This is a genomic window from Fastidiosipila sp., assembly GCA_012511175.1.
Taxonomy (GTDB): Bacteria; Bacillota; Clostridia; order Saccharofermentanales; family DTU023; genus UBA4923.
In genome coordinates this window covers 1-57,671 of record JAAZGO010000014.1, presented here as the reverse complement: position 1 = coordinate 57,671, position 57,671 = coordinate 1, and the positions used below count along the sequence as shown (strand labels likewise).

Sequence of the window (57,671 nt, the reverse complement as noted above, 5' to 3'; positions counted from 1 at the left end):
ATGATGAGAAAAGTCATGAAGGACAAGGGCATCACCTCTCTGGAGGATCTGGTCCGCGAGGCGGCCTCCAACCCCGCCATCGAGATGACGGCCTGCCAGATGACCATGGACGTCATGGGTCTGAAAGAGGAAGAATTGATTGAAGGCGTCAAGATCGGCGGGGTTGCTTCCATGCTGAACGATGCCGACAAGTCGCAGTTCACCTTGTTTATAAGCTAGGGGCAGAGAGAAGCAGATTTGAAGGGAGCCGGTTCAGCCGGCTCTTTTTCATCCTTCTCTGACGGATTTGGCCGTGCAGATGTTTTTGGAAGTTTTTCCGATCCATCGTAAAAACTTCAGAAATTCCAAAGTTTTTCGGGTTCATCGTAAAAACTTCGGATTTACCTGAATTTTTCCGTTAAGTGAAGAACGATGGAATGAGCAAGGGCCATGCTGAATGATGCCGATAAGTCGCAGTTCATCTTGTTTATCAGCTAGGGGCAGGCAGCGTTTAATCTGTCAGAAAAGCCTCCATGAGAGCCCGGTAGCCCCGAACAGCCCCAACGAGTTGGTCCAGCTCGATGTACTCATCAACGGTGTGGGCCAGTTCTTCATATGATGGTCCGAAACCCAGGGTGGGGATCTTCTTTTCGCCGGCGTAATGACTGCCGTTGGTGCAAAAGCTGTAATGAGACAAATGGATGTCAAGCCCGGTCCTTTTCAGGTCATGAAAGGCTTTTTGGACGAACCATTCTTGCTCATCAAAAAGCCAGCCGGGGAAAAACCGCTCGGCTTCCATGATCTTCCCCGTATAGCAGACTTGCCTCCCGGATGCGTAAGAAGCTTGAACTGCCTCCCCCAATTCAGCGAGAAGGGCTTGGACCGGCGCCAGCACCTGGTCAGGCTGTTCACCGGGAAGCAGGCGGCGGTCATAGGTGGCGGCACAGTAGGAGGGGACGACCGAGGCGCCCGGGTAAGGTTCCGACTTGATGTCGGTCAGCTCCATAATGCCTGCCCCGAGGAGCGGGTGCCGGGGAGGCGGAAGATTCCTCAGCCTGCCGATGGCATCGGCCATCAGGTAGACAGCATTCCGCCCTTTTTCAGGGTTGGAGGAGTGGGCGGGAATACCGAAGGTCTCAATTTTGATTTCCGCCCTGCCCCGCTGGCCAATGTTCAGATTGAGGGCGGTTGCTTCGCCAATCACGACCACGTCCGGTTTGCAGTATTCGGAGACAGCGCGGGCGGCTACCCCCTCGAAAATCTCCTCCTGAACGGTCGCGGCTAAAACCAGGGTACCTTTAAAATCACCTCCGTTGGCTTTGATGAACTGGGTGGCGGCCGCTGCCATGGCGGCCAGGGCGCCTTTCATATCTGAGCTGCCCCGGCCAAAGATCCGGTTCCCGTCAACCAGTCCGCCATAGGGCGGCCGGGTCCAGGCGCCGGGGTCGGGGACGGGGACTGTGTCGATGTGGCCATCGAACAGGAGAACCGGTCCCGGCCGGCCGCCCCCGGCTGACGCGATCAGGCTGCCAAAAGGGTCGATGTAAAGGTCCTGAACGCCGTTTTGGCCCAAATAATCGTACAGGAGACCAATGGCAGCCTCTTCCTTTCCCGATTCACTGGGTGTCTCGATTAGGCGACGGCAGAGATCGATGACGGTTTCATCCTGTTGACCATGCGGCATGACGGGGATCCTCCGAAAAATAAATGCTTCCTGTTCACCTCGTAGATCATAGCATACTGACCGGATGGATCTTAAACAAACGGGTGGATTGCAGGGCATTGCGCTCTGCAACCGGCCGGGACGTTGGAGGGTTGAAATGGGATTGTACATACCAGCCTTCAAGGGAAATAGGTTAGCGTTAAAGCTTAATCACATGCCGCGAAATCCATAATGTTCTTGATCGTCCCGTGTCATGTGCGAGTGTTGTTGGAAATAAGGCGGGATGTGGTCTGCTCTTGGCAGATATTGCAAAGTCACATGGTTTGACGGTCGAGTTTTCCGCCCGTTTCCGACCGCCAGGATAATGTTCCGATAATCTTGGGTACTTCTTCTTTTCTTTCTGCAAAACATGACCTTTTGTTTCATGACTACCACGACAAGGTGCTTTGTGTCTTTAAGAGTGCGAAGACAGCGGGAGATGCTCCGGAAAGGGAGGCAATCCCCGAATCTTATGTCTGAAAATATTGCCTTTTTCCTGTTGCTTCCTTCATAAAACTGTTTCATAATCGGGGCGGACAGTGTTGCTTTCCAAATATCCAAATCATCCCCGCCGGCAATCCGACCAGCCAAGTACGCTCGGGGAGATGAACGGGAGACCCAGCTATGTTCCAGGAATTTACGCCATACGGCACTGTTCACGCGGCAGCTTTGCTTGTCCCGGTTTTTTCCGGGCTTCTTTTCACCTTTTTCGCGCTTAAGAAACCTGATTTTCAAAAGGCAATCGGCATTAGCTATGCTGTCCTCATTCTCACCGTCCGTTTCGCGCGCTATGGCATGGATATGGCGCTCGGAACCTTTCACATCGCCCAGTTGCTTTCGGTGCAGATCTGCCACGTCAATATGTTTTTGCTGGCTTTTTGCCTGGTCAGGCCAAACCGGGGGCTGTTCGCTTTCAATTTTATTGCCGGTATCCCAACTGCCCTGGCTGTTGTCCTCTTCCCCGGGACTGTGCACCGGCCTCCCGCGACTGCCCGGGCTGCCTTTTTTATCGCCAGTCACGTTCTGCTGGTGATGGGAGCCCTTCACCTGCAGCTGGTCCACCGGTTCCGCATTCCATGGAGAACGGTCCTGTATCTTCACGCGCTCCCCCTCGTCGTTTTCCCGCCCCTGTATTTTATCAATTCAGTTTTTGGAGCCAATGCGCTCTACCTGATGGGGGGCAACCCCGGCACGGTTCTGGAAACCATGTACGATGCCCTGGGGCCCATCTGGTATCTGGCTGTAATCATTGTCCTCTACTGGCTTTGCCTGGATCTGATGTATCTTGTCCACCGCCTCTTTCTCAGAGTCGCAGAACGAAGGACAAAAACCGGCGGCGAGGCCTGTGAAAGGGCGTGAGATGCTGACCGTAAGTGGGATCAAGAAGTGTTATGGCAAGAAGGCCGTCCTGGAAGACATCTCACTGTCACTTCAGGCAGGCGAGGTGGTGGGTCTTGTTGGGCATAACGGATCCGGCAAATCAACATTTCTTTCAATCATCGCCCAGGTTGTCCGCCCTGATGCCGGTGAGATCCATGATGATGACCGTTCCGTTTTGGGTGACCGGTCCTATGTCCGGGAACATATCGGTTACATCCCTCAAAACGACTGGCTCCTGTCAGATCTGACTGTAAAGGAAACTTTGGATTTTTGGCAGAGCATCCACAGGATGAAAGGTCCCGTCTTCGCGGCAGATTCGATCGCCAGCCGGCTGGGGTTGGATTTGCTGGCCGGGAAAAAAGTTGGCACGCTGTCGGGCGGAATGCAAAAGCGGCTCAGCATTGCCCTGGCCTTTCTTCATCGCCCCCGCTATTTGCTCATTGATGAAGCTTTGCCCGCTCTTGACCGGGGTTACCGGTTTGCCGTGCTTGAAAGATTAGCCGATTTTCGTGACCAGGGCGGCGCGGTTCTGTACAGCAGCCACAGGCTTGATGATGTACGTGCTTTCTGTGACCGGATTCTTGTTCTGCGTGGAGGGAAAGTAGTTTTATGCGTGAGCACAGGGGATTTCCCAACAGACGGCGAAACGCTGGATGCCTTGCTTAACCCGCAGGAAAGCATGACGGATGGATAGGAATCTCTTTGTCTCCGGTCTGCGCTTTCAGATCAGGCAATCACTGAAAAAGCTGCCTTTTTTGCTAGGCATGACGGCTGTATTGCTTACGCTAAGTTTGATCGCCGGGTCGGTCGCCGTCATGCTTCTGTCAAACCGGCGTTATTCGAAAGTCACACTGGCGGTCGCCTCGGAAGATGCTGATCCAAGGCTGACAGATCTCGTCCGATCACTTAACGGGAACCCCGAAGTGAATGAATTCCTGGTTATCCATGAGGGACAGCCCGGCCAAATGGAGGGGCTGGTCGAAAGTGGATCCGCTGAGGGAGCGCTTGTCCTTTCTGCCGGTTTTTTTGACAAGCCGGCCCGAAGTGTTCCGCCCCGGCTTATTATTCGCACCTCCCAGCAACTGGAGACAGTCATTCTTGACAAGATGGCCGACAGCAGCATCCGGATGTTCGCAGCATTCCGTCAGGGCGTCGGCCGCTCGGAAGATGTCATCAGGGAAAAAGTTGAAGATCCGACCAGGGCAAAAGAGCTGGCGAGGGGCATTACAGAACACTATGTCCGATGGCTGATGGGCTATAAGCAGATGCTTCACCGGGTCACGGTCAACAGTACGGGCTTCCTTTCCATCTCACAGCATTACATGCTGAGCGCGCTTCTATTCTTCTTCTTTCTGACCATGCCGCTTTATTACCGCGACTTATCCATTCGTAATGATCAGGGATGGGCAGCCAGGCTCCGAAGTGCCGGCGTCAGGCTTCTTTCCTATGCAGCGGTGAGGTTGCTGGGCATCTCTGCCGTCCTGGCCGGGCCCTTGATTGCGACCCTGCTCGGACTTCGTTTGCTGGACGGAAGCAAAGCACCTCCTCTTTTCTTTCAGTCCATGGCGGGCCTGATCCTCTCAATGTTGCTAACGGTTCTGGTTGCTTTCCTTTGCTGCAATGCCGGAGGCATTGTACCCGCAATCACCATCAATACAGCGGTGGCGTCCCTCTTTCTCATTTTTTCGGGCGGTATTGTTCCTCCCCTTCTTTTACCCCGATCCGTCAGAGCTCTTCTGCCCTTCTCGCCCTTCACCTGGATGAGGGATTGTCTGAGCGGCCTGTATGGTGTCAGCGGGAATACCGAGTCACTTCTTCGATTGACTATTTCCGTCGTTATACTTGCGGCCTGGAGCGCCTGCAGAGCTGCCCACATGGAGAAGAAGGGGACGGCATGAGTTATTTTCAGGCGCTTGTAAACCTTCAGCTCAAACGTTTCCTGCGTCAGAAGGCATTTCTGATCTGCCTCTTTTTAATGCCTCTGTTAGGCATCTTCATGGGTATCCTGTTTCCCGCGTCTTCATCAGTGAACACGCTTAAGGTTGGAATTTTGCTGCCGGCCGATTCAGGGAAGAGTGAGCAGATATGGAGACGGCTGCTCACCTACTCCGATGAACAAACCGAATTTATCAGAGCGGACAGCGAGAATCAGGTACGTGAACAGGTGGCCGCGCGTGTCTGGGAATGCGGTTATCTGTTTGCCCAAAATTTTGACGACAGGATAGACAGAGGAGACTACAAGGGGATCATCACGCGCGTCATGAGCCCGGCCTCCATGACCCTGTTCACAAGCTGGACGGTCGTATCCGCCCTGTTCGAGGTATGCGCACCCCAACTTGCCATGGATTTTCTTATGAGCCGTGAACTGCTGACCCAGACTGAGGCCGGAGCTTTTCTCCTCGAATGGGAAGAAGGTGGTGCCGGTCCAGTCAAGCTTCGCCTCGAAAGGCAGTCGGATGGCGGCGAGATCTTTGACCGTACGGGGGTTTCGGGGATTGGCATGTCCGGAATTACGCGGGGCTTGACGGCACTCCTGCTCTTTGTTTTCGCCTATTTGTGGGCGGTTCAGTATCTGGACGACACGATGACTGGTTTTTTCCAACGCATCATGCCCTTTGAACCGGCAATCAAGCGACTGGCTGGTTCTTTGACGGCGGCAGGCCTGCTCATGATTGCAGGAGGGGGGCTCGCTGTAGCGGCCGAAAGGTTGATATTTCCGGCGAAAGGGGCAGGTCTTGTGGGTGAGGTCTTTTTACTTGCCGCCTATATTCTCAGTCTGGTATGCCTCTGCTTTGTCTTGACCCTTATCTTGCCCAACCGCGATTATCTGTTGGCCATTCTCCCTTTCTTCTTGATCCTGTGTCTGCTCCTGTCTCCCATCTTATTTGATGCGGGCCAGTGGATCCGGGAAATCCGCTGGCTGTCGGACCTTATCCCCGTGACTCATTATTTGAGGGCTGTTACGGGAGGCCGCAGGGAATTGCAACGTTTTATCGCATATACCGGCCTGCTTGTGCTGCTTGCATCCGCAGCCGGTTACGCAAAAGCCAAGTTCTTCGAGATTTTCCGGGGCCATCCTCAAGCTGAATGATGGTACAAGATGCAGCTTGGCCTTTCTTCCTCAAAAACCAGCCAGGTGTTCCACTAAACCCCCGATCAGGCCGATCCCTCCGCCCAGCATGATCAGCTTGAGGAGATCAATCTTCCTATAGTGAAGAAGGAAGACGAGAACAAAAGCGCAGACGGCGACCCAGTCGGCCCGGATGGGCGAAGTGGAAACAAAGAGCGAGGAAATGAACATGGAAACCGCCGCGACACCGATCAGGCCCGCCACGCCCGGGCGAAGTCCCTGAAGGGCCCGGTTGATCCAGGTGATCCGGCCGCCGTAAAACAAAAACCATCCGAGGAAAAGGAGAAAGAGCGTCTGCGGCAAGACGGCTGCCACCGAAGCGATAAGGGCACCGGGAACACCGGCCACACGGGTTCCCACGAAAGTGGCAGCATTCAGGGCGATGGGGCCCGGGGTGACCTGGGAGAGCGCGATGATGTCGGTCATTTCCTTTAGTGTGAGCCAGTGATAGCGGTTGACCACCACATTTTCAATCAGGGGGAGGGCTGCGTAACCTCCGCCAAAGGCCAGGGCGCCGACTTCCAGGAAGGCGATGAAGAGCTGCCAGAAGATCATGGAATCCGGTCCTCCGGGAGAAAAGTGAAGGCCAGGAGACCGGTTGCCCCCAGTGCCAGAATGATCAGCCCCGTGTTAATTGAGGTGAAAAGACCGGCCAGGAAGGCAGCAGTCATCAAGGCGGCGGAGAAATATTTGTGTTGGCAAAGACAGGGCTTGGCCATCTGATAGACGGCGTGGAGCATGACAGCGGAAATGGCACCACTCATGCCGCGGAGGGCCGCACGCACCCAGAAATTGGAGGCGAAGGCCTCATAGGCGTAAAATAAAGCAGAGATGATGATTAAAGGCGGCAGGATAGCGGCAAGAACACCCAAGACGGCGCCTGCCCTGCCCTTCAATTTGTATCCGGTCAAAAGCGCGGTACTGACGGCAATGGGGCCCGGAGCGGATTGGGCCAGGGCGATCAGGTCATACATCTCCTCATCATCCAGCAGTTGCTTTTTGCAGACAAATTCTTCACGGATGACAGGGACAATGGTGTAGCCCCCGCCAAAAGTGATGCTGCTGATCTTGAAAATCGCAAGAAAGAACTGCCATAAAGTCATGTAGCTATTCTAGCACTCCCCTCAGGGGCAAATCTTGTATACTGATTAAAAAGGAATCCGCCCGCCGGAGCCATCGGCAGGGGCGGATGATGGATAGGTTACTGCAGACAGGAGGCTGGATGATGGCTAAAGAAAGACTGCTCGTTCATGGTGATTTTGTCTTCACTCCCAATCCGGGTGAAGTTCTTGTCCACGAGGACGCTTATATGAGTGTTGAAGGAGGGCGTGTGGAGGCTGTCAGCGACAAATGCCCCCAGATCGGCCCTGACGTGGATTACGCAGATTACGCAGGGAAATTGATTATTCCGGGTTTCTCGGATGTTCATCTCCACGCTGTCCAATATGTGACCCGGGGACTGGGTTATGACAAGGAACTGCTCCCCTGGCTGGAAGACTATACCTTTCCTGAAGAATCGAACTTCAAGAAGCACGCCTATGGTGAAACCGTTTTCCGCGACCTGGTTCAGGACCTCTGGTCAGCAGGGACGCTTCACTGCGCTATCTATTCCAGCCTTCACACCGACGCCGCCCTTTTATTGATGGACCTGTTCGCCAAGGCGGGTCTGTCCGCCTATGTCGGCAAGGTCAACATGGATCGCAACAGCGTTGCGGTACTTCAGGAGACGACCGAAGAATCCATCCGGGAGACCATGCGTTATTTGAGGGGATCGGAAAAATACGCAGCTGACGATGTCAGGCCTATCCTGACACCGCGTTTTGCCCCCTCCTGCACGGATGAACTTCTCCACTGGCTGGGCGAGCAGGCGCATGAGCACGGCTTGCCCGTTCAGTCGCACGTCAACGAGAATCTGGGTGAGGTGGCCTGGGTGAAAGAACTATTCCCCAAATCGCGGGATTATCTCTCCGTCTACCAGGACTTCAATCTTCTGCCCAAGAGCCGGACCATCATGGCACATTGCATCCATAACACCGAAGCAGAAATGAAGATGTTCGCAGACAAGGACGTCCTGATTGCCCATTGCCCCGATTCCAACGGCAATCTTGCTTCAGGGATTATGCCCGCGGGCGAGATGCTTGACTCCGGACTGCGGGTCGGCCTTGGGTCCGATATTGGGGGCGGCAACCGCTTGTTTATTGGACACGCAGTCGAATCTGCCATGAGAGCGTCACGTCTTTTGTGGGCGCAATCTGATCACGCTTACCGGACTTTGACTTTTACGGAAGCCTTCCATATGGCAACCGCAGGCGGCGGATCCTTCTTTGGGCAGACGGGGGCGTTCCTGCCGGGTTTTTCTTTCGACGCCCTGGTCATTGATGACAGCAAGGTCAGGAAATATCGGCCGCTCAGCGTTTTTGAGCGTTTGCAGAAGTTTATCTTTACGGGCGATGATCGAAATATCAAGATCCGTTACCGGGCTGGCCGGGTCTTGGAGGAACCGGTATTCGATTGAACGGGAAAACCCGTGTCAATCGGGAATTGATCAAACCGGAAAAAGAGGGCGGAAGATAATGAAGCTGATCTGTGTTTCAAACGAAGAGGAAATGAGCCTGGAGGCTTCACGTCTGATTGCAGCCCTGGTCAGGATTAAGCCTGATGCGGTCCTGGGACTGGCGACCGGCTCAACGCCTCTTGGCACTTACGAGGAACTTGTCCGGATGCACGGCGAGGAGAATCTGGATTTTTCACGCGTCCGGACCGTCAACCTGGATGAATACATCGGCCTGGACGGCAACCACCCGCAAAGTTACCGGGCTTTTATGAACGGGTATCTTTTTGACCGCGTCAATATCTCCCCGGCCAACACCTTTGTGCCGAACGGCATGGCCGAAGATCTTGAGCGGGAATGCCTCGAGTACGATCAACTGCTGGAGCAGCTTAACTTCACCGATCTGCAGCTTCTGGGGATCGGAAGCAATGGGCATATCGCCTTCAATGAACCGGATGACTATTTCACAGCACACTGCCATTGCGTCGATCTGACCCATGAAACCATTGAAGCGAATCGGCGTTTTTTTGCCGAAGGTGAAGATGTTCCGACCCGGGCCATCACGATGGGAATGCGGGGCATCATGAGTTCCCGCCGGCTCTTGCTTCTTGCGTCAGGAAAGAAGAAGGCTGAAGCAGTGGCGGCGGCCTGTTTTGGTCCAGTAAGCCCCCGCGTGCCCGGGTCGATTATCCAGCTTCACCATGAGGTGACGGTGATCGCCGATCTGGACGCGCTGTCAAAAACCGGACTGTTTGAAGAAGCTGATTGACCGCTGCTCCCGGCAGCATGGATTGAAAGGAGGATGACGGATGAGTTTTCGGATACTGGTTGTAGATGACGAGCCGAATATTGTCAATATCCTGCGCTCAAATCTCGAAAGGGAAGGCTACAAGGTACTGGCGGCCTACGACGGGGAAGAAGCACTCAAGCTCGCCGCAACAAGGGATCCCCACCTGATTCTCCTTGACTGTATGCTGCCCGGGGTCGACGGCTTCGATGTCTGCAAAACCATACGCCGGGATTCGACGGTGCCCATTATTATGCTGACGGCGAAAAGCGAGGAAATTGACAAAATTCTGGGTCTGGAACTGGGCGCCGATGATTACATCACCAAACCTTTCAGTGTTCGGGAGGTGCTGGCCAGGGTCAAAGCTCAGCTGAGGCGGGTCAGTTTGCAGGAAGATCGCGCGGAGCAGGTGTCTGCCATCCGGATCGGCGAAATCGTGATCGACCAGAATGCCTACCAGGTCACAGTGGGAGGGGAACCTGCCGAACTGACGCTGCGGGAATACGAGCTGGTCCGTTTTCTGGCCAGCCATGCAGGTCAGGTTTTTACTCGGGAGGAACTCCTGGAGAATGTCTGGGAGTACGAGTATTACGGCGATGTCCGTACGGTTGACGTAACTGTCCGGCGGGCCAGGGAGAAAATTGAGCCGGATCCGGAGAAATTCCGCTATCTGCTGACCAAGCGCGGAGTAGGGTATTATTTCAGCCGTAATCCTGATGAAAGCGGGATCGACTAAACTTCAATGACACCTTTTCAACTTGTATTGTTGTCATCTGCCGTGACAGCCGCCCTTCTTATTCCGGCCATGTTGTGGAACAGCAGGCGGGAGCAGCGGCGCAAGGGTCAGGATATGATGCGCACGGTCCACCGGATCGCCAACGAACGGACAGAATCGCAGGCCATCCTTGCTTCGCTCGACATCGGAATTGTCGCCTACGGCAGTGATGACCGTCTGATCGCGTCAAACCCGGTTGCCTCCGAGTGGCTTCCGGTGGTCCCCGACACACTCTCCGGTTTTCTTGACCAATACGGGACGGAGAACGGCATGCGGGCCGCCCTCTATCTGGGCAGTGAGGCCGTCACGGGTGAGATCATGCTGAACGACCGCTACCTCCGGCTGGTCTGTCAGCACCATCCCGTACGTGGCAGCAAGCACCGCTTTGGCGGACATCTGGTGACCGTTCAGGATTTCACGGACATCATGCTGCAGGAAGAGCGGAGAAAGGCCTTTGTCGCCAACGTTTCGCATGAGTTGAAGACACCCCTGACGACCATTAAATCTTACACGGAAACCCTGCTCGACTGGGGTATCAGTGAAAAAGAAGATGAGGAGGTCAGGGCTGATATCAGCCGGATTTACGACGATTCCATCCGGATGGAGCGGTTGATTGCCGACCTTCTGCTCCTGTCCAGCCTGGACAGCAGCGGCATGCCCCTGCAAGCATCGGTCTTTGATTTGGTCGAATGCGCGCGCCAGCTCAGCGAGCGCCTGAAGGATCAGGCGGCTGCCCGGCAAGTAGAGATTGACTTCTATGCCATGACACGCGAACCGGCTGTTTTCGCGGATAAGAATGCCATCGAGCGGATCCTGTCCAACCTGATCATGAATGCCATCCGCTACACGGATGAGGGCGGACAGGTGCAGATTTATGTTGGCACGGTGGCTGATGATCTTTATGTCAAGGTCAAAGACAACGGAATTGGGATTCCCAAGTCAGCGCTGGATCTGATCTTTCAGCGCTTCTACCGGGTGGACAAAACGGGATCGAGGCAGTTTGGCGGTACCGGCCTGGGTCTGCCGATTGCCCTTGAGCTGGCCAGAATGCACCGTGGGAGAATCGACGCGGAAAGCGTGCTGGCCGAAGGCAGCCAGTTTACCCTCTATCTGCCCAAGGCGTCGCATTTGCTGCGGTTGACCCTGGTTGACCTGCAGCGCAAGGTCCAGCCTGTTGACGCAATTACCAAGGAGGCGGCCTCGGCGATCCGGGATTGGGCAGGTCAGCCGGGCAGGGAAGAGGGGTCAATCGATGTGCGCTCTCTTCTTGAAATAATCGATAAAAAAGTTAACAATGGTATCAATATCACTCCTTCAAACTGAAAAGAGGTTCACTTGCGCAGTTACTTGATTAAAGGTGGGAAACCCTTGAACGGTCGTGTGAAGATCGGAGGCTCAAAGAATGCCTCGCTGGCGGTTCTGGCTGCCGCCATGGCAGTCGACGGGCCTTGTGTCATCGATAATCTCCCGGCCATCAGCGATATTGATACTTTATTGCAGATTTTCAGTGATATCGGCGCAACTGTCGAGCGGCTGGGGCCCGGCAAGGTACGGCTGGATGCCAGGACGATCAATACCCATGAAGTTTTGCACGATCGCGTCGCCAAGCTGAGGGGTTCCTATTACCTGCTTGGCACCCTGCTCGGCCGTTTTGGCCGGGTGGCCCTCCGCATGCCCGGAGGCTGTGATTTTGGTGTCCGCCCCATTGACCTGCACCTGAAAGGTTTCCAGTCTCTGGGGGCAAAAACTGACGTCGCCCACGGGATTGTTTTCTGCCAGGCCGAGGAGCTCCGGGGCGGGGGCATTTTCCTCGATACGGTCAGCGTCGGAGCGACCATTAACATCATGCTCGCCGCTGTCAAGGCCAAGGGCAAGACGGTCATTGATAATGCGGCCCGCGAACCGCATATCGTTGACGTAGCCAATTTCCTCAATGCCATGGGCGCCGATGTGCGGGGTGCGGGAACCGATGTGATCCGGATCAACGGCCGTCCGACTTTGCCTGCCAACCAGGAGTACACCGTGATCCCGGACCAGATTGAAGCCGGCACCTACATGATTCTGGCGCCGCTAACCGGAGGCGACATTACGGTTGAAGGGGTCATTCCCAAGCACATGGAGCCGCTGACGGCCAAACTGGTGGAGATGGGTGTGACCGTTGAGGAAGGGGAGGATTCCATCCGCTGCTACATGAAGGATGGTGATACTCTCCGGGCCGCCAGCTTTAAGACCATGCCCTATCCCGGTTTCCCGACGGATATGCAGCCCCAGGCCACGGTTCTTCTTTGTGTGGCTGAAGGGACAGGCCGCATGATCGAAAACGTCTGGGAGAACCGCTTCCAATACATTGACGCTCTGCGCATGATGGGCGCCAACATTATCACATCGGGGAGGCTGGCCATTGTCCAGGGCAACTCCAGTCTGACCGGAGCCCAGGTGGAGGCCCGCGACCTGCGTGCCGGCGCCGCACTGGCCATGGCGGGGCTGGCGGCAAAGGGGACCACGGAGGTACTCGACATCGATCGGATTGAACGCGGCTATGAGCACTTTGTGGAGAAACTGACCCGGCTTGGCGCAGAGATTGACCGCCGCGAAACTTGACTTTCATGGAAGTATTTTCTGTATCACTTCGGTCGGGCTCGAGCGGCAATGCGACCTTCATCCGCACGGAGTCAGCAGGACTCGCTGTCGATTGCGGGATCAACGGCCGCCAGTTTGACCGGGCGCTCCATTCCATTGACGAATCGCCGCACACCCTGGACGCCCTCTTACTGACTCATGAACACACTGACCATTGCGCGGGCATCGGTGTTGTCATGCGCCGTCACCAGATCCCGCTTTACCTGACCGGGAAGACCTACCAGGCCGTCAGGGGCGAACTGGGGCGGGTTGCGGATTCCCTGCTCCATTTGATTGAGCCGGGCCGTCCATTTGTTGTTAAAGGGACAGTCATCACCCCTTTTTCAATCCCGCATGATGCGGCCGATCCGGTTGGCTTCCGGATCGGGACAGCTCTTGGGGATATCGGAATCGCAACAGACCTGGGGCATTTTTCGGAAACGGTCCGAGAGGCCCTGACCGGCTGCCGGATCATTCATCTGGAATCCAACTACGACCCCCATATGCTGGAATCGGGCTCCTATCCGCACTTCCTGAAAAGAAGGATCGCAGGTCCTGCGGGCCATCTCTCAAACCAGGAGTCGGCACGGGCTGCCTCCTGGTTGGTCCGCCATGGCACAGAAGCCATCGTGCTCTCCCATCTTTCAGAAGAAAACAACCTGCCGGAACTTGCCCTGAGCACCGTCAGGGACTACCTGGCCAGTGAAGGAGCAAAGGCGGGACATGACTATGTCCTTCATGTTTCGCCCCGCTATGCCTGCTCCCGCCCCTTTTTCTGCAGCGACCCTTTTTATAGTGAAATCCCCAGCACTTTTTCGCCATGGCGGGGCGAACAGCTGTCCCTCTTTACCGGCAAACAGGAAGATGAGGCGGAAGGGGCACTCCGATGAGCGGGGATGGCTGGCTTGTCGCCGGATTGGGCAACCCGGGGAAGCACTACGATGGGACCTGGCACAATGCAGGCCGCATGGCGGGCGAAATGCTGGCGCTGCGGCATGGGATCAGGATCAAAAGAAGACGTTTCCGGGGTTTGACGGGCGAGGGTTTCATCGATGGCCACAAGGTCCGCGTCCTTTTGCCCAACACCTTTATGAACCTGTCGGGAGACAGTCTTTCACGAGCGATGGCTTATGAAGGGATTTGCCCTGACCGGCTCATTGTCCTCTATGACGACTTCGACCTTCCGCTTGGCCGGATCCGGATCCGCGATCAGGGAAGCGCCGGCAGCCATAAGGGGATGAAATCGATTCTTTCTTACTTGCCAAACAGTTCTTTTATCCGCATCCGCATCGGGATTGGCCCCATCCAGGGCCAGGACGCCGCAGCCTTTGTATTATCCAAAATTCCCTCTTCAGCCAGGGCTCAATTGGAGGCGGCTCTTGCTGACGCCTGCGACGCAGTTGAACTCATCGTGAGAGGACAGCAGCAAAAAGCCCAGGAGCAGTACAACAAAAAAGCATGATGACCGCACAGGACGGCACACGGCAAGCTGGCCCCGGGAGGGTCTGGGCACAGGCCTCCCGTCTTTTGTTGACCTCGAAAACCGGCAGGGAACTCGGCCGCCTGGTCGAGGAAGACAAACCCGCCAATGTATCGGGGCTGACCGATCCGGCCAAATCTTTCCTAATCGCCTCGTTGATCGAAGAAAAGGGAAGACCGGCCCTGGTGCTGGTTCCCGATGAGGCCAGGGCGCGGACCTTGGGGGAGGAGCTGTCGGCTTTTCTTGGCCAGGAGGAGGTGCTGACCTTTCATGGCCGCGAATTATGCCTTTATGACGCGCGGGCGGTCAGCCGGGAGACCGAGCTGGAACGGGCCTCCATTCTGACCCGCCTTTCGGAAGGGAACTTCCGCGCCCTGATCCTGCCGGCTGACGCGGCTTTGCAAAGGCTTAGATCCCCCGGGACTTTCAAGTCCTTTGTTATCCGGCTGACAACGGGCCAGCGCATTGACCCCGAGGTTCTCGAAGCAAGGCTTGTCAAGGCTGGCTACGAACGTGTTCCCCAAGTGGAAAACCCCGGACAGTTTGCCAGGAGAGGCGACATCCTGGATATCTGGGCGCCGGCCCCTTCAGGGCTGCCTTCCCAGGCAGCCCGTATTTCTTTTTTTGACGTCGAAATTGATGAGCTGAAAATACTGGACCCCGATTCCCAGCGCTCGGTTAGGGTGATTGACTCCTTTATCGTGTCGCCGGCGCGTGAATTTCCCCTCCTGGATGGAGAATGGGAGCAGACAGCCAGGCTTGCGGCGGAACTTATCGGGGAGCAGGTCCTGTCGGCACGTCAAAGAGGCCTTCAAAGTCAGGCAGCCGAACGCCTGAAACAGTCGGGGGAGCACGATATCGACCGGCTCAGGGAGCGGATCTTCTTTCCTGCCTTGGACCGCTGGATTCCGGCTATTGAACCTGATCCCTACACGGTGCTCGATTACGTGGCAGAGGGAAAGACGCTTTATTTCCTGGATGAACCCCTGACTTTTTCCCGTCGACTGGATGCCGCGCACGCGGGCTTTGCCCTGCGCGTTTCAGGTTACATGGAACGGGGCGAAACCTTCGCCAGTTCGAAGGATTGCCAGCTCCAGCCGTCTGAACTGCTGCGGGTCATCGATTCCGCCAAATCCTTCCTGGCGCTGATCGACCTGCCGGCCTCCGGGAACGGGTTGCCGGGTGCAGCGGAAATCGCCTGGCGGACCCGTCCGTCCGACAGTTATCGTAATCAGCCCGAACGGCTGGCGTCACACTTGAAAGAAGTCTTGTCCAACAAGGGAACCGCTTTGCTTTATGCCGGCACAGATGACCGGGCCAGTCAGCTCTCTCTTTATTTGGCGGAACACGATCTCTTGTCCGCGGCGGTCCTGCCGGGGTCACTGCCCCGGGGCTGTGTTTTCCCCGGGGAATCAATCCTGCTTGCGGGGACCCATGACCTCTTCGGTCTCAGCAGAAAAAAGCGCCGGACCAGACGGCGGTCCAGGCGGGAGATTTTTTTCACCGATTTGGCACCGGGCTCCCTGGTCGTTCATGAAGACTATGGAGTCGGTCAATACCGGGGAACTGAAACCATCTCCACCAGTGACGGCGAACGCGACTACCTGACGGTCAGTTACCGCGACGGCTTGCTGCACTTGCCGGTTGACCGGATCGAACTTCTGACCCCCTATCTTCACGTCGGTGAATCCAAGCCGAAACTGTCGAAACTTGGCGGTACCGACTGGCAAAAACAGAAGGATCGGGCCCGCAGTTCCATCCGGCGCCTGGTGACCGATATCATCGCACTCTATGCCGAACGCCAATCCATCAAGGGTCATGTCTATGCCACCGATACCCCATGGCAAGGTGAATTTGAGTCCTCTTTTCCCTACGAGGAAACGGAAGATCAGCTGCGGGTGACTGCGGAGATCAAGGAAGACATGGAGAGCGACAAGGTCATGGATCGTCTTGTTTGCGGGGATGTCGGTTTTGGGAAAACCGAAGTCTGCTTCAGGGCGCTGTTCAAGTGTGTCATGGAGGGCAAGCAGGCTGCCCTGCTGGCTCCCACCACCGTCCTGGTCAGCCAGCACTACAACAACCTGCTGGAAAGAATTCAGGGTTTTCCCATCAAGGTCAGACAGTTGTCCCGCTTCGCCCCCCCCGCTGAACAAAAGGATACCATCGGCGGCCTGGCCAGGGGGGAAATCGATATCGTGATCGGGACCCACAGGCTGCTTTCAAAAGATGTCGTCTTCCGGGACCTGGGCCTCCTGGCTATCGATGAGGAACAGCGGTTCGGGGTCGATCACAAGGAAATGCTCAAGGCCCTGTCCCCCTCGGTGGAGGTCCTGTCTCTGTCCGCAACCCCCATCCCCAGAACCCTGCATCTGTCGCTTTCAGGTATCCGGGACATCTCACTTCTGGAGGAGGGTCCCGAAGACCGGCTGCCGGTGCACACCAGTGTCATTGAATATTCAGAGGATCTCATCCTGGATGCCATTCTTCGAGAACAGGCCCGCCATGGCCAGGTTTTTTATCTTTACAACAACACCCATCGCATCAACGGACGGGCGGCTGAACTGGAGGCCAGGCTTCCCGGGGTCCGCTTCGGTATTGCACATGGCAAGATGCCGGAACGGCAGCTGGAAGAGGTCATCGGTCAGTTTATCAAGGGGGAATTCGATGTTCTGGTCTGTACAACCATCATTGAGTCAGGGATCGACATGCCCCATGTCAACACCTTGATCGTCGAGGATGCCGACCGGTTCGGCCTGGCGCAGCTTTATCAGCTGCGGGGGCGGGTGGGGAGATCCGAACGGCAGGCCTACGCCCTGATCACCTACCGGCCCGGCCGGGTTATGAGCGAGGCCGCGCAAAAGAGGCTGACTGCCATCCGTGACTTCACGGAGCTGGGGTCGGGTTTTCAGATTGCCCTCCGCGACTTGGAGGTGCGCGGGGCGGGAAGCCTGCTTGGTGCTGAGCAGAGCGGGCACATGGAGGCCATCGGATACGATCTTTACACCAAAATGCTGGAAGAGGCGGTCATGGAAGAGAAAGGCGGCCCGGCCCCGGAGAAAAAGCCGGCCACCGTGGTCGATTTACCGACCGACGCTATCCTGCCCCCTTCCTATGTCCGTGAGAGCGGGGAAAGGCTGGAGATTTACCGGCGTATTGCCTCCATCCGCGGGATCGACGACTACCGGGATGTGCTGGATGAATTGATAGACCGCTACGGAGATCCGCCGCGGGTGGCGGTGTCACTTCTCGATATCTCCTACCTTCGGGCTTTCGGCGAAAGAGCTGGTTTTTCCCGTATCCGGACGGACGGCAAGGATGTGGAGTTGCTCTTGTCGGAAGGTGCTTCGGACGCCATGGATCTGATTGCCAGTCTGCTGACCTGCAGCCGCGAAGAATACCCGCTGATATTCAAGGCGGGTTACCGGCCCCTCATTCTGGTATCAAGGGCAGCGGAAAAACCACGGCTGACCGCAGGTATCCTGCGCTCTCTCTTTGAAGAGGCGGAACGGAATTCTTGAAGTTTCCCCCTTTCTGTACTAAAATGGCGGAGCACGTCCCAGTGGCCTAATGGATAAGGCAGTAGCCTCCGGAGCTGCGGATGCGGGTTCAATTCCTGCCTGGGACGCCAGCCTGAAACCCCGGCTCCATGACCGGGGTTTTTTAAACCGGGACCTTTGAAACGGCTTTTTGTCTCCTTACCCACTAAGATATGCACACAGTGTGTACTGAACAGCAAGTTTCCAGCAAGGAGGAGAAGCCATGAAAATCTTAATCGTGACGGGCAGCATCAGCCAGCAATCCAACAACAAGCGCATCGCGCGCTGGTTTGACAAAAACTACGGCGACACCGTCGAAATCACGCATTTTCCGCTTGAAACAATCCCCATGTATAACATGGATATCGAATTGGATCCGCCGGCGGAGATCGTCGAAATGCGCCGTCATTTCCAGGAAGCGGACGGAATTGTCATGATCACGCCGGAGTACAACCATTCGGTTCCAGGTGTCTTAAAAAATCTGATTGACTGGGCATCGCGCAGCAGACAGGCCATCAAGGGCAAATTGATCTTCATGCTGGGAGGCAGCACAGGCCGTTTCGGGACCATACGCGCCCAGATGCATCTGACCCAGATCCTGGCCGCACCGGGAGTGGAGGCCATCCTGTTTACAAGACAGCTGCAGATCGGCCGGGTCCATGAAAAATTCTCGCCCGAGGGCGACTGCCTCGATCCGACGACAGAGAAATACCTGAAGCGGGGAATGGACGAGTTTATCGCCGCCCTGGCCTAACCCTTTTCTCCTTTGCCGTGATAAGATAGAAAGCGAAAATTCGCTTGTTTTGTGGAGGCAAAGAGTGGAAAAAAATTTGCAGCTATACGGGTTTAACAACCTGACCAAGTCACTGAGCTTCAATATCTATGATATATCGTACGCCCGCACGGATCGTGAGAAGGCGGAGTACATTGAATACATTGACGAGCAATACAACTCAGAGCGGTTGACAAGGATTCTGCGCAATCTGACTGAAATTATCGGGGCCCATATCCTTAATCTGTCCAAGCAGGATTATGAACCCCAAGGCGCCTCGGTCAATATCCTGATCGCAGACGGCCCGCTTCTGGAAACAGAGATTGACCCGACCAACAACCGGGGGATCCTGGAAGTTCCCCCGGCCAGCATCACGGCCCACCTGGACACCAGCCATGTATCAGTCCATACCTTTCCCGAGTCGCACCCCAGCCGCCCGGTCTCCACTTTCAGGGTGGACATCGACGTATCGACCTGCGGCCGGGTCACCCCGCTGGCCGCTCTCGACTACCTGATCGCCAGCTTCGATTCAGACATTATCTCGGTCGACTACCGGGTGAGGGGGTTCACCCGGGACACCGCCGGCAGGAAGTACTTTCTCGATTATCCCGTCCGTTCCATCCAGGACTTCATCGGCCCGGAGACTCTCAGCCGCTACAATGCCATGGACGTCAACGTCTATCACTCCAATTTGTTTCATACCCGGATGATGGTCCGCGACATTGATCTGGACGACTACATCTTCAGCTTTGATCTTGACCAGCTGACGGAAGGGGAGCGGGACGAGATCCGTTTCGCCCTGGAGCGCGAGATGCTCGAGATCTATAACGGGAGCAACATCTTTGAGTAAACCCATCCGAGGCCGCTACGCCCTTGACCAAAAACAGGCTCCGCTTTACGAGGCTCTTGTCGAATTTCGCAAGCGGCGCATGGTTTCTTTTGATGTGCCCGGTCACAAGCAGGGGCGGGGCAACGAAGAGTTGACGGCATTTTTGGGCAAACAATGCCTGTCAGTTGATGTCAACGCCATGAAAATGCTGGATTCCCTTATCCACCCGTCCGGTGTCATTGCGGACGCACAGCAATTGGCCGCAGATGCCTTTGGCGCGGACAGCTGCTTTTTTTTAGTCAACGGAACCACCTCGGCGGTCCAAGCCATGATCCTTTCCTCCTGTTCACCGGGCGACAAGATCATCATGCCGCGAAATGTCCATCGGAGCGCCATCAATGCCCTGATCTTGTCGCGGGCTGTTCCGGTCTATGTCAACCCCTCGGTCAACCAGAAACTGGGCATTCCCCTGGGCATGGCCGTCGAGGATGTCGCGTCCGCCATTGGAGCGCATCCGGATGCCAAAGCCATCCTGGTCAACAACCCGACCTATTACGGTGTGTGTGCCGATCTCAAGACCCTGGTCGAGCTGGGGCACGCTTCAGGCATGCGGGTCCTGGTGGACGAAGCCCACGGCACCCACTTCTATTTCTCAGAAGAGCTGCCCCTGTCAGGCATGGAAGCCGGGGCTGACATGAGCGCCGTTTCCCTGCACAAAACAGGCGGCTCGCTGACACAAAGCTCCCTTTTGCTGCTGGGTCAGGGTGTGAGAAACGAGCGCGGCTACATAGGCCAGATCATCAATCTGACCCAGACGACCAGCGCATCCTACCTACTTTTGGCTTCGCTTGATATTACCCGCCGGAATCTTGCGCTGCGCGGCCGGTCGATTTACCGGCGTGTCATTGACTATGCCGATTACGCAAGAAATGAGATCAATGCAATCGGCGGATTCGACGCCTTCGGGGCGGAAAAGTGCGATGGCCGGGCCTTTTTCGCTTTTGATACCTGCAAGCTTCCCGTTCATACAAGGGCTATGGGACTGTCGGGTGTGGAAGTCTACGACCTGCTTCGCGACGACTACGACATCCAGATCGAGTTTGGCGATCTTCACAACTTTCTGGCCATCTTGTCTGTCGGTGACAGGCCAGTTGGGATTGAACGCCTGATTGCTGCCCTGGCTGACATCCGTTTTACGCATGGCTGTGAGCCGGCAAGCGACCTGGTCAGTGAATACATAACACCCTGTGTTGCCATGACGCCGGCTGAAGCTTTCTATTCATCGTCTGAAAGCCTGCCTTTCGAGACCAGCCTGGGCCGGATTGCAGCGGAGTCGGTCATGTGCTATCCGCCCGGTATCCCCATCCTGGCGCCAGGCGAATGCGTGACGCAGGAAGCACTTGAATACATTCGCTACGCCAGGGAAATGGGCAGCAGGATGACGGGGACAGAGGATCCTGCCGTCGAGCACCTGCAAGTCGTTATTGAATAGGAGGGATTGACCATGGAGCTTTGGTTCAGTGAGTATCACTCGGCGGATATGAAGATCAGTTTTCGTGTGAGGCGGCAGCTCTTCTCCCGGCATTCGGGGTTTCAGGAGATCCAGGTATTGGACACGGAGGAGTATGGCCGCGTTCTGGTCATGGATGGCTTCATCATGCTGACGGAAAAGGATGAATTCATTTATCATGAGATGATTACTCACGTCCCTATGGCTGTGCACCCGGCGGTCCGGAAAGCGCTGGTAATCGGAGGAGGCGATGGAGGCACGGTCCGCGAGCTTTGCAGGTATCCTGAGATTGAGGATATTGTCATGGTGGAAATTGATCCGATGGCCGTTGAAGTCTCCCGACGGTACCTTCCCACCGTTTCCCTGTCATTTGATGATCCGCGGCTCACGCTCATCCATGAAGACGGGCTTCGCTATGTCCGGCGCTATCATGACGTTTTCGACCTGATTATTGTTGATTCGACCGACCCCTTCGGCCCGGGCGAGAGCCTCTTCACCCGGGAGTTTTACAGCAACTGCCGCCATGCCTTGAAGGAGGACGGCATCCTGGTCAACCAGCATGAAGGACCCTATTTCAGGGAAGATGCCGAGGAGGCGGCAGCGATCTACAGGAAAACATCCGCCATCTTCCCCATTGCTGCGGTCTACCAGGCCCATATTCCCACCTACCCTGCAGGTCACTGGCTGTTTGGCTTTATGTCCAGCCGCTATCACCCTGTCCGGGATCTGGATCCTGAGCGCTGGGAGAAGCTGGGAATCGAAACACGCTATTACAATACGGCCCTCCACGCCGGGGCCTTCGCCCTTCCCACCTACGTCCGCCGTCTGCTGGAAAAAGGTGAAATTCTTGATACCGTTTTCAGGCAGGCTGCCATTGAGGACAATGGCGATGAATGAATCACTCGCTTTTGAAGGCCGGTCCTTCTGCGGCTGCGACCGGCCCTATGAGGAAAGCCAGCTGGTGCTCTTTGGCGCGCCCTACGACAGCTCCACCTCCTTCCGGCCGGGTGCCCGCTTCGGCCCTTCCGCCATGCGCCGCGATTCATGGGGGCTGGAAACTTACAGCCCCGCCCTGGACCGTGATCTTGAAGAGAGCAAGGTCTGTGACCTGGGGGACCTGGAATTGCCTTCTGGTGATGCGGAGCTGGCCCTTGCCCGTGTGCGGGCCCTGTGCCGGTCCATTGCCGGTGAAGAAAAAATCCCGGTCATGATCGGAGGCGACCATTCCCTGACATTCGGTGCTGTCGGGGCCGCATCCGGGTGCTATCCCGGCCTTCATCTGGTTCAGCTTGATGCGCACACGGATCTTCGCGACCATTATCTGGGCAGCCGATGGTCGCATGCCTCCGTTATGCGCCGCTGCCATGAGCTTCTCGGATCCGGAAGGATCCATTCTTTCGGGATCCGGTCGGGCCTGCGTGAAGAATTTGACTATGCAAGGGAATATGGGGATCTCCATCCTTTTTCGCTCGAGGAGATTCCTTCACTTTTTGAAACCGTCAAGGATGCGCCTGTGTACGTCACCTTGGATCTGGATGTCCTTGATCCGTCTTTTTTGCCCGGCACGGGCACGCCGGAACCGGGCGGCGCGACCTTCAGCGAACTGCTCAAGGCTCTGACGCTTCTGGCGGATCTCAATGTGGTCGGAACAGATCTGATGGAGCTGGCTCCCCTGCTGGACCCCTCAGGCGCTTCGACTGCTGTCGCCTGCAAGCTGCTTCGCGAGTGGCTTCTGCTCCTCTCCCGGCCGGAGCGGGCCTGAGCCCTGGCCCGGATGAATGCCGGACCCCTCCGGCTGGGAGCTGCTTGCCATAGAGGAATTGTTCGATGAGGGTGCGAAACATCAATTTGACCCAGGGGATTGTCTGGAAGCAGATCCTGGTTTTTGCCCTGCCCCTGGTTTTGATCAACCTCATGCAGCAACTGTACAGTGTCGCTGATCTGATGATCATCGGCAACTTCAGCGGCGTAGATGCCATGGCGGGTATTGGCGCGACCACCTCAGTCATCAACATGCTGATCGGGCTGGCGGTAGGTCTTGCGACCGGAATCTCGGTCGTCACGGTTCAGGTCAACGGCTCGGAGGATTTTGACGGTCTTTACAAGGTTGTCCACACCGGCTACGCGCTTGCCCTGGCAAGCGGTCTGCTCCTCACGGCAGCCGGCTTCTTCCTTTCACCGGCTCTCCTTCGCGTGATGGGTACGCCAGGAGAAATTCTCCCTTACTCAATAACTTATCTCCGCATCTATTTCCTGGGAACTTTGCCGGTCACCGTTTACAACATCGGGGCGGGAATTTTGAGGGGTGTCGGTGATACCCGCCATCCTTTCGTTTTCCTGTCGCTTGGCGTCCTTCTGAATATCGGGCTCGATCTCCTCTTTGTGGGGCTTTTCAGGTGGGGGGTGGCCGGTGCCGCCTGGGCTTATGTCATTGCCCAGACCATTACCGCCTTGATGGTGACTTTCAGCCTGGCATCCAGCATGACCCCTTTCCGCCTTTTTCTGCGCGACATCTCCTTTCACCCGGCCATCTTGTTCCGATCGCTCGGGGTGGGTGTGCCGGCAGGACTCCAGGCTTTCATTGTTGCGCTTTCAAATGTCTTCGTTCAGACCTTCATCAACGGCTTCGGCAAGCACGCCGTGGCAGGGTTTTCAGCGGCTTCAAGGAGTGACAGCTTCGTTTTTGTCCTGATCAGCGCCCTGGCGCTGTCGGTCATGACCTTCGTGGGCGCCAACCTGGGCGCCGGCCGCCATGACCGGATCAGGCAGGGACTGCGGCAGGGTCTCCTGCTCATGCTGATCCTGGTTGCATCCCTGTCCGGGCTCTTCATCCTTTTCCGCCGACTTATTGCAGCAGCCTTCAATCCGGATCCGCTGGTCATGGACTATACGACTCATATCATGATGGTGATTTTGTCCTTCTACTGGATCTTTGCCCTGACAGAGGTCATGGGCGCGACGCTCCGCGGCCTGGGTCATGCCATTTTCCCCATGACCGCGAGCCTTGTTTGCATGGCAGGTGTCCGGGTCATCTGGATGTTTGCCGTGCTCCCTGTCTGGCAGAGTTTTGATGCCATTATCATGGCCTATCCGGTTTCCTGGACCATCCTTCTGCTGGCTTACGTCATTTATTTCAGGCTTAAAGGCGGCAAGCTTCTTGGGAGGGGGGAAAAGGATGGCAAACAAGAACTGCCTGATGAAGCGCCTGCGGACATGATCTGATACCATAGAATGGTCAAGGGCGAAGCAGCAGCAAGCAAACAGAGCGGGAGGTGATTCCAGTGGAAGATCCCAGAGAGGCCGGCCCCGAAAAAGAACTGATCGATGAGCGGATGGAAGCATTCAGATTTTTTGAGCTTTCGGGGAAAAGGGAAAAGGGCGACCGCTTCCTGCAACCCTGGCTCTACTGCCATGTTTTCGCAGCTGGAACAAGAGGCCGGAGCGAGCGAAAACGTGCCAGCAAGGAGTTAAAGCGGTTTTTTTCACAAAAAGATTTGACAGAGGTCCTGCAAGATGCGGGCGATGAAAGTCAAGCCCTGCTGGAATTGCATTTATTTGATTCGGCGGCCAAATACCTCACCATCTGCCGCGACGACGATGGATTCGGCCGAAAACTATTTGGCCTGATGCGGATGAAAGCCAAGGAAAAAGAGAACAAAATCATTTCGGATGTTTATCTGGCCATGATTCCCCTGTTGGCCGCGCTTTCTGATTTGCCCCAAGGGCCGGCCATGATCCGGGCACTTGACCAGGCTTGCCGCAAGCTCTATCCGCAACGGTTGGCAGATATGGAGGTTGCGGCGGAGTCTTTGAAGGACGATACAGCGCGGGCCTTGATTCCTCCTTTTGACGCTTATGAGCCTCAAGAAGACGGTGAATCGACTCATGAGCGCTGATTGCCGCCAGACACAGGCTGGTTTCGATGCCGAGCAGACCCAGCACGCTCCGGGTCCGCCGAATGTTTGAGAAACTCCCTCCGGACTCAATGGTGGAGATGGCGCTCATGCCATAACCGAGCTCACCGGCGATGATCTGCTGAGTCACGTGGCGGCGCTGCCTTTCCCGCCGGATCATATAACCGACCCAGATGCCGTCGGTAATACGACAATTGTCGGGTCCGGGATGGCGGGATAAAGGCGGAAAGGTGGCCGGTTCCGGCTTGAGTTGCCTTTTGAAGCAGGGAGTGTTTGGGTGGGGGACAGGATGCATGGCAGCTACCTCACGGGGAATGTCTGTCGCGTTGTTGTTCCTCTTATTGAAGATAGCATAAGCGCTGAATCGATTTTTCGGAGCCGTCAAAAAGCTGCGGAAAGATCAATCAAAAAAGAAGCTTGAGAAATAGAAAAGATGCAAACAGACAAGAACCGATCCCCCATGTCTGGCACAGGAGAAGAAGCCGCAGGTGCCCTGCTTGTGGCCGTGGACACGGGGAAACGCTCCCAGGACGCTGTCGTCCGGTCGCTGGACGAGCTGGAGGATCTGGCGGGGACCAATGGATTTGCTGTGAAAGGCCGCGTCATTCAGCGCCTTGAGCAGCCGGACGGCCTGACCTTTGTCGGGTCGGGCAAGTTGCTTGAAATCGCTGAATTAGCGCGGGAGAAAGAGGCAACTTATCTGATCTTTGACGGCGAGCTGACGCCTGCACAAACCCGGGGGATCACTGATGCGGTCAAGATCAGGATCAGTGACCGGGTCAATGTGATTTTGTCCATTTTCGCCGACAGGGCACGGACTGACGAAGGAAAAATCCAAGTCGAGCTGGCCTGGCTCCGTTATCGTTTGACTCAATTGACAGGCCGGGGCGTGGAGCTGTCACGTCTTGGCGGGGGTATCGGAACACGGGGACCGGGCGAAACCAAACTGGAGCAGGACCGGCGCGTCATCCGCAAGCGGATGGGCGTCCTCCGGAGCCAGCTTAGGAGAATGGAAGGGCGGCGTGAGCGATCCAGAGCTTTGCGCCATCGCCGTGAAATGATTACCGCAGCCATTGTTGGTTATACCAATGCGGGCAAATCAACACTGCTGAACAAGCTGAGTGATGCCGAACTGGCAACAGGTGACCAGTTGTTCATGACGCTTGACCCGACAGCCAGGCGGATTGAAATCCATGACGGCTTGTCGCTTATCCTTGTAGATACAGTCGGTTTTATCCGGGATCTGCCTGATTTTTTGCTCCAGGCCTTCCGGGCGACTTTCGAGGAAGCCGCAAGCGCCGACCTGATTCTGCTGGTCTGTGATATGTCGGACCCCGACGCGGCTTCGCAGATTGAAGTGGTCCAGCATCAGCTCAACGATCTGGGCGCCGGCATGCTGCCCCTGATCTATGTGTTGAATAAGATGGATCAGGTCAGACCCGATGCTTATCACGACGTGATGGTAGCCCTCCGGCACGAAGATGCAGACAGGATCGTGCAGGTTTCAGCTTTGACGGGAGAGGGCCTGGTGCAGTTAAAGGAAAGACTGGCCCGCTTTGTTGATGAGACACTGGTTGAATTCTGTGCCGCCCTTCCTTATGCTCAGGCGGGCATTGTCGCCCATGCCCGGGAGTATGGCAGTGTGACAGAGGAGCGTTATGAGCCGGAATATATCCTTCTTTCGGGACGCATCCGCAGAAGCAGAATCGGGCCGATCCTGCCATGGATCAAGAAAAGTTAAGCGGGTTTACCGGGTTGTTTCCCCCAACGCCAAAGCTGCCTCTTCTTTTTGGAGAAGTGTCTGGCTGATGGCCTCCATCAGAGAATCGACATCCTTGAAAACAGCTGGATCGATGGGAGGACAGAACTCGATGGTTACCTTTTTGCGCCGGAACCGTTTCCAGTCGATCGGGCGGGGCATGGACATGTGCCTGGAAAAGACATCAAAGGCGCCGTTGATGTAGACGGGGATGACAGGAACTCCGGTCTTTTTGGCCAGGTAGGCCGCACCGTTTTTCATCTCACCGATCCGGCCATCATACGTCCGGGTTCCTTCAGGATGAATCATGACGATGGTGTTTTTTTCGATGGCCTTCTTGGCAAGAAGCAGTCCCCGGAGTGGATTGCCGTGGCGGTCGATCGGGATGACTTTGCCGACACGAAAAAGAATTCTGCCTGTCAGGCCGAAGCTTTGTTCAAGGTCGGATCCGCCGATCACGGAGAAGCGCGGGAGCTGGCTGGAGGGGATGCCCCCCATAATCCACAGGCCGTCCACCATGGACTGGTGGTTGGCGACGACCAGGTAGGAACCCCGGCGGGGAATATGATCCCTGCCCAGGTAACGCAGGCGGAGAAAGAGACGGCTCAGCAGCATACCCAGTAAAAAGAGGAAATGGCCCTGCCAGCCGCGCCGCTGAATGTCTGTTGGTTTATCTTTTCGTTTCCACTTCAATGAACAAACTCCGTCCCGGTATGGAATAACCAGGCGCTTGTGTCTCGGGGCGCCGGAGACAAGCTTATCATATTTTATTTCTTTTCCTTTCAAAAAAAGAGCGAAGAAGATCCCCGCATGGTCCAGCCAGGAGGCCGCCCGTGATCCGGACGGTGTGGTTGGCAGGAAGCGCAAAGGCGTCGCCGGCTGATCCTGCCATGCCGGATTTGGGATCGCTGGCCCCGAAATAGAGATGGCGGATCCGTGCCTGAATGATAGCTCCGGCACACATAAGGCAGGGCTCCAGGGTGACAAAAAGATCACAGTCATTCAGGCGCCAGCTGCCGGTTTGATGGCAGGCTTGCCGAATGGCGTCGATCTCCGCGTGGCCCGTAGCATCCTGGGACTCTTCCCGGCTGTTTTTCCCCCGTGCGATGATCTGACCATGCTGAACGATTACGGCCCCAATCGGTACTTCCCCGTCAAGTTCCGCCAGCCGGGCCTGTGCCAGGGCTTCCTCCATAAAAAAAGAAAGCTGGTCTTCCGTGTAAGCCTGTGAATTCCGCTCATCCATGTCACTGATCCTCGACTTCATCATATATCACGGGGCAGGTCAGTGTGTTAGAATAATCTAGCTTGATTTGCCGGACGCTGTTTTGCCGGCCCCAGGCGACTGATTTTTTGAGAACTGGAGTCTGTCATGGCTTTTAAAGAAGGTCGTTGCATCAACTGCGGATCCCTCCTCTTTTTGGATCCGGATACACCCAAGGGTCATTGCCTTTTTTGCGACTGTGTTTTTGACAGCGAAGAGGCTTTCAAGGCGCTGGAAAACCCGGAACTGTTTACTTTCCCCAACGAAAAACAACCCGAATACCAGGGACCGCCAATTGCAGCCGGACGGCCCCGGCGTGGATCTGCCGTCACTGCGCAGCCCGCGGCGCCGGTCACAGCCGAAAAAAAAGAAGATGGCTACCAGTTGCCGGAGTCAAAAGTTCCCAGTTTGAAGATACCGGTCAAGGTCATTGTCCTGTATTCAGCCCTGACTGTTGCAGTCCTTGGCATCTTAAGTGCGGTGGCCTTCCCCCTGATCGCCAAACGCAACCACCGGCAAGCGGCCATCACCGACAGCTTTGTCAGTAAGCTGAGCTATACCCTCGATAAAGAAAAGGACATCCGGGTCCAGGGGATGACCGGTACCGATGTCGTCCTCATTTTGCCGGAAGATGTTTCAGCCCGGGAAAGCATTGAACTCTTCGATCTGTACTGCCAGGTCAGGGCAGAGGTGGTTGATCTCAAAGACACCTCCTTCGAATCATCAAAAAGACCGGTGACGCTCCGCATTGCGACACCGGGCGGCGGTTTCCTGATTGACAGACCGGCTGACCAGGCGGCTCTTAACCCCGATGCGCTCACCCACCTGGATTAGGGAGTCCGGATGGGAAGCAGCACGGTAACATGACGAACTCGTGACACGCGAGCTCTTATATGACATTAAAGAGGATTTCCGCTCAATTGTTCTCTCTTTATTCATAATTGATTAGCAGGTTGGCAATCTATGCATCGTACAATGCTGCCATAGACAAGAGTTGAAGCTCTGTTTTCATACTTTTCTCCTCCAATTGATGGACAGACCCGGCGGTGCCCCGGGTCTGTTACATTGACAGGAAATCAAGACCGATGATACAATTCCCTTGCTTTGGAAATGCCAATGTGCCAGCGCCGGCCTGTAATGTGGAGGGTTGTCCGAGTTGGTTGAAGGAGCGCGACTGGAAATCGCGTGTACCCCTCAAAGGGTATCGAGAGTTCGAATCTCTTGCCCTCCGCCAAGGCTTTCCTGTGAGGTGGAACCTCCTGGCAAGAACCGGGAGGTTTCTTCTTGTTATCGAATGATGAGGCGGAGCAGAAAAAAGATCCCCGTCAGGGCTGGCAGGGCGGCGTAGGGTAAACGGCGAACGCCAGGTGACAGTGGCCGGCCCTCGGGCAGAATGGCTGCGAGGGGGATGGCGGTCAGGGTCGCCAGGTAGCTGAGCGGGATCTTTGCTCTCAGGCTGATGAAGACAAATGAGAGCAGGATGGCCACTGCGGCAAGGGCCGTTAGGTAGAGGAGCGCACGCCCGCATTCACCTCTTGTGCTGAAAATGGAATTCCGTATGACGGGGCGTTGCGGGGAAGCGGCTTCCCTCATGGCCATGAAGGCCAACAGGATGTAGAAAAGTCCAAAAAGGCCATAGGAAAAGTTGAAGAAGAGGGTGACGAAGAGAGCCAGTCCTGCCGTTGCCAAACCCAGGACGATTCCCATGGCGGGTGCCATCCTGTAGTTTCCCGGGTTAACAGGCACGCCGAAGAGAATTTTCCTGTCGATCTCGCCTCCCGCGGGGACCGCATGGGCCACCAGATCCTGATAGCATCCGATGGCCATTGAAAGGCCGGCAATCAGGGCGATCGACGCGGCGTAAGTAAAGAGAGCATTGCGTCCGGCGAAATAAAGGCCGAGTTCTTTGCTGGCGGTATAGAGGATGACTTCAGTGACAAGGGCAGAAACCAGGAGCCGGACAAAATATAAAAAATGGTTGGAAGTCCGCCTGGCCCCACGCGCGATCAGCAGGGCGAAAAGTGCAAAAGCGAGGTGACCGCTGATCTGAGTCAAGAAACTGGCCGTGGCGGAAAGCGCGGAGGGGAAGAAGGCACCTGCCAGGTGGATGAGGGTGAAAATATAACCGCCGAATTTAATCACAGGCCGCCTCTGTCAGCTATAAAACGCAGGTTTGAACGAATAGACAGGGGGTCGCTTTTTCCCTCTTGTGCCTACGGGAATGTTTGCCCCTGTCCGCGAATTATTGTATCATGTCACCGTATGCCGGACAATCGCGGCATCCATTTCTGACAATCACTTAGTTGATCGGTATCATCGATGGGTCTTGGACTGAATATAGGCATTGATTTGGGAACGGCAACCGTTCTTATTTATGTTGAGGGGCGTGGAGTCGTCCTGAGGGAACCTTCCGTTGTCGCAGTTAACACGCGGACCAGCCGGGTGCTGGCCGTCGGCGAACGGGCCAGTCTCATGCTGGGCCGTACGCCTGATATTGTCAAAGCGATCCGGCCGCTTCGTGAAGGAGTCATCTCCGATTTTCAGGTGACGGAGATCATGCTGAAGGAGTTCATCGGTCGCGTCAACACCGGTTTTCTCGGCCGCTATTTCAAACCGACCATCGTCGTGTCAGTTCCCGGAGTGATTACCCCGGTCGAGCAAAAAGCGGTTGAAGATGCCTGCCGCCACGCAGGTGCGCGCGAGGTCTTTTTGATCCGCGAGCCCATCGCCTCGGCGATCGGCGCGGGGATTGACATCACCCAGGCTTCCGGCAGCATGATTATCGATATTGGTGGCGGCACGACTGACATTGCAGTCATTTCCCTTTGCAGGCCCGTGGTCGACGCCTCCACCAAGGTTGCCGGAGACAAATTTGATGAGGCCATCATCCGCTACATCCGGCGCCGGCACAACGTATTGATCGGGGAGCAGACGGCAGAGGAGCTGAAGATCAATATCGGCTGTGCCTATCCGCGCGAAGAAGAGCTGACCATGGAGGTCCGCGGCCGCAACATCGTGACCGGTATGCCGGCCATTCTGACCATCAGTTCAACGGAGATGCTGGAGGCCCTGGAGGAACCGGTCAGCCTGATCTTCGAGGCCATTCACTCCGTCCTTGAGCAGACGCCCCCCGAATTGATGGCCGACCTGAGCCAGCGCGGGATCGTCATGACTGGCGGGGGCTCCCTGCTTTACGGCCTTGACAGGATGCTGGCGACCCGGGTCGGCATTGAGGTCATTGTCGCTGAAGACCCCATTTCCTGTGTTGCCATCGGTACGGGCATCGCTCTCAACATCATGGACCGCTTCGCCGATATAGCCGGGCTTTGATTTGTTCCAGGTGTTGACGGGCAGGAGAGACTTGTTTATACTTGCGCTGATCCCCCTGACAGGCTTTGAGATACGATGAAGCTGCAAAGCGATTTTCAGGGAATAGCAGCCAAGATCCATTTTAAGTTCCCCCCGGTTCAAATGATTGAAGGAGCGAAAGCGGGAGGCGTGGGTGTGTTGCTTGGCGGGCTGTAACCCGTATTCGGAAGTGAAGTTTAATCGAAAAGAGAAGAAGAGGAAAATTTATGGCATTACCTGATATTCGCGGGAAAACAAAAAAAGACCTTTCGGAAATTGCCCATATATCAGGCCTCTTGACGCCGGCGGATACAAGCAGGATGACCAAGCAGCAGCTGATCGACTTCCTGACACGCATGGAGGAAGAGTCTGAACTGGCGGTGCCTGAAGATACAGGTCCGGGCGGACCGCAGAAGGCGGGGGAAGAAAAAGAATCAGTCGAGTCTCCGCCTGCCGGCAGGAAAACGCCGGCCCGGAAAGCGACAAAAGTGACACCCAGGAAGAAGAATGCTTCGGCTCCCCCGGCTGAAAAGGAAGATACCGAGCTCGTGGACCCCCCTCCTCCGGACGAAGCGGTCATGGATGACGCCGCGGCGCCGGAAGAAGGCGAGGCTGAAAAGCAAGTCGAAACGCAGGAACTGATGACCGGGGTCCTTGAAGTCATGCCGGAGGGTTATGGCTTTTTGCGGATTGAAAACTACATTCAGAGCAGCAGGGATATTTACGTGCCTCCTCAATATGTCAGGCGCTTTGGGCTGCGGACAGGTGATCTGGTGACTGGTCCGGTCAGGCAGCAGCGTGACAATGACCGCTACCGGGCACTTTTTTACATCCGCGAAGTCAACGGGGAGGCACCCGAGAAGATGATTCGCCGGCCCCATTTTGACCGGCTGACGCCCATTTATCCCAGGGAACGCTATACGCTTGAAACCGTCCGTGAGGAACTTTCGACACGGGTCATCGATCTGGTCTGCCCCATCGGCAAAGGGCAGCGCGGCATGATCGTTTCTCCGCCCAAGGCCGGCAAAACCATCCTTTTGCAAAAGATCGCCAACGCCATTACCATCAACAGCCCTGAGACCAAACTGATTGTTCTCCTGATTGATGAACGGCCCGAGGAAGTGACCGATATGCAGCGGTCGATCGAGGGGGAAGTTGTCTATTCCACTTTTGACAAAACGCCGGAAAATCACGTGAGGATCACGGAGCTTGTCCTGGAGCGGGCCATGCGCCTGGTTGAGCTTGGCCACGACGTGGTTATTCTCCTTGACAGTATTACCCGGATGGGACGCGCCTATAACCTGACCATCAACCCGACCGGCAGGACACTGTCGGGCGGTCTGGATCCCGGCGCCCTTTATGGCCCCAAACGCTTTTTCGGCGCTGCCCGCAACATCGAGCACGGCGGGAGTCTGACCATCATCGCGACTGCCCTGATCGAGACGGGTTCGCGGATGGATGAGGTGATTTTCGAGGAGTTCAAGGGGACGGGCAACATGGAGGTCATTTTAGACCGCAAGCTGGCGGACAAACGGATCTTCCCGGCCATCGATATCACGCGATCGGGCACCCGGCGCGAGGAACTGCTGCTGTCCGAAAAAGAGCTCGACGCCATCTGGATCCTGAGGAAGACATTCTCCCAGCTGGAGACGGCGGCGGTGACAGAGACCATGCTCAATCTCCTGATGAAGACGCGAAGCAACGATCAGTTTATTTCGTCCATCAATGTTTCCATGGCTGACAAATCGCTTTTCGATGCCATGCGGGGCGGAATGCCCAAGCGCGACAACGCCAATAACTCCACCCTCTAGGAGCGGGGCTTTCAGCACGGCAGAGTAAGATGGCGATTGATTTTCTTTCATTTGTGCGCGATGTCGCATCCAATCCCTTGCTTGCCGTCACCACGCTGCTGACCCTGGGCGTGATTCTGGTCAATGGCTGGACTGATGCGCCAAACGCCATAGCGACTGCCGTATCGACCCGGGCCATCTCTGTGCGCGCGGCCATTGTCCTTGCGGCCGTCATGAATTTTCTAGGTGTCTTCCTCATGACCATGCTCAATGCCACGGTGGCTGAGACCATTTTCAATATGGTCGACTTTGGTCATGACGCCCACGCCAGTATTGTCGGTCTTTGCGCCGGTATGTTCGCCATCGTTGTCTGGGCAACGGCGGCCTCCCGATTGGGGATACCGACAAGCGAGAGCCATGCCCTGATCGCGGGTTTGTCGGGCGCGGCTATCGCCCTCCACAACAGCTTTTCAGGCATCAACGGATCTGAATGGATCAAGGTGATCTACGGATTGCTCCTGTCATCGGTCCTGGGTTTCATGTCGGGTTTTGTCACCACCCGCCTTCTAGCTGCCTTGTTCGGCGGGCGTGACCGGCGCAACCTGGCCCATGTTTTCCGCAAGGCACAGATCGGAGCGGCTGCGGGCATGGCCTTCATGCACGGAGCCCAGGACGGCCAGAAATTTATGGCAGTCTTTATGATTGGTATCTTTCTCAATCGAGGTCAAACAGAGGCCCAAACATTTCTGGTTCCTGTCTGGATGATGATCCTCTGTTCGCTTGTCATGGCGCTGGGGACTTCGGTGGGCGGTTACCGTATTATCAAGTCGGTCGGCATGGACATGGTCAAACTGGAACCCTACCAGGGTTTTGCGGCAGATCTCGGGGCCAGCGCCAGCCTTTTGGCGGCGCAGCTGCTGGGGCTTCCTGTCAGCACAACCCACACCAAGACGACCGCCATCATCGGGGTAGGTGCCTCCGGCCGCTTGTCATCGGTCAAATGGGGAATTGTCGGTGATATGGTCATGAGCTGGATTTTGACCTTCCCCTGTTGCGGCCTGATCGGCTACGGCATGACCAAGTTGTTTACGGCCATTTTTTGAGAGGTGAATCCTATGTTTGGGAAAAAAAAGAAAAGCAACTATTTCGAACTGCTGGAAGATCTGGCTGCCTACACAAAGAGGGCGGCAGACTTCCTGGCGGCTTCCCTGGAAGACTACAAACCGGAGGGGCTGGCATCTTCACTTGAGAAGATGCATGATATCGAGCATTCGGCCGACCTGGCTCTGCATGATCTCAACAGGAAGCTGGCGCGTGAGTTCATCACTCCAATCGAACGCCAGGATATTTTCGAAATAGCCAATATGATTGATGATGTCACTGACTCAATTGAAGATGTTCTCATGCGGCTTTATATGTTCAATGTCACCGGGCTGCGTGAGGAGGCCCTGGAATTCAGCAGGATCATCATGGCCTGTTCCCTGGCGCTGGCCGGAATAATGCGCGAATTTGGGGATTTTCGCAAATCCAATGACATCCGGCATTTCATTATCGAAATTAACGACCTGGAAGAAGAGGGGGATGCCGTCTATGTCCGCTGCATCCGCCGCCTTTATGAGGAAGGCGGCGACCCGGTCCAGGTCATCGCCTGGACTGAGGTTTTCAGGCGGCTTGAAGGCTGCTGCGACGATTTTGAGGCCGTCAGCCAGACCATCGAGCATGTCATCATGAAAAATACTTAAAAGGAAAGCGCGGCTCTTTTTTGACAATGGGAAGAGGGCCGACTATAATCAGACAAGCAGGGGAGTCGCCCGCAGGCGGCTGAGAGGACGAGAGTCGACCCTTGAACCTGATCCGGATCATGCCGGCGGAGGGAGCGGGATTTGCCTTTATTTCCGGCTGACAAGCGCATCGATCGTAGAAGAGCGGCCAAGCAGCTGGCGCGGCGCTTTCTGCCGCCCATTCTCCTGGTGATCGTCCTGCTCGGGGTTTTCCAGCTGTCAGCAGATGCAGGCCTGATCCGCCACTATGTTTTGCCTGCTCCGGGCCAAGTCGGGCGGTCACTCGTGGAAGACTTTCCGATCATGAGCAGGCAGGCCATCCACACGCTTCGCATCGCATCACTTGGCTTTTTGCTCAGTGCTTTTACGGGAACAGCATTCGCACTCCTGATGGATCGTTTCAAACTGCTGTCCGATACGGCCTACCCCTTCATCGTCATCTCACAGACCATTCCGACCCTGGTCATCACGCCGGTCGTTGTCCTCATTTTTGGATACGGTGACGCAGCCAGGCTTTTTGTGGTCATCCTGGTCTGTTTCTTCCCCATTACCATCAGCCTGCTTCAAGGTCTGAGGAGCGTCGATGTTGATCTTCTGCGCATGATGCATACCATGGGTGCCTCAAGGGCGGAGGTCATGAAGCATGTGAAATTTCCTGCCAGTCTGCCCTCCTTTTTTTCCGGTGTCCGAATTTCGTCAACCTATTGTGTGATGGCGGCCGTTCTGGCCGAGTGGGCCGGCGGCGGTGAAGGAATTGGAATCTACATGCTCCGGATGAAGCGATCCTTCCGCTACAGTGCCATGTTTGCTTCCATTTTATGGATTGTCGCCCTGAGTTTGATCTTTTACAGCCTGGCCCTCCTGGCTGAACGCTTTGCCATGCCCTGGCGGGAAGTCCCGGCCGGCAAGGCTGAAAGGCGGCCGATTTCATGAAGAGGCCTGTCCTGCTGATCCCCTTTCTCTGCCTCCTTATCCTTGTGGCGGCCTGCCGGCCCGGCAAGCCGGGAGCAAGGGATCAAATTACATTTGCTCTTGACTGGACGCCCAACACCAACCACTCGGGCCTGTTTCTGGCACGCGACCGCGGCTTCTATGCCCGGGAAGGAATTGCAATCGAATTCCGTGAATCGGACATGGATTTCATTGAAATGGTGGCGGGAGGGTCGGCGGAATTTGGCATGGCTGCCCAGGAACAGGTGCTTCAGGCACGCGCATCGGATGCCGGCATTCCCATCGTCGCCCTTGCTGCCGTCATTCAACGCAACACATCAGGCTTTGCCTCTCCCCTTGACCGGGGCATTCGATCACCGGGGGATTTTGAAGGAAAGCGTTACAGCGGCTGGGGGACGGAGTTGGAACTGGCCTTCATCCGAACCCTGATGGAGAAAGAGGGTGCTGACTTTAACAAGGTGACCATCATCAACCAGTCGGCAGGCAACTTCATGGCCAGCATGGAGCTGGAGGCCGACTTCGCCTGGATCTATTACGGCTGGGACGGGATCAACTGCGAACTGGAAGATTATCCCATCAATTTTATTCCTTTACAGGCCATTGAAGCGGATCTCGACTTCTATTCGCCTGTCATCATCACAAGTGAGAAAATGATCCGGGAGAAGCCCGACCTCATCCGCCGCTTCCTGAAAGCGACGGCTCAGGGTTACCTGGAGGCCATGGAGGATCCACAGGCGGCAGTTGACAGTCTTCTGGAAGCGGCCCCGGGCCTGAACCGGGATCTTCTGATGGCGAGCCAGCTCTACCTGAACCCACGCTACATTGATGAGGCGCCCTACTGGGGCATCATGCGGAGCGAGACCTGGATCCGGTTCGCAAGCTGGATGAAAGAGCGGGGCCTGCTCGAGCAGGCCGCGGATGCAGAGCAGGCTTTTGACTGTTCTTTCCTGGCAGGCGAAACGCCATGAATAAGAGCGACATCGTCCTTTCCTGCGAGAATCTGGAAAAACGTTACGGCTCCCAGCTGATTCTCTACGACATTGACCTTGAGCTCCGCCAGGGTGAACTGGTTTCCATTCTCGGTCAAAGCGGTACCGGCAAAACCACCTTGTTCAACATCCTGACCGGCCTTGACCCGGACGCGGGGGGAAGCATTGTCCGCGGGACTCGGATTGGCTACATGCTTCAGAAAGACATGCTGCTGCCCTGGAAGCGGCTGATCGATAATGTCGCCCTGCCCTATGTGCTTGCCGGCCAAGGCAAGCAGGCCGCAAGGGAGAAGGCCGCGGGTTATTTTGGAATATTCGGGCTCAAAGGCCTGGAATTCCGCTATCCCGCCAGGCTGTCGGGCGGCCAGCGCCGGCGGGCAGCCTTTTTGCGCACCTACCTGTATTCACCTGCTTTAATGCTCCTTGATGAACCCTTTACGGGCCTTGACGCCATCACACGGGGCCAGTTGTATGAATGGCTGCTGGAACACAAGGAAAAGCTCGGCTTTTCAATTCTTCTGATCACGCACGACATCGAGGAGGCCATGGCCTTGTCCGACAGGATCTACGTGCTTTCCCCTGGACCGCCCTCGACCCTGTGGCCGCCGATCCAGCTTGCTTCCCCAGGAGGCCGGGGGGAAAGGAAGGACTCCCTGCATCAGAGATCTGGAGGTGACAGTCTGCACCAGGAAATCCGGCGCCGGATTTTTACAGCCCCCTCAAAGGCGTCAGGAAGAGGTGGATTGTGATAACATCATAAGCGTACAAAATACCGGCGTTGCGACCCTGGAGGAGTGAATTGTGGACGGGAACCATGGATCGGGAAAGGACTTCCGCCCCCGGCGGGCGGCCGCAAATGACAGGATAGGGAAGAACCGGAAGCCACGGCCGGGGCACAAATCCAGGAAAGCTCCGATCCTTGTACGGTTCAAGATAGTCTACCTGTCGGCCGTGGGACTCGCCCTGATTTTTATCATTGTTTTCGCCTTCCTGATCAAGGGCCGTATCAGTCAGATCCTGGGCACGAATGAGACGGGAGACCGGCCGGACTACGAGATCTTTCCCTACCACTCACTTCCGACGGGTGCCCCGGGGGAAGAGGAAAACGAAGCCGAAGATAAAGATAATGAAGAAGGCGGGGATGCCTTGCCGGAGGACGAGTTCGAGGATATCGGCGACCTGCCGCCTGTTCCCAGAGTCCCTGCTCCCCCGCCACAGGCGCCGGGCAATGTCACCTTGGAAACGACGGCAACGGAGCCGGTGACGGAAAATGAAACCAGCATCACCATGCTTACCGTTGATGAAACATCCAGTACGACTACCGTCCAGATCTCTGAAACGGAGCAAAGTACTGAAGCCCCATCCGCGACTGCTGAGAGCAGCACCGAAACGACCACCAGCGACACGGTCACGCCAACAAGCAGTGCTGAAGAGGATCAGGGTTAAGATGCTGATCGACAGGGTGTCGTCAAGCAATAAGCCAGTGAGAGGCGATCTCACAGGAGGGTTTTATGCCAGAAAAAAAGACCGGACTGAAAACAGGGATGAAAGTCCTTATCGCTGTCCTTGCGATTGTCATCGCGGTGGCGGCCGTCTTCATCTCCTACCACAACCGCTTTGTCCGGGCCGATGAGTCGATCAACCAGGCCTGGGCCCAGGTGCAGACGCAGTATCAGCGCAGGGGTGATCTGATTCCCAATCTGGTCGAGACCGTCAAGGGTTATGCCGCGCATGAAGAAAGCGTTTTAATGGAAATCACCGGGATGCGATCCCGTTATAACGAGGCGGCAACTCCCGAGGAGTACCAGCAAGTGGACCAGGATTTTCAGCGTGCCATCAATGTGGTGGTGGAAGCCTATCCCGACTTGAAGGCCAATGAAAACTTTCTCGCCCTGCAGGCAGAACTGGCGGGAACTGAGAACCGGATCGCAGTCGCAAGGCGCGACTTCAATGATGTTGTGGCCTCCTATAACCGGTCGGTCCGCACCTTCCCGGGAAGTTTCTTTGCCAAACTGTTCGGCTTCGACACCCGCGGGATGTTTGAGGCGCAACCGGGGACGGAAACCGTTCCGACCATCAGTTTTTAAGCAGCAGCGGAGGGAAGGCCCTTGAAGGTGCAAAGGCACGCCGGAAGAAGCGGCGTCTTGCGGCCTGTGGCCGTGGCGCTCATGTTTCTGCTTGCCCTGCCTTTTTTGACGGCTTTTCGGGTACCTCCCAATCCGGGCGCCGATTTTGCCTTCGATTCGACCGGAACGCTTTCAGTACAGACGCGCCAAACCATCCGTCAGGTCAACGCTCAGATCGCGGGCACAGGTGCCCAGATCGTTGTCTGCATGATTCCAAGCCTGGGAGACGATAGCCTGGAGGACGCCGCGCTTGATATCTTCCGCAGCTGGGGAATCGGCGACCGGTCAAAGAACAACGGCGTGCTTCTGCTGATCGCCAAAGAAGACCGCAAACTGCGAATCGAGGTGGGCTACGGCTTGGAGGGGGCCATTCCCGACAGCGTGGCGGACAGGATTATCCGCCAGGTCATTGCCCCGGATTTTCGTGAAGAAGATTACGACGGAGGCGTGCTCAAGGGTTTTAATGCCATTGTGACACGGGTGGCTGAAGAGTACGGCCTGGAAGTCGATGCGGACGGTTATGTACCTGTTGATGCAGGTTCCGGCACGGACGAACATTCCCCACTCGAGTACATCGTCTGGGCCATCATGATCCTTTTCTTTGTCCTGTCCTATTTCTCCCGTTTTTTCCGTTTCCGGACGGGGGCAGGTGGCAGGGGCCCCTGGGTGGGCGGCGGATGGTCCGGCGGCGGCGGGTCCTCTGGAGGGGGTTTTGGCGGGGGATCGTCCGGTGGCGGCGGCGCATCGGGAGGATGGTAACCGATGGCTGAATTCTCCGACCTGATCGTCCTGACCGTTGAAGATCTGGAGCGCAACCTGGGCAGGTCAAAATTCCGTGAGTTCGTCACCCGTTCAGAAAAGCAATTTACCGACCAGATCGATGCGGTTGCAGATCAGATATTGAAGAATCGCGGGATTCGGGCCATATTTGTATCCGGCCCCACCTCTTCGGGCAAGACGACCTCTTCCATGCTGATGTCAAAAAGACTGACCGGCGCAGGACTCCGTACTTATCACCTTGAATTGGATGACTACTATCGGCCCGAAAGACTCCGTTACGATGAGGAGGGCCGGCCTGATTTTGAGACCATCGATACCATCGACCTGGAGTTGGTGGGAAATGACCTGGAGCGCCTTTTCCAAAATGAAGAGGTTGCCATTCCAACCTTCGATTTCAGGACCAGGAAACGGCTTTACCTGCCCGAAAAAAAACTGAAATTGACGGATGATGATGTTCTGCTCGTGGAAGGGCTGCATGGGCTTTCCAGCGTGATCATGGAAAAAATCCCCGAAGAAAGGCGAATCAGCTACTTTATCCTGCCGTATGCCCGCGTCCTGTCGGACCGCCGCATGCTGTCAGGAAGCGATATACGGATTTTAAGGCGAATCAGCCGTGACGTCCGGCACCGGGGAGCGACAGCCATCGACACCCTCGACTACTGGCCCATGATCGACCGGGCAGAAAGCGACTTCATTCCTGCCTACCTTGAAGCAGCGGACTTCTACATCAACTCCATCCTGCTCTATGAGTTCATGGTGATCGGTCCCATGGCACGGATCGAGATTGAGCGCTCCCTTGACCGGTTCTTTAAGGGCGAGCTGCCCCCTTCTTCCTACACCAATAATCCATCGGGGCATTCAGATTTGAAACGGGCCATCAATGAGGCGGTCCGCCTGTCGGGGGTTTGTGAGCAGCTGCCGGCTGTTGACCCATCCTTCGTGCCTGCTGACTCCATCCTCCAGGAGTTTTTGTAATTTTCAGGTCAGCGGAACGGGGTCTTTTTTGAAGTTCAGCGGTAACGGGTGACACTATCGTCTTCGCTAGTGTCGTTTTATCATGGACGGGAAGAGAAACAGGTTGCGCCGTCCAGGCATAACGAGAAAAAAGGATGGGAGAAACAAGATGATGGAGATTCTTAGACAGGATAATTTTGAGGAGAAGGTTATCAAAAGTGACCTTCCTGTTTTGATTGATTTCTGGGCTGAATGGTGCGGTCCCTGCAGGATGGTTGCCCCGGTCGTCGAGGAGCTGGCGAAAAACTACGCTGGAAAGGCTGTCATCGGCAAGGTCAACGTCGATGAGGAGCGGGGTCTCGCGCAGAAATACCGTGTCTTCAGCATTCCGACCCTCTTCATTTTCAAGGGCGGCAAGGTGGTGGATCAGCTCGTCGGGGCCAGGCCCTATGACGATGTGGCAAGGGTGCTCGACAAGCACGTCGGCTAGATATAAATAACTGATGTGAGGGCCCACGCGTGATCAAACACATCGCGCGTGGGTTTTTTCGTAAAAAGGAGACTTCCCGTGAACAGGCTATTGACTAGAGAAGAGCAGCAGGAACTGGACAGGGAGTTTTGCAAGCTGACCGGGCTCCCTTCTGCCGTCCTGATGGAGCAGGCTGCAGCGGGTTTGGCAGGGCTGACCGGCAGTCTGCTGGACTCTTTTGAAACCACAGAGGCAGATGAAATCGAGGTGCTCATCATTACTGGTACAGGGAATAATGGCGGGGACGGCTGGGCGGCGGCACGTCAGCTGCAGGCAGCTGGATACCGGGTGGCTGTCCTTGAGGCCCATCCCGGACGAAAAATGTCCGGTGATGCGGCTGTCAACCGCCAGGCTTACGGAATTCTGGGCGGGCGGGTCATCAATAGCTTGGATGAGCTTTCAGAAAAATATCCCCTGGTGACGATCGACGCTCTTTTTGGCACAGGCTTCAAGACGGACAAGGAGTTGCCCGAAGAAGCACTCGCGGCCTTGAAAGCGCTGGCAGCACTGAAGGAAGCTGGCAGCCTTATTATCGCCTGCGACATCCCGAGCGGTGTAGATGCCAATACCGGCCAGGCAATCAGGGAGACGGTGGAGGCTGATTTCACCTGCACTTTCGGGCGCAAGAAAATTGGTCTCATAACACATCCCGGCCTGCTTTATGCCGGTGAAGTCCTGGAGTTTCCTCTCGGCATGACCGATGGCTTTGTTGAAAAAGTCCTGGAAGGACGCCGCCGCGTCACCGAACTTAATGAGGAAACAGCCGGCGGCCCGGTTGAAGCACGCCAGCCCGACGGGCACAAGGGGCAGTTTGGCCGTCTCTTGCTGATCGGCGGCCACGAGGGTATGACGGGAGCCCTGATCCTGGCCGCCCGTGCCGGCGAAAAGATGGGTGTGGGCTATACCATGATCCGGGCGCCGGAGAAATCACTGCCCATCATAGCGGGAGCCGTTCCATCTGCTCTCCTTTCCGCTGTACCCGAGGAGGGGGAAGAGACAAAGCATGAGCTGCCCGAACCAGACGCCATTGCGGTCGGACCGGGAGCGGGGTCGGATCCCTGGGTGGAAAAAGCCATTCAACATCTCCTTGGGCAGCCCATGCCGATCATTATTGACGCAGACGGCCTGAACGCACTTGCGCGGATGAAAAATGCCTCCAGTCTCCTGAAGGAGCGGAGCCGGAAAGGATTTCCGCCTGCTGTATTGACGCCCCATCCGGGAGAATATTTGCGCCTGGCGCCGAAAAACGAGAAGCTTTTGCATCAGGACCGCCTGGAAGCTGCACGCCGGCTTGCTGAACAAACGGCCTCCATTATTGTGCTTAAGGGCATGGCGACCGTTATTGCCATGCCGGATGGCAAGGCCTATATAAATACCACGGGAAATGTGGGGCTTGCCAAAGGCGGTTCGGGAGATGTGCTGACGGGCATGATCGCCGGCCTGGCCGCCCAGTGTGATTCGACGGAGAATGCTGTCAGGCGGGCTGTCTACCTTCACGGCCTGGCCGCTGATATTGCGTCGGAAAGGTGTCTGTCCGAGATCGCGGTGACGCCCGAAGACCTGATTGATTCACTGGGGGAAGCCTTGCTTTGCTGAGTCTCTTTCATTCAGCCCGGTCTTTTGTTATCATAGGGATGTTTCCGGGGCGGGGTGCAATTTCCCACCGGCGGTGATGCCCTTATCAAGGGACGAGCCCGCGAGCTGGATGCATGACAGGGTGGGAATCCCGGGCCGGCAGTGAAAGTCTGAATGGGAGGAAGCGAGATCGCTGATCGTTGCCCCGGATTACCGGGGCACTTTTATTTTCCCGGGAGGCCCGATAATCCGAGAAAGGGAGCGGTATTGGCCGCGAGGTGCAAACACATGAAAGAGACTTTGAATTCGCAGGAGCAAACGAAGGCGATCGTCCCGCCTAATCAGAGGCGGCGAAGGCAGACCGCCTGGATGGCCAAGACCGGCATCCTGTCGGCAGCTGCCATCGCCCTCATGTACCTGGAGATTTCCCTTCCCCTGTTTCCGGGTTTTCTGAAATTCGATTTTTCCGAGATACCGGCTCTGCTGGCAACCTTTGCCATGGGGCCGCTGGCCGGCATTGCCGTTGAACTGATCAAGAATATTGCCCACCTGCCGGCAACCCATACCTTGATGGTCGGTGAGCTGGCCAACTTCATCATGGGGAGTTTCTTCGTCGGTACGGCAGGCCTAATCTACAAACACAAGAAAACGCGGGGCGGTGCCATCCTCTCCATGGCGGCCGGAACCCTGGCGCTGACCGCGTCGGGAGCCCTGATCAACTATTTTTTCACCATCCCCTTTTACATTTCAGTCATGGGCTTTTCCATGGAAGGGATTGTTGCGGCTACCCATGCCGCCGGCAATACCCTGGTGACCGGGCTGCCATCCCTGATCCTCTGGGTCTTTATTCCTTTCAACTTGATGAAGGGGATCGTGGTTTCCGTGATTGTCGGTTTGATTTACAAGAAGCTAAGTCCGCTCCTTCACCGCTGAAGGCCCTTGCCGGCAGCCTCGCTGTGATAAAATGACTTGATATATCAAAATCAAAAAACAGCACAAGGAGGCCGTCATGGACCTGAAAGCTCCCCGCGGGACTCAGGACATCCTGCCCGAAGAGGCAGCAAAGCGCCAGTTCCTCGAGCGGGCGTTCGCGGATATCTGCCGCCGCTACGGCTATGGTGAGATCCGGGTGCCCGCTTTCGAGTATACCGAGCTCTTTGTCCGTGGCGTCGGGGACTCAAGTGATGTTGTCCGCAAGGAGATGTACACATTTTTGGACAAAAGTGACCGGAGCCTGACGCTTCGTCCCGAGGGCACCGCCGGCGTGGCGCGCGCCTTTGTTGAACACGGGATGGCTTCCCGGCCTGCCCCGGTCAAGCTTTGGTACAACATGAGCATGTTCCGTTACGAGAAGATGCAAAAAGGGCGCTACCGGGAGTTTTGGCAGTTCGGCTGTGAAATTTTCGGCGCAGGGGCAGCAGAGGCCGATGCGGAAGTGATCGGCCTGCTCGATGCGTATTTTGCCGAACTTGGTCTTGGGGAGGTCCGGCTGGAAATCAACAGCATCGGGTGTCCGGCTTGCCGCGAATCTTACAAGAAGGCGCTCCGTGACTATTATCGGCCCGAACTTCCCCGGATGTGTGACGACTGTCAGATCCGCTTTGACCGCAATCCCCTGCGTATGCTTGATTGCAAGGAAGACTACTGCAGCAGCCTGGCAGCGGGTGCCCCGGTGCAGCTGGATTACCTTTGTGATGACTGCCGGCTGCACTTTGACCGGGTACAGGCAGCGCTGGAAAAACAGGCGATCAAATTTGTGGTCAACCCTTTGATTGTCCGCGGCCTTGATTACTATACGCGAACGGTTTTCGAATTCATCTCGGAAAATGTCGGCAGCCAGGGCTCTATCTGCGGAGGAGGCCGCTACGACGGCCTTGTCCGGGAGATTGGCGGATCTGACGTGCCGGCGGTGGGTTTTGCCATGGGAGTGGAAAGACTCATGCTGGAAATGGAAGCCCAGGGGCTTGTCTTGGGAAGTCCTGCGGGACCCGACCTTTACATTGCCTCCTTCCCTTCGACCTCCGCTGATGCCCTGGCTCTGGCCAAGACGCTGGTCGGGGAGGGGCTGGCTGTTGAGACGGATCTGATGAACCGGAGCATCCGCGCACAGATGAAAGCGGCTGATCGTATGGGGGCAGCTTACATCCTGGTGCTTGGCGAAGAGGAAGTATCCCTGGCTCAGGCAAGCCTGCGCAAGATGTCAGATGGAAGTGAAACAAGGCTTTCTCTTTCGGAAGTTGGCCAGTATTTGAAAGACAGGAGTTAGGCGGGTTTCCGGGTCCGGAATCCACAGGGGGAGGACTATGAGCGAATCGATGGGCGGATGGCGGCGCAGCTGCCTTTGCGGTGAAGTGACGGAATCCATGGTCGGCCGTGAGCTGACCTTGATGGGATGGTGCCACAAGCAGCGTGATTTGGGCGGCCTTTTGTTCATCACCCTGCGCGATATCGCGGGTGAGGTTCAGATTGTCATTGATGACGATTCACCACCGGAAGCCCGGACGAAAGCAGCCGGTGTCCGCAGCGAGTATGTCCTGGCTGCCCGGGGCGTCCTGCGGGAAAGAAGCGCCGTCAACCCGGCCATGAAGACGGGAAGGGTTGAACTTCATACGACAGAATTGCGTATTCTTTCAGAGGCGGAGACGACGCCCTTTTATATCGAGGAAGATCTGGATGTGAATGAAAGCCTGCGCCTGAAATACCGCTTTCTTGATCTCCGCCGCCCCGACATGCAGAGGAAACTTCTGGCCCGCCACCGGATCACCAAAATCACCCGGGATTTTTTCGACCGGGAGGGTTTCATTGATGTCGAAACGCCCATGCTGATCAAGAGCACGCCGGAGGGTGCCCGCGACTACCTGGTTCCTTCGCGTGTATTTCCGGGACGGTTTTTCGCCCTGCCCCAGTCGCCCCAGCTCTATAAGCAGCTCCTTATGCTGGCGGGCTATAACAAATACATGCAGATTGCCCGCTGTTTCAGAGATGAGGATCTTCGCGCCGACCGTCAGCCGGAATTTACCCAGATTGATATTGAAATGGCTTTTGTCACCGAAGATGAGGTTATGGATGCCAATGAGCGCTACCTTGCGACCTTGATGCGTGAGTTCCTGGGCATTGAGATTGCGCGGCCCATCAGGCGGATCAGCTGGCGGGAGGCCATGGCCCGGTTCGGGACTGACAAGCCTGATTTCAGGTTTGGCATGGAGATCGCCGACTTGTCAGATCTGGCCGGGAAAACATCCTTTCGCGTCTTTTCCGAGGCGGTCGCCAAGGGCGGTCTGGTGGCAGCCATTGCCGTTCCTGACGGTGCCTCCATGTCGCGGCGGGAACTCGATGATCTGGCGCTCTTTGTTAAACGTGACACGAAGGCCAAAGGCCTGGCATGGCTTTCAATCGGTGAAGATGGCAAGAGCCGCGGCTCGCTTGCCAAATTCCTTGACGCGGATTTTGTCAAAAAAGCTCTGGCCAAAGCGGGAAGTGATGAATCGGCACAGCTTCTATTGGTGGCTGACACCGACCGGGTAACGGCACTTGAAGCGCTGGGTGCTCTGCGTTTGGAGGTGGCCGGACGGCGCGGTCTGATTCCTTCGGGAAAGTTTGAGTTTTGTTGGGTGACGGAGTTTCCCCTGCTTGAATGGTCGGAGGAGGCGGGGCGATACGTCGCCAAACACCACCCCTTCACTTCTCCTATGGAAGAAGATCTGGAACTTCTCGAGACCTGCCCGCAAGAAGCCAGGGCGCGTGCCTACGACATGGTATTAAACGGAACGGAATTGGGCGGAGGGAGCATCCGGATCCACGACCAGGGGCTGCAAAGACAGATCTTCAAAATCCTCGGTTTTACTGAAGAGCAGGCTGAAAACCAATTCGGATTTCTGCTGTCGGCCTTCAAGTACGGGGTACCGCCGCACGGTGGACTGGCCTACGGGCTGGATCGGATCGTCATGCTTCTGACAGGAGAGGAAAGCATCCGGGAGGTGATCGCATTCCCCAAAGTTCAAAATTCCTCCTCCCTCATGACCGGAGCCCCCTATTTCGTCGCTCAAAAGCAGCTTGATGAACTGGGGCTGGCCCTTCAAGCAGGGGTTGAAACAGGTGAAGCATTGCCTGATGCTGTACCGGAGTGAAAGGATCGGACGAAATGACCCGCGCCCTGAACCGGGAGATGAAGCGGAAAGACGAAGAGCGGTCAGCTGAATCTGCCGAACACATCAGTCTTGAAGCCTATTTTGCAGGCCTGGATGCCAAACCAGTCAAAAAAGTGAAAAGGGCTGGTCCAAAACCGGTTGGGCGGAAATGGCTGTCGCTGGTTTACACTTTCCTATTGACAGCCCTTATAGTCTTGCTTATCAGGCATTTTGTCCTGCAGCATAACACCGTGATTGGCACTTCCATGCTCCCGACCCTGGAAGACAGGGACGAGATCTTTGTTGAAAAAATCTCCAGGCTTTTTCCGTCCGGCCTGAAACGTGGATCCATTGTCATCGTCGCTACACGTGAGCGTCTGGCAAACGGCGGCCGGGAGTATATCATTAAGCGGATCATCGGTTTGCCGGGCGAACGGGTGACTCTCAAAGAGGGGGCTGTATGGATCGATGGTCAAAAGCTGGATGAAGCCTATCTCGATGACTGGGTCCTGACCGATGCCCGAGTGGCGGAGTATGCGGATCTCATACTGGGGCCGGATCAATTCTACCTGATGGGGGACAACAGGCCGAACAGCCGCGACAGCCGGGATGTAGGGCCTTTCTCTCAAAAAGATATCATCGGTTCCCTGATTTTGCGGTTTTTCCCCTTCGACAGGGTGGGGAAACCCAAATAGGGAAAAAGCAGGGTCAGTCTTGGTCAGGCGCGCAGGAAGCGGGTTGAGGATCAAAAGAAGATGAATCAACAACAGGAGCAGGAGTATCGGACAAGACCTTCGCCGGAGAAGGAACCCTTCTGGCGGCGCTTGCTTCGATTTGCCATTACACTGGCTCTTTGTTTTGTTTTTGTCTATGCTCTCACGCAGTTTGTCTTGCAGCGCAATACGGTCATCGGCTCCTCCATGTTCCCGACCCTGGAGGACAAGGATGAGGTCTTCGTTGAAAAAATCTCCCGTCTTTTCCCTTCAGGGCTCAAACGCGGTGATATCGTGACAGCGGACTCCTTTCGGGGATTTGATGACCCCCATGAAATCATGATCATTAAACGGATTGTCGGCCTGCCCGGCGAACGTATTACCATCCGGGGCGGTTTTGTTTATGTGGATGGCCAGCTTCTGGATGAACCCTATCTGGAAGAGGGGGTCATGACATCGGAGCACGCCAAAGAATACGCCGACCTTCTGCTGGGAGACAAGGAGTATTACCTGCTGGGCGACAACCGGATGAACAGCCGCGACAGCCGGGATGTTGGCCCTGTTTCCCGGGACGACATCGAGGGGAAGTTGTTTTTCCGCTTTCTTCCGCTTGAACGGATCGGAAAGCCCAGATAACTCTCCAGGGAGGAAATAGAATCAAACGACTCATGCAAGGCACAGCTTCAGATCACATCCGAAATTTCTGCGTGATTGCCCACATCGACCACGGCAAGTCAACGCTGGCCGACCGCCTGATTGAGCACACCGGCGCATATTCAGCCCGGTCAAAGCTGGATCAGGTCCTCGATAACATGGACATCGAGCGTGAGCGCGGCATCACCATCAAGGCCCGTGCCGTCCGCATGGAATACAAGGCGGCGGACGGAAGCTGCTACGTGTACAACCTGATTGACACACCGGGACATGTCGATTTCAATTATGAGGTGTCACGATCCCTGGCAGCCTGCGATGGCGCCATCCTGATTGTTGACGCGTCACAGGGGGTTGAGGCCCAGACCCTGGCCAATGCTTATCTGGCCATAGATGCGGGTTTGGAAGTGCTCCCGGTCATCAACAAAATTGATCTGCCGGCTGCAAGACCTGAAGAGGTCCGCCATGAGATCGAGGAAGTGATCGGCCTCGATGCTTCCCATGCCCCCCTGATTTCAGCCAAGAACGATGTCAACATCGATCAGGTGCTGGAAGCCGTCAAGGATTATCTTCCGCCCCCGACAGGTGACAGGGGAAAGCCGCTTCGTGCCCTCATTTTCGACTCACTTTATGATGCCTACCTGGGCGTCATTGCCCATGTCAATGTCCGTGAGGGACAAGTATCCCTGGGCGATGAAATCCTGATGATGCACTCTAAAAAACAATTCACCGTGACCTCGCTCGGCACCTTCAGCCCCACCGCCATGGTGCCCGGCGAAAGCCTTTGCGCGGGTGATGTGGGCTACATCACCGCCAGCATCAAAAATGTCAGGGACACAGCCCCGGGTGACACCATCACCCTGGCAGAAAGCCCCGCCCCTGAACCGCTGCCTGGTTACCAACCGGTCCGCCAGATGGTCTTTTGCGGTATGTATCCGGTTGACGGCGCTGACTACCCTGACCTGCGCGACGCGCTGGAACGGCTCCAACTAAACGATGCGGCCCTTTCTTTTGAACCGGAGACATCGACCGCACTCGGCTTTGGATTTCGCTGCGGTTTTCTGGGCCTGCTCCATTACGAGATTATTCAGGAGCGGCTGGAAAGGGAATTCGATTTGGATCTGATCTCTACGGCGCCTTCCGTAGCCTACCGTCTGAACATGACTGACGGCAGTCAAAAGACCCTGGAAAATCCGACCAATATGCCCGGGCCTGAGCAAATCGCCAGCATCGAGGAGCCGGTGGTCTCAGCCTCGATCATGCTGCCCAAGGAGTACATTGGGAACGTCATGGAGCTTTGCCACAATTACCGGGGCGTTTACGTCAATACGGAATACGTCGATGAAAACCGGGTCAATCTTCACTACGACATGCCGTTGAATGAAATCATCTATGATTTCTTTGACGCGCTCAAATCCAATACCAAGGGCTATGCGTCGCTTGATTACGAATTCAAGGGCTGGCAGGTGTCGGACCTGGTCAAGCTTGATATGATGATCAATGGTGAACAGGTGGATGCACTGACATTCATCCTGCACCGTGACGATGCTTACAAGCGGGGTCGGGCCATGGCGGAAAAGCTGCGGGACAACATCCCCCGTCAGCAGTTCGAGATCCCCATCCAGGCCAGTGTCGGCGGGCGGATCATTGCCCGGGAGACTGTCCGCGCTTATCGCAAGGATGTTACAGCCAAGTGTTACGGCGGTGACATCACAAGAAAGAAGAAGCTGCTGGAGAAGCAGAAGGAAGGCAAGAAACGCATGCGTCAGGTCGGCAGTGTCGAAGTTCCGCAGGAAGCCTTCATGAGCGTTCTCCGGCTGAGCGATTGATAAATGCAATACAATATCATGTGTTATAACAACAAGGTGAATTTAACATCAAGAGCCGGGAAAATGCGGACATGGTGGAATTGGCAGACACGTTGGATTTAGGTTCCAATGGGAAACCGTGCAGGTTCGAATCCTGTTGTCCGCACCAAACCGGCTAGGGTCCGCTCCGGATGGGGTGGACCTTCATTATGATGGTTTCATGGCCTCTATGATTGTCGTTTCAGTCGAGTCAGGAGTTTGTAGGTGCCTCTGTTGGGTCATTGGCTTATTTTCAAAATTGATTCAATATTCTTATAGGCGATCTTTTTCATCTCTTCGTTTGTAAAATCCATTTGATCCAATAGGGTAAAGTATTCCTCATAATTACCTTCAGGATAATCTGTTCCAAATATCAGCCGGTCAGCCCCAAACATGTGAAGAATTCTCCTCGTCTGCTCGAGACCGTAGAGTTTCAAAAATTCCGGGAGAACGAATGAAATGTCTACCCAGGTGCATCCTGACCATGCATCAAGGTATTTGACCCCACCCATGTGCGCAGTAATAAACTGAATATCGGGAAATACTTTTATCATCTTATTGATTTTATCTGGCGCGCAATTATCATGAAAACCTGTCATACAAGGGTTTCCGTGGTAGATAACTGGAATCTTCAATTCAGCTGCCTTTCTCAACAAAGGAACGAGTCTAAGGTCATCAGCATCCATATTCAGGTTGCTGGGATGGATTTTCAATCCATGCAAGCCTAATTCCCTGATTGCATATTCAAGTTCAGCCGGTGTTTTGTCCAGGATGTAGGATCCATCCAAATTGATATCGGCAAAAGCCAAAAACCTGTCTGGATATTCCTCTAAGATTTTCGCCAAATATTCATTGGTCTTTCTTGCAGGGAAATACATGTAGGGGTCATTGGTTGGCTGTAATATTGCCCTCCTGATGTTATTTCTTTCCATTTCCTGCAGGTAGGAGCTTAATTCTGATTTAGCCCATATACAGTCAGCCCCTAGATTTTTTATGAAACCCTGCCGGCTTTCTTCAGGTAAGACATGCACGTGCGAATCTATTTTAGGTATTGTTTTCCAATCCATTTATAATCTTCCAATCCTATCTGCATTATCAAGGCGCCGGTTCTGCCCTGATCCACCAAGTTTTCTGAGTCAGACGATTGCTTTAGGCAACTTATCTTCTGGCCATACACATAACACTTTATTGATGATTTAACTTCGTCCAGATCATCATTGATTAAACGATGTTCGTTAACCATGCGCAATACTCCAAAAAAATTGATTCTTAAAACAATGAAGAGAAAGCATTGCTTTGGGAGGGTCTCAGAGCAAGCCGGACGAGGTGCCATCATTGGTTTGGTGCCTGGTACCGAAGTTATATTAACAAAGACAGCCTATGGAGGAGCTCAAATCTCTCCAGTGAAACGCCACAAAATACTCCAATGGAAAGCCACAAATCACTCCAGTAATGGTATGATTGTAGCGAGGTGGTTGCTATGTTTAAGTATAAAGAGCGTGTAGCAGATGCAATCTTGGAACTAAAGCTTGAGAGTTTTGGGGCGACGCTGATTGTAGGACCCAAAGGTTGTGGGAAAACGACAACGGCAAAACAGAAAGCCAAAAGTGTAATTGAGTTTCAAGATGAGGACCGCCGGGATGAATATCTTGCTGTGGCAAATACTCAACCTTCAAGACTGCTGATGGGCGAAAAGCCAAGGCTCTTTGATGAGTGGCAAGATGCACCGAAAATCTGGGGTGCCATCCGGAAAGCAGTTGATGATGAACAAGTCAACGGGAGCTATATTTTAACAGGCTCAACGGCACAAACGGTTAAAACACCTCACACGGGAACGCAGCGTATATCAACTCTCAAAATGTATCCGATGAGTCTCTATGAGAGCGGCGATTCCAATGGAAGTGTCTCTCTCGGCAGGCTTTTTGATGATCCTCAATCTTTTGATGGCTGCCAATCAGAGCTGACGATGGATCACTTGATCTTCTTGCTTTGTCAGGGAGGCTGGCCCAGAGCGATTAATAATATAACTGACCGCTCAAAACTGGAGGTGGCAAAAGACCTGGCTCAGCAAGTCAGCCGGCGTGATATCTCGAGTATCGACGACGTAGTTCGTAATCCAGTTTGGGCAGAACTGATCCTCCGATCTTATGCAAGAAATATTGCGACATTGGCAGGCAAAAACACGATATACAAGGATATAACTGCCAGTACTTCCATGAGCCAGGCCAGTTTCCACGACTACGTCGCAGTTCTGGAGCATTTGTTCATCATTGAAGATATTGATGCTTGGAGCCCGGCCATTCGATCAAAGACAGCCATTCGTTCTTCAAAAAAAAGAAATTTCATTGATCCGTCGATCGCTGTGGCAGCGCTTGGTTTGAGCCCAGATTACTTTAATGAGGATTTTAAGACACTGGGTTTCCTTTTTGAATCTCTCTGTATCCGGGATCTGAAGATATATTCTTCGTTACAGGGTGGCCGGGTATCCTATTATCACGATCGGTATGGTCTAGAGGCAGACGCTGTTCTCCATCTCGACGATGGAAGGTATGCCTTGATCGAAATAAAATTGGGATCCAATGAGATTGAAAGTGCAGCAAAACATCTTAACCAAGTGGAAGAATTAATTCATATTTTTAACAGAAAAGACGAACGAATACACATGAAGACCCCGGACCTGAAGATTGTTTTGACGGGTACTGAGTACGGCTACCGCAGAAAAGACGATGTATTGGTGATACCGGTTGGTTGCTTGAAAATGTGATTTTTCACAAGCTGGCAATGTTTCATCACAAAACAAGTGCAAAAACTCCGATGCACCTTTTATTTCTTCTGAACTTTTCGTGAGGATTGTATTCGTTTTGGCGCAGGAAGCCAAAATTGAAGGTCCGCTCCGGATGGGGCGTATCATTTTCAAATCCTTTGGTCGGAAACTTAATTGATTGGGCGCCTGGCATCCAATCAGCTTTAACGCTCCACATAGGCGTGGGTTCGGATGTAATCCAAAATGAGGGTCAATCCTTCACGATTGGGATGGAGGCCGTCCTTTAACATCAGCTCATCCTTAGCCATGCCCTCATCGTTCAATAGAACGGAAAAGGTATCCAGATAGGAGCAACCGAGTTCTTCCGCCATGGCCAGAATCCAGCTATTGCCTTTTGTAATCTTGGCATTGGTAATGCTGCCGTAATGTTTATACCTACGGGTAATGGGGTAGATGGATTGGAGGATGATGATGGTATCCGGGCTGATTTCCTGGATATCCGTCACCAAATCCTTGTATTCCTTGGTAAAATACGCCTCGTCCATAAAAGAGATGCCATTGATACCCAAAGCAATGATCAGAATATCCGGAGGATGCAAGGAAACCATATCGCGAATGGGACGCTGCTTCTTATCGTAAGGATCAAGAATATGATAGGTGCTCTGGTAGGCCAAAGTCATGGTGCCTTCAGGTCCGGTCCAGATTTGCTTGGAATCTTTTCCATCACTAAAAAGACCAAGCGGCCACATCCAATAAGTGGGTGAATCGCAGATAAAAGTAATCCTGTCAATGTATTCCATGCCCATATCCTCACTGGGGGGAAGCAGGGCCGGCGAATCATAATTGACCGGAGTCAGTTTGGGATTTAACTCATAAATGTAGGCTGCCGAACGATCGGCCTGGGGAGGAGGTGCTGTGGTCGTCGTTGTCGTCGTGGCAACAGATGTTGATGGAGTCGTTGAAGCCATCGCCGTCATGGTGGGGGGTGGGAGCGCTTCATCACCGTCGGGATCACTGGTACTTGTTTTCCCGGCCATTTCTTCAATTGAAGTTGGAGAACAGGCCACAGACAACAAAATGCTGCACAAGGTTATCAGCACGATCAAACTCATTAAGGGAGACCTTACTTTTTTACATTTCATATTTCAATTGCCTTAACGTGCATAAGCCGAGATTCCTAGGCCCGCCTTGCCTAATAAGATGATTTTCTGGTTAAGGGTAGAGATGGAAACAGGTCGCTCACTCATCTCCCCTAAAACATAAAAATCTACCTGTTCAATATATGGGCTCAAATGGAAAGGTGCAAGAGGTGGGCCGCATGGAGCAACTGTCAACGGTTCGGTCTTCGGAAAAAGAGATCAAGCCCTTATGGCGATTGACGTGTCAAGCCTTTTATTTACTAAAATTTGCCGCCACTCTTCAAATCAAAAGCAAAATCCTTTCAAAAAGAGGATTGTTTTGAAAATGGTTACTGTTTGAGAGGTGCAGACAAAACCCTGGTCAGGATTCACGCAACTAAGCCCCAGCTCTCAAGGTATTGGACAGGGCTCATCCAACCGGGCGATTCCTTGATTTGTTCCTGATTATGTCAGCGCGAATGGTGGTCAAGCTGTTGCATGAACTCATCTTGCGACACACCCTTCCAATCCCGTCTGTGAAAGAATTCATTCCAAATTCACCCGAAGAAATCTTCACATGCGGCATGATCGGGCGGGCAACCCTTGGCGGACATGGAACGTATGGGCCAGTATTCATGCAAAATGTCCAGCCATCCCAGCCAACGATCGTAGCCGCCACGATCACGATAGCCTGTGGTGTGGACCCTTTGTGACCTTCATGATCGAACCATAATATGTTGGGTAGTTGGCACCGAAGTTGCTTTAATTCAGGCTGCGTGTGAAGAGACATAAGCAAAACTGGATGAAAAAAAAGAGGGTACCTTTGCACCCCAATACATTTTTTGAGGATTGCATTCATCTCAGCCCAGGAAGCCAAAGCGAGATCCGCATCAGACGGTGTGGATTCTTGATTTGCTTCATGACTTCCACTCTTGGCAGCGTGTATACTCAAACAAGAAGCTGGCAGCCTGACTGAATGGGCACCCATAAAGGAGAAAACATCATGCGCGTTGTCTTTCATATTGATGAGCTGAACAAATGGCCCCTGGCCTTGACAAACGTCAAGAACTTATTGGCGGTGGAAAAGGATGCGACGGTTGAAGTGGTCGCCTACGCCGAGGCCGTCAGCTACTATGTCGGGGACAGGGATCTGCCGGAGGATCTGCTTGGTAGAGTCGACTTCGTAGCCTGCAACAACGCTCTGAGGGCCTTGCAAATAGAGACTGAACGGCTGCCCGCACATGTACGGGTTGTTCCATCAGGTGTCGTAGAAATCGTACATAAACAAGAAGAAGGATACTGTTACGTCCGCCCTTAAAAAATTCTTATTCGGTTGCGTCTGAAACTAAATATGTTTGGTGCCTGGCATAGAGTGACTCCCCAGAGTTTAACCATCCCATCTTCACTTAAATGAAAAAATTTACTTGGATTCCTCTCAGCCTGAACAGGTGATCGCAGATGGGCACCTACTGTTTTTCGATGCGAATTCGAGGTATAACTGTACTTAGATGAGATGTGCCAAACTTCGTGCAATTGAAAAAAGAGGACATGGAACTTCGCCTCACCAGGAAAGTTGATTTTGGAAAAGAGAACTGGGGGAATGAAGAACCATATCCAAAAAATTTTTCAACTGAGCGAAGAAATCATCTAAGAAGATTTGGGCTAGAGGGTGCGTCAAAGTGTGGAAGATACTTTGAACGCGATGCCGGAAGAAGAAACCGGCCGGCTAACCAATGCCAAACACTAGGTGAGAATCGCTCTGCGAAAGAGCATATGGGCCAGTCATTGCGTAAATAAACGATTGCTCCGGGCAGGTGAGGCAGATCTCAAAATGCCTAAGTCTCGGACCTTACTATTTGAAACGGCCATTATCCAGCGCTGACAGAAGCGAAAAATTTGCGTAAGAGAAGCCTTGGCAGAAATGCACCTGGCTGGTTGTATCCGCGCGCCGCGCAGAAGACGTCACAGAGGCCCTGTGGGGCACAAAAGTCAGCGCAGGAATGGTTAGTTGTCTGAATCTGAAGATCGATGATCAAATCGATGAATGGCGAAAGCACCCCCTCGAGATGAGCCACTCTTACGTCTGCTTGACGGCGTCTGGCTCAAGAGTGACTTTCCGGGAAATTCGAGAATGTGGCCCTCCTGATTGCCATGGCGGTGAGCGAGGAGGGTGAGCGGGAGGTGATCGGAGCCTGTGAGGGATTGCGAGCATGTGAATGTCAAGTTAAGAATGTCCAGAATTGACGAAATAAGAATGTACAGTTTTGGAGGAGAGAGAGTTCACCCCCTAGGGGGTGAAAATTTTTCACGGTTATTCTTCCCTTGTTTGGGCTCGCATCCCCACAAGATCTTTTGTCCGGTAAGAGTCGCCGACAATGGCCAAGACATGTGAGTGATGCAGAAGCCTGTCGAGAATCGCATGCGCGATGGTCGGGTCCTCAAATAAATCTCCCCAATCCGAGAATTGAACGTTAGTCGTGACGATCGTGCTTTTTTTCTCATAGCGCTGGTCAATCACCTGAAACAGAAGTTTTTCATCGCCTTTTTGGATAGGCAGAAAGCCCAGCTCATCAATAATCAACAAGCGGTGGCGCACGTAGTAACGCAAGCTTGCCTCCAGACGATTCTCTTCTTTCGCCTTGCGGAGTCTGGCAAGCAGGATATTAGCCTTAATGAAATAGCAAGAGATCCGATGCCTGGCAGCCTCAATCCCCAAGGCGGTTGCCAGGTGCGTTTTACCGACTCCCGGGGAACCCAAAAACACAATGTTCTCCTTGTTCTCGATGAAGCCGAGCGTTGCCAGATCATATAGCTGCCCGCGATTGACGGTGGGCTGGAAATCAAAATCAAAATCCTTAAGGCCTTTATGGTGCGGGAAACCGGCCATCCGGATGGATCGCAGCATCGACAGCTGTTTTTTGTTGTCAACTTCGGCATTACTCAAAAGATGCAGGGCTTCAAGCACGGACAGATCACGCTTTTGCACGCGATCCAGCGTTTCGGAAAGTTTCTCCTCAAATTTCGGAAGTTTCAAGTAGCGCAAATTCTCAATCAGCGATTGGTAACTGGTACTGTCAGATGGCTGCATGGTAGAGGTCTCCTAACTTTTTCAGATTCTCCGCCGAACGCACGGCAATATCATCAATGTAGGGTTGTGTGCGCCCCAGATGTTCGCGGTAGTGCTCCGGGAGGTAATTGAGTTTTTTGAGACTGATCGGATGGCAGGCGACCTCATGCGTGCTATCATAAAGATACAGATGCTGCCCGATCACCTCATAAAAGAGTGTTTGGCCAATGTAGGCGGAGGGGACGGAATACTTTGAACCCTTGTAGCTTACAAAACCATCCTTGCTCACCTTGACGTGGTCCTGGGTGATCTTGTAAAGAGTCATGATTCGGTCGCTGGGCAGCGCGAGGAGTGACTCTTTTTCTTTTTGGAATAAAGCTAGGGGAACTTGCCCGGTTCCCTGGTGGATATTCATATTGGTTTCATGGTTCAGCTTTTTGACCAGGTCTTGTAATCCCTCATAGTCCAGCTGTCCCTGGTAGCATTGGATATCATCGAGGATCTTCATGGTGCTTTCCACCTTGCCCTTGGTTTGAGGGCGTTTTGCGATACAGGCCCGGACACGGAATCCCAT

Annotated in this window: 54 protein-coding genes, 3 tRNA genes and 2 riboswitches (1 of these 59 running past the window's edge); of the genes, 47 read left to right on the top strand and 10 right to left on the bottom strand. The window is 54.7% G+C overall.

The annotated features are described in order from the left end of the window. Window positions 1-219, top strand: the 3' end of a protein-coding gene (locus GX839_03145; protein ID NLB04462.1) for an FAD-dependent oxidoreductase. The gene continues 2,253 nt to the left of window position 1, outside the view; only the last 219 of its 2,472 coding nucleotides appear in the window; its start codon lies beyond the left edge, outside the window; it ends in the stop codon at window positions 217-219. Between the two features lie 271 nt (window positions 220-490). On the opposite strand, the gene GX839_03140 is transcribed toward GX839_03145, so the two are convergent. Beyond that, a complete protein-coding gene (locus tag GX839_03140; protein NLB04461.1) occupies window positions 491-1,663 on the bottom strand; it encodes a YgeY family selenium metabolism-linked hydrolase in 1,173 nt (390 codons plus the stop codon). Window positions 1,664-2,305: 642 nt separating this feature from the next. Here GX839_03140 and GX839_03135 point away from each other — a divergent pair. Genes GX839_03135 through GX839_03120 form a run of 4 tightly spaced genes read left to right on the top strand, consistent with a single transcriptional unit; the run spans window position 2,306 to window position 6,152 of the window. Then, entirely contained in the window at window positions 2,306-3,040 is a 735-nt protein-coding gene (locus GX839_03135; protein ID NLB04460.1) for a YwaF family protein, read from the top strand. After that, the gene (locus GX839_03130) at window positions 3,027-3,755 is read left to right on the top strand and encodes an ABC transporter ATP-binding protein (GenBank protein NLB04459.1); all 729 of its coding nucleotides are present in this window, start codon (window positions 3,027-3,029) and stop codon (window positions 3,753-3,755) included. Before GX839_03135 ends, GX839_03130 begins: the two co-directional genes overlap by 14 nt. After that, on the top strand, window positions 3,748-4,959 hold the full coding sequence (locus tag GX839_03125; GenBank protein NLB04458.1) for an ABC transporter permease: 1,212 nt from the start codon (window positions 3,748-3,750) through the stop codon (window positions 4,957-4,959). The genes GX839_03130 and GX839_03125 overlap by 8 nt, the downstream gene beginning before the upstream one ends. After that, complete coding sequence (locus tag GX839_03120) at window positions 4,956-6,152, top strand: ABC transporter permease (protein NLB04457.1); 1,197 nt, start codon at window positions 4,956-4,958, stop codon at window positions 6,150-6,152. Before GX839_03125 ends, GX839_03120 begins: the two co-directional genes overlap by 4 nt. Before the next feature lie 30 nt (window positions 6,153-6,182). On the opposite strand, the gene GX839_03115 is transcribed toward GX839_03120, so the two are convergent. Together GX839_03115 and GX839_03110 are read right to left on the bottom strand one after the other, a co-directional pair. Next, window positions 6,183-6,746, bottom strand: a complete 564-nt coding sequence (locus GX839_03115; protein ID NLB04456.1) for a chromate transporter — start codon at window positions 6,744-6,746, stop codon at window positions 6,183-6,185. Further along, the gene (locus tag GX839_03110; protein NLB04455.1) at window positions 6,743-7,294 is read right to left on the bottom strand and encodes a chromate transporter; all 552 of its coding nucleotides are present in this window, start codon (window positions 7,292-7,294) and stop codon (window positions 6,743-6,745) included. The genes GX839_03115 and GX839_03110 overlap by 4 nt, the downstream gene beginning before the upstream one ends. A 122-nt stretch (window positions 7,295-7,416) precedes the next feature. Here GX839_03110 and GX839_03105 point away from each other — a divergent pair, with 122 nt between their 5' ends. From GX839_03105 to hflX, 17 genes are all read left to right on the top strand, one after another. After that, window positions 7,417-8,706: an amidohydrolase family protein gene (locus GX839_03105; GenBank protein NLB04454.1), complete on the top strand. Its 1,290-nt coding sequence runs from the start codon at window positions 7,417-7,419 to the stop codon at window positions 8,704-8,706. Between the two features lie 58 nt (window positions 8,707-8,764). Continuing rightward, window positions 8,765-9,511: a glucosamine-6-phosphate deaminase gene (gene nagB, locus GX839_03100; protein NLB04453.1), complete on the top strand. Its 747-nt coding sequence runs from the start codon at window positions 8,765-8,767 to the stop codon at window positions 9,509-9,511. Between the two features lie 40 nt (window positions 9,512-9,551). Continuing rightward, the gene (locus GX839_03095) at window positions 9,552-10,265 is read left to right on the top strand and encodes a response regulator transcription factor (protein ID NLB04452.1); all 714 of its coding nucleotides are present in this window, start codon (window positions 9,552-9,554) and stop codon (window positions 10,263-10,265) included. Between the two features lie 6 nt (window positions 10,266-10,271). After that, window positions 10,272-11,627, top strand: a complete 1,356-nt coding sequence (locus GX839_03090) for a hypothetical protein (protein NLB04451.1) — start codon at window positions 10,272-10,274, stop codon at window positions 11,625-11,627. Window positions 11,628-11,639: 12 nt separating this feature from the next. Next, entirely contained in the window at window positions 11,640-12,905 is a 1,266-nt protein-coding gene (gene murA, locus GX839_03085) for a UDP-N-acetylglucosamine 1-carboxyvinyltransferase (GenBank protein NLB04450.1), read from the top strand. 5 nt (window positions 12,906-12,910) lie between these two features. Then, window positions 12,911-13,813: an MBL fold metallo-hydrolase gene (locus tag GX839_03080; GenBank protein ID NLB04449.1), complete on the top strand. Its 903-nt coding sequence runs from the start codon at window positions 12,911-12,913 to the stop codon at window positions 13,811-13,813. Next, the gene (locus GX839_03075; GenBank protein ID NLB04448.1) at window positions 13,810-14,385 is read left to right on the top strand and encodes an aminoacyl-tRNA hydrolase; all 576 of its coding nucleotides are present in this window, start codon (window positions 13,810-13,812) and stop codon (window positions 14,383-14,385) included. The genes GX839_03080 and GX839_03075 overlap by 4 nt, the downstream gene beginning before the upstream one ends. Beyond that, entirely contained in the window at window positions 14,382-17,921 is a 3,540-nt protein-coding gene (mfd, locus tag GX839_03070) for a transcription-repair coupling factor (GenBank protein NLB04447.1), read from the top strand. The genes GX839_03075 and mfd overlap by 4 nt, the downstream gene beginning before the upstream one ends. Window positions 17,922-17,956: 35 nt before the next feature. Further along, window positions 17,957-18,031 (top strand) — tRNA-Arg (locus tag GX839_03065). Window positions 18,032-18,162: 131 nt separating this feature from the next. Next, entirely contained in the window at window positions 18,163-18,693 is a 531-nt protein-coding gene (locus tag GX839_03060; GenBank protein ID NLB04446.1) for an NAD(P)H-dependent oxidoreductase, read from the top strand. Between the two features lie 64 nt (window positions 18,694-18,757). Further along, on the top strand, window positions 18,758-19,561 hold the full coding sequence (gene speD, locus GX839_03055; GenBank protein NLB04445.1) for an adenosylmethionine decarboxylase: 804 nt from the start codon (window positions 18,758-18,760) through the stop codon (window positions 19,559-19,561). 4 nt (window positions 19,562-19,565) lie between these two features. Further along, window positions 19,566-21,032: an aminotransferase class I/II-fold pyridoxal phosphate-dependent enzyme gene (locus tag GX839_03050; protein NLB04444.1), complete on the top strand. Its 1,467-nt coding sequence runs from the start codon at window positions 19,566-19,568 to the stop codon at window positions 21,030-21,032. Between the two features lie 12 nt (window positions 21,033-21,044). Then, window positions 21,045-21,947, top strand: coding sequence for a polyamine aminopropyltransferase (gene speE / locus GX839_03045; protein ID NLB04443.1), 903 nt, complete (start codon window positions 21,045-21,047; stop codon window positions 21,945-21,947). Next, window positions 21,940-22,812 carry an agmatinase gene (gene speB / locus GX839_03040; protein NLB04442.1) on the top strand — a complete coding sequence of 291 codons (873 nt, stop codon included), beginning with the start codon at window positions 21,940-21,942 and terminating at the stop codon, window positions 22,810-22,812. The genes speE and speB overlap by 8 nt, the downstream gene beginning before the upstream one ends. Before the next feature lie 65 nt (window positions 22,813-22,877). Beyond that, window positions 22,878-24,272 (top strand): MATE family efflux transporter, encoded by a 1,395-nt coding sequence (locus GX839_03035; protein NLB04441.1) that lies wholly within the window; start codon window positions 22,878-22,880, stop codon window positions 24,270-24,272. A 59-nt stretch (window positions 24,273-24,331) separates the two neighbouring features. Then, a complete protein-coding gene (locus GX839_03030) occupies window positions 24,332-24,946 on the top strand; it encodes a hypothetical protein (protein NLB04440.1) in 615 nt (204 codons plus the stop codon). 478 nt (window positions 24,947-25,424) lie between these two features. Next, the gene (gene hflX, locus GX839_03025) at window positions 25,425-26,705 is read left to right on the top strand and encodes a GTPase HflX (GenBank protein ID NLB04439.1); all 1,281 of its coding nucleotides are present in this window, start codon (window positions 25,425-25,427) and stop codon (window positions 26,703-26,705) included. A 6-nt stretch (window positions 26,706-26,711) separates the two neighbouring features. Here hflX and GX839_03020 read toward each other — a convergent pair whose 3' ends face one another. Together GX839_03020 and GX839_03015 are read right to left on the bottom strand one after the other, a co-directional pair. Continuing rightward, window positions 26,712-27,416, bottom strand: coding sequence for a 1-acyl-sn-glycerol-3-phosphate acyltransferase (locus GX839_03020; protein ID NLB04438.1), 705 nt, complete (start codon window positions 27,414-27,416; stop codon window positions 26,712-26,714). Window positions 27,417-27,483: 67 nt separating this feature from the next. After that, complete coding sequence (locus GX839_03015; protein ID NLB04437.1) at window positions 27,484-27,918, bottom strand: nucleoside deaminase; 435 nt, start codon at window positions 27,916-27,918, stop codon at window positions 27,484-27,486. A 177-nt stretch (window positions 27,919-28,095) separates the two neighbouring features. Here GX839_03015 and GX839_03010 point away from each other — a divergent pair, with 177 nt between their 5' ends. Both GX839_03010 and GX839_03005 read left to right on the top strand, forming a co-directional pair. Beyond that, complete coding sequence (locus tag GX839_03010) at window positions 28,096-28,821, top strand: hypothetical protein (GenBank protein NLB04436.1); 726 nt, start codon at window positions 28,096-28,098, stop codon at window positions 28,819-28,821. Between the two features lie 307 nt (window positions 28,822-29,128). Next, a tRNA-Ser gene (locus GX839_03005) sits at window positions 29,129-29,221 on the top strand. Window positions 29,222-29,274: 53 nt separating this feature from the next. Here GX839_03005 and GX839_03000 read toward each other — a convergent pair. After that, entirely contained in the window at window positions 29,275-30,129 is an 855-nt protein-coding gene (locus GX839_03000; protein NLB04435.1) for a hypothetical protein, read from the bottom strand. Window positions 30,130-30,306: 177 nt separating this feature from the next. Between GX839_03000 and mreB the strand changes: the two genes are divergently transcribed. The 20 genes from mreB (at window position 30,307) to GX839_02900 (ending at window position 50,278) form a co-directional block, all read left to right on the top strand. Continuing rightward, window positions 30,307-31,317 (top strand): rod shape-determining protein MreB, encoded by a 1,011-nt coding sequence (mreB, locus tag GX839_02995; GenBank protein ID NLB04434.1) that lies wholly within the window; start codon window positions 30,307-30,309, stop codon window positions 31,315-31,317. Window positions 31,318-31,562: 245 nt separating this feature from the next. Then, window positions 31,563-33,146 (top strand): transcription termination factor Rho, encoded by a 1,584-nt coding sequence (locus GX839_02990; protein ID NLB04433.1) that lies wholly within the window; start codon window positions 31,563-31,565, stop codon window positions 33,144-33,146. Between the two features lie 29 nt (window positions 33,147-33,175). Beyond that, window positions 33,176-34,228, top strand: a complete 1,053-nt coding sequence (locus tag GX839_02985) for an inorganic phosphate transporter (protein NLB04432.1) — start codon at window positions 33,176-33,178, stop codon at window positions 34,226-34,228. 12 nt (window positions 34,229-34,240) lie between these two features. After that, the gene (locus GX839_02980; protein NLB04431.1) at window positions 34,241-34,867 is read left to right on the top strand and encodes a DUF47 family protein; all 627 of its coding nucleotides are present in this window, start codon (window positions 34,241-34,243) and stop codon (window positions 34,865-34,867) included. 48 nt (window positions 34,868-34,915) lie between these two features. Beyond that, window positions 34,916-35,018, top strand: a riboswitch (TPP riboswitch). Beyond that, window positions 35,009-35,839, top strand: a complete 831-nt coding sequence (locus tag GX839_02975; protein NLB04430.1) for an ABC transporter permease — start codon at window positions 35,009-35,011, stop codon at window positions 35,837-35,839. It overlaps the preceding riboswitch by 10 nt. Continuing rightward, window positions 35,836-36,825, top strand: coding sequence for an ABC transporter substrate-binding protein (locus tag GX839_02970; GenBank protein ID NLB04429.1), 990 nt, complete (start codon window positions 35,836-35,838; stop codon window positions 36,823-36,825). The genes GX839_02975 and GX839_02970 overlap by 4 nt, the downstream gene beginning before the upstream one ends. Then, a complete protein-coding gene (locus tag GX839_02965) occupies window positions 36,822-37,595 on the top strand; it encodes an ATP-binding cassette domain-containing protein (GenBank protein NLB04428.1) in 774 nt (257 codons plus the stop codon). Before GX839_02970 ends, GX839_02965 begins: the two co-directional genes overlap by 4 nt. A gap of 52 nt (window positions 37,596-37,647) precedes the next feature. Continuing rightward, complete coding sequence (locus GX839_02960; GenBank protein NLB04427.1) at window positions 37,648-38,292, top strand: hypothetical protein; 645 nt, start codon at window positions 37,648-37,650, stop codon at window positions 38,290-38,292. 65 nt (window positions 38,293-38,357) lie between these two features. Continuing rightward, window positions 38,358-38,933 (top strand): LemA family protein, encoded by a 576-nt coding sequence (locus GX839_02955; GenBank protein ID NLB04426.1) that lies wholly within the window; start codon window positions 38,358-38,360, stop codon window positions 38,931-38,933. 21 nt (window positions 38,934-38,954) lie between these two features. Further along, window positions 38,955-39,731: a hypothetical protein gene (locus GX839_02950; GenBank protein ID NLB04425.1), complete on the top strand. Its 777-nt coding sequence runs from the start codon at window positions 38,955-38,957 to the stop codon at window positions 39,729-39,731. A gap of 3 nt (window positions 39,732-39,734) precedes the next feature. Next, the gene (locus tag GX839_02945; protein ID NLB04424.1) at window positions 39,735-40,727 is read left to right on the top strand and encodes a hypothetical protein; all 993 of its coding nucleotides are present in this window, start codon (window positions 39,735-39,737) and stop codon (window positions 40,725-40,727) included. A 148-nt stretch (window positions 40,728-40,875) separates the two neighbouring features. Further along, window positions 40,876-41,196, top strand: a complete 321-nt coding sequence (trxA, locus tag GX839_02940) for a thioredoxin (protein NLB04423.1) — start codon at window positions 40,876-40,878, stop codon at window positions 41,194-41,196. A 78-nt stretch (window positions 41,197-41,274) separates the two neighbouring features. Continuing rightward, window positions 41,275-42,831: an NAD(P)H-hydrate dehydratase gene (locus GX839_02935; GenBank protein ID NLB04422.1), complete on the top strand. Its 1,557-nt coding sequence runs from the start codon at window positions 41,275-41,277 to the stop codon at window positions 42,829-42,831. A 36-nt stretch (window positions 42,832-42,867) separates the two neighbouring features. Further along, window positions 42,868-43,000, top strand: a riboswitch (FMN riboswitch). A gap of 98 nt (window positions 43,001-43,098) precedes the next feature. Continuing rightward, on the top strand, window positions 43,099-43,743 hold the full coding sequence (locus GX839_02930) for an ECF transporter S component (GenBank protein ID NLB04421.1): 645 nt from the start codon (window positions 43,099-43,101) through the stop codon (window positions 43,741-43,743). A gap of 76 nt (window positions 43,744-43,819) precedes the next feature. After that, window positions 43,820-45,076 carry a histidine--tRNA ligase gene (locus tag GX839_02925; GenBank protein ID NLB04420.1) on the top strand — a complete coding sequence of 419 codons (1,257 nt, stop codon included), beginning with the start codon at window positions 43,820-43,822 and terminating at the stop codon, window positions 45,074-45,076. Between the two features lie 37 nt (window positions 45,077-45,113). After that, window positions 45,114-46,937 carry an aspartate--tRNA ligase gene (aspS, locus tag GX839_02920; GenBank protein ID NLB04419.1) on the top strand — a complete coding sequence of 608 codons (1,824 nt, stop codon included), beginning with the start codon at window positions 45,114-45,116 and terminating at the stop codon, window positions 46,935-46,937. Further along, window positions 46,934-47,632, top strand: a complete 699-nt coding sequence (gene lepB, locus GX839_02915; GenBank protein ID NLB04418.1) for a signal peptidase I — start codon at window positions 46,934-46,936, stop codon at window positions 47,630-47,632. The genes aspS and lepB (GX839_02915) overlap by 4 nt, the downstream gene beginning before the upstream one ends. Before the next feature lie 60 nt (window positions 47,633-47,692). After that, window positions 47,693-48,286, top strand: coding sequence for a signal peptidase I (lepB, locus tag GX839_02910; protein NLB04417.1), 594 nt, complete (start codon window positions 47,693-47,695; stop codon window positions 48,284-48,286). Between the two features lie 32 nt (window positions 48,287-48,318). Beyond that, window positions 48,319-50,130, top strand: a complete 1,812-nt coding sequence (gene lepA, locus GX839_02905) for an elongation factor 4 (protein NLB04416.1) — start codon at window positions 48,319-48,321, stop codon at window positions 50,128-50,130. Window positions 50,131-50,195: 65 nt separating this feature from the next. Then, window positions 50,196-50,278, top strand: a tRNA-Leu gene (locus GX839_02900). A gap of 109 nt (window positions 50,279-50,387) precedes the next feature. Here the strand turns inward: GX839_02900 and GX839_02895 are convergent. Further along, window positions 50,388-51,215, bottom strand: coding sequence for an amidohydrolase family protein (locus GX839_02895; protein NLB04415.1), 828 nt, complete (start codon window positions 51,213-51,215; stop codon window positions 50,388-50,390). A 413-nt stretch (window positions 51,216-51,628) separates the two neighbouring features. Between GX839_02895 and GX839_02890 the strand changes: the two genes are divergently transcribed. Continuing rightward, window positions 51,629-52,912: an ATP-binding protein gene (locus tag GX839_02890; protein NLB04414.1), complete on the top strand. Its 1,284-nt coding sequence runs from the start codon at window positions 51,629-51,631 to the stop codon at window positions 52,910-52,912. 203 nt (window positions 52,913-53,115) lie between these two features. Here the strand turns inward: GX839_02890 and GX839_02885 are convergent, their stop codons facing one another. Beyond that, window positions 53,116-53,949, bottom strand: coding sequence for a hypothetical protein (locus tag GX839_02885; GenBank protein ID NLB04413.1), 834 nt, complete (start codon window positions 53,947-53,949; stop codon window positions 53,116-53,118). A gap of 1,084 nt (window positions 53,950-55,033) precedes the next feature. On the opposite strand from GX839_02885, the gene GX839_02880 reads away from it, so the two are divergent. Then, a complete protein-coding gene (locus GX839_02880) occupies window positions 55,034-55,348 on the top strand; it encodes a hypothetical protein (GenBank protein NLB04412.1) in 315 nt (104 codons plus the stop codon). A gap of 613 nt (window positions 55,349-55,961) precedes the next feature. Beyond that, window positions 55,962-56,204, top strand: a complete 243-nt coding sequence (locus GX839_02875; protein NLB04411.1) for a hypothetical protein — start codon at window positions 55,962-55,964, stop codon at window positions 56,202-56,204. A gap of 137 nt (window positions 56,205-56,341) precedes the next feature. On the opposite strand, the gene GX839_02870 is transcribed toward GX839_02875, so the two are convergent. Both GX839_02870 and GX839_02865 read right to left on the bottom strand, forming a co-directional pair. Continuing rightward, window positions 56,342-57,118: an ATP-binding protein gene (locus GX839_02870; GenBank protein NLB04410.1), complete on the bottom strand. Its 777-nt coding sequence runs from the start codon at window positions 57,116-57,118 to the stop codon at window positions 56,342-56,344. After that, window positions 57,105-57,605 carry a hypothetical protein gene (locus tag GX839_02865; GenBank protein NLB04409.1) on the bottom strand — a complete coding sequence of 167 codons (501 nt, stop codon included), beginning with the start codon at window positions 57,603-57,605 and terminating at the stop codon, window positions 57,105-57,107. Before GX839_02865 ends, GX839_02870 begins: the two co-directional genes overlap by 14 nt. Between the last annotated feature and the right edge of the window lie 66 nt (window positions 57,606-57,671).

Excerpts from the sequence above, each read along its gene's own strand:
- GX839_03095 (NLB04452.1), top strand. The coding sequence starts at position 9,552 with ATGAGTTTTCGGATACTGGTTGTAGATGACGAGCCGAATATTGTCAAT.
- GX839_03105 (NLB04454.1), top strand. The coding sequence starts at position 7,417 with ATGGCTAAAGAAAGACTGCTCGTTCATGGTGATTTTGTCTTCACTCCC.
- lepB (NLB04417.1), top strand. The coding sequence starts at position 47,693 with ATGAATCAACAACAGGAGCAGGAGTATCGGACAAGACCTTCGCCGGAG.
- GX839_03110 (NLB04455.1), bottom strand. The coding sequence starts at position 7,294 with ATGACTTTATGGCAGTTCTTTCTTGCGATTTTCAAGATCAGCAGCATC.
- GX839_03060 (NLB04446.1), top strand. The coding sequence starts at position 18,163 with ATGAAAATCTTAATCGTGACGGGCAGCATCAGCCAGCAATCCAACAAC.
- GX839_02870 (NLB04410.1), bottom strand. The coding sequence starts at position 57,118 with ATGCAGCCATCTGACAGTACCAGTTACCAATCGCTGATTGAGAATTTG.
- GX839_03035 (NLB04441.1), top strand. The coding sequence starts at position 22,878 with ATGAGGGTGCGAAACATCAATTTGACCCAGGGGATTGTCTGGAAGCAG.
- GX839_02990 (NLB04433.1), top strand. The coding sequence starts at position 31,563 with ATGGCATTACCTGATATTCGCGGGAAAACAAAAAAAGACCTTTCGGAA.
- GX839_03140 (NLB04461.1), bottom strand. The coding sequence starts at position 1,663 with ATGCCGCATGGTCAACAGGATGAAACCGTCATCGATCTCTGCCGTCGC.
- GX839_03015 (NLB04437.1), bottom strand. The coding sequence starts at position 27,918 with ATGGAGGAAGCCCTGGCACAGGCCCGGCTGGCGGAACTTGACGGGGAA.
- GX839_02980 (NLB04431.1), top strand. The coding sequence starts at position 34,241 with ATGTTTGGGAAAAAAAAGAAAAGCAACTATTTCGAACTGCTGGAAGAT.
- GX839_03115 (NLB04456.1), bottom strand. The coding sequence starts at position 6,746 with ATGATCTTCTGGCAGCTCTTCATCGCCTTCCTGGAAGTCGGCGCCCTG.
- GX839_03120 (NLB04457.1), top strand. The coding sequence starts at position 4,956 with ATGAGTTATTTTCAGGCGCTTGTAAACCTTCAGCTCAAACGTTTCCTG.
- trxA (NLB04423.1), top strand. The coding sequence starts at position 40,876 with ATGATGGAGATTCTTAGACAGGATAATTTTGAGGAGAAGGTTATCAAA.
- GX839_02985 (NLB04432.1), top strand. The coding sequence starts at position 33,176 with ATGGCGATTGATTTTCTTTCATTTGTGCGCGATGTCGCATCCAATCCC.
- GX839_02925 (NLB04420.1), top strand. The coding sequence starts at position 43,820 with ATGGACCTGAAAGCTCCCCGCGGGACTCAGGACATCCTGCCCGAAGAG.
- GX839_03080 (NLB04449.1), top strand. The coding sequence starts at position 12,911 with ATGGAAGTATTTTCTGTATCACTTCGGTCGGGCTCGAGCGGCAATGCG.
- GX839_02890 (NLB04414.1), top strand. The coding sequence starts at position 51,629 with ATGTTTAAGTATAAAGAGCGTGTAGCAGATGCAATCTTGGAACTAAAG.
- GX839_02865 (NLB04409.1), bottom strand. The coding sequence starts at position 57,605 with ATGAAGATCCTCGATGATATCCAATGCTACCAGGGACAGCTGGACTAT.
- GX839_02885 (NLB04413.1), bottom strand. The coding sequence starts at position 53,949 with ATGGCCGGGAAAACAAGTACCAGTGATCCCGACGGTGATGAAGCGCTC.
- GX839_02930 (NLB04421.1), top strand. The coding sequence starts at position 43,099 with ATGAAAGAGACTTTGAATTCGCAGGAGCAAACGAAGGCGATCGTCCCG.
- GX839_03090 (NLB04451.1), top strand. The coding sequence starts at position 10,272 with ATGACACCTTTTCAACTTGTATTGTTGTCATCTGCCGTGACAGCCGCC.
- GX839_02970 (NLB04429.1), top strand. The coding sequence starts at position 35,836 with ATGAAGAGGCCTGTCCTGCTGATCCCCTTTCTCTGCCTCCTTATCCTT.
- hflX (NLB04439.1), top strand. The coding sequence starts at position 25,425 with ATGTCTGGCACAGGAGAAGAAGCCGCAGGTGCCCTGCTTGTGGCCGTG.
- GX839_03075 (NLB04448.1), top strand. The coding sequence starts at position 13,810 with ATGAGCGGGGATGGCTGGCTTGTCGCCGGATTGGGCAACCCGGGGAAG.
- GX839_02955 (NLB04426.1), top strand. The coding sequence starts at position 38,358 with ATGCCAGAAAAAAAGACCGGACTGAAAACAGGGATGAAAGTCCTTATC.
- GX839_03010 (NLB04436.1), top strand. The coding sequence starts at position 28,096 with ATGGCTTTTAAAGAAGGTCGTTGCATCAACTGCGGATCCCTCCTCTTT.
- GX839_02945 (NLB04424.1), top strand. The coding sequence starts at position 39,735 with ATGGCTGAATTCTCCGACCTGATCGTCCTGACCGTTGAAGATCTGGAG.
- lepA (NLB04416.1), top strand. The coding sequence starts at position 48,319 with ATGCAAGGCACAGCTTCAGATCACATCCGAAATTTCTGCGTGATTGCC.
- nagB (NLB04453.1), top strand. The coding sequence starts at position 8,765 with ATGAAGCTGATCTGTGTTTCAAACGAAGAGGAAATGAGCCTGGAGGCT.
- speB (NLB04442.1), top strand. The coding sequence starts at position 21,940 with ATGAATGAATCACTCGCTTTTGAAGGCCGGTCCTTCTGCGGCTGCGAC.
- mfd (NLB04447.1), top strand. The coding sequence starts at position 14,382 with ATGATGACCGCACAGGACGGCACACGGCAAGCTGGCCCCGGGAGGGTC.
- GX839_02965 (NLB04428.1), top strand. The coding sequence starts at position 36,822 with ATGAATAAGAGCGACATCGTCCTTTCCTGCGAGAATCTGGAAAAACGT.
- GX839_03125 (NLB04458.1), top strand. The coding sequence starts at position 3,748 with ATGGATAGGAATCTCTTTGTCTCCGGTCTGCGCTTTCAGATCAGGCAA.
- GX839_03135 (NLB04460.1), top strand. The coding sequence starts at position 2,306 with ATGTTCCAGGAATTTACGCCATACGGCACTGTTCACGCGGCAGCTTTG.
- GX839_02895 (NLB04415.1), bottom strand. The coding sequence starts at position 51,215 with ATGGATTGGAAAACAATACCTAAAATAGATTCGCACGTGCATGTCTTA.
- speE (NLB04443.1), top strand. The coding sequence starts at position 21,045 with ATGGAGCTTTGGTTCAGTGAGTATCACTCGGCGGATATGAAGATCAGT.
- GX839_02880 (NLB04412.1), top strand. The coding sequence starts at position 55,034 with ATGCGCGTTGTCTTTCATATTGATGAGCTGAACAAATGGCCCCTGGCC.
- mreB (NLB04434.1), top strand. The coding sequence starts at position 30,307 with ATGGGTCTTGGACTGAATATAGGCATTGATTTGGGAACGGCAACCGTT.
- aspS (NLB04419.1), top strand. The coding sequence starts at position 45,114 with ATGAGCGAATCGATGGGCGGATGGCGGCGCAGCTGCCTTTGCGGTGAA.